The 57,313-nt window shown below is 60.2% G+C and carries 51 protein-coding genes and 6 pseudogenes (1 of these 57 cut by a window edge); 36 read left to right on the forward strand and 21 right to left on the reverse strand.

Annotation, left to right across the window (positions count from 1 at the left end):
- The 3 genes and pseudogenes from JG739_RS31540 to JG739_RS31550 all read left to right on the forward strand — a co-directional run.
- Nucleotides 1–573: DUF5372 family protein (locus tag JG739_RS31540; RefSeq protein WP_244750009.1), on the forward strand; the 573-nt coding region annotated here is incomplete at its 5' end.
- Nucleotides 564–656, forward strand: a pseudogene (locus JG739_RS31545) (ATP-binding protein); the annotation flags it as partial. The gene JG739_RS31540 and the pseudogene JG739_RS31545, both read left to right, overlap by 10 nt.
- A gap of 192 nt (nt 657–848) precedes the next feature.
- Complete coding sequence (locus tag JG739_RS31550; protein ID WP_202367738.1) at nt 849–1,760, forward strand: host specificity protein; 912 nt, start codon at nt 849–851, stop codon at nt 1,758–1,760.
- Between the two features lie 66 nt (nt 1,761–1,826).
- Here the strand turns inward: JG739_RS31550 and JG739_RS31555 are convergent, their stop codons facing one another.
- The 4 genes from JG739_RS31555 to JG739_RS31570 form a co-directional block, all read right to left on the reverse strand.
- Entirely contained in the window at nt 1,827–2,528 is a 702-nt protein-coding gene (locus JG739_RS31555) for an IS6 family transposase (protein WP_006329070.1), read from the reverse strand.
- A gap of 283 nt (nt 2,529–2,811) precedes the next feature.
- Nucleotides 2,812–5,124, reverse strand: coding sequence for a DEAD/DEAH box helicase (locus tag JG739_RS31560; protein WP_244750010.1), 2,313 nt, complete (start codon nt 5,122–5,124; stop codon nt 2,812–2,814).
- Nucleotides 5,051–6,373: an ATP-binding protein gene (locus JG739_RS31565; protein WP_202367739.1), complete on the reverse strand. Its 1,323-nt coding sequence runs from the start codon at nt 6,371–6,373 to the stop codon at nt 5,051–5,053. Before JG739_RS31565 ends, JG739_RS31560 begins: the two co-directional genes overlap by 74 nt.
- On the reverse strand, nt 6,370–8,220 hold the full coding sequence (locus JG739_RS31570) for a tellurite resistance TerB family protein (RefSeq protein WP_202367740.1): 1,851 nt from the start codon (nt 8,218–8,220) through the stop codon (nt 6,370–6,372). The genes JG739_RS31565 and JG739_RS31570 overlap by 4 nt, the downstream gene beginning before the upstream one ends.
- A gap of 205 nt (nt 8,221–8,425) precedes the next feature.
- Here JG739_RS31570 and JG739_RS31575 point away from each other — a divergent pair.
- A pseudogene (locus tag JG739_RS31575) lies at nt 8,426–8,752 on the forward strand (site-specific integrase); the annotation flags it as partial.
- A gap of 33 nt (nt 8,753–8,785) precedes the next feature.
- Here JG739_RS31575 and JG739_RS31580 read toward each other — a convergent pair.
- A complete protein-coding gene (locus tag JG739_RS31580; protein ID WP_199202860.1) occupies nt 8,786–9,397 on the reverse strand; it encodes a recombinase family protein in 612 nt (203 codons plus the stop codon).
- Between the two features lie 121 nt (nt 9,398–9,518).
- Between JG739_RS31580 and JG739_RS31585 the strand changes: the two genes are divergently transcribed.
- The 9 genes and pseudogenes from JG739_RS31585 (at nt 9,519) to JG739_RS31625 (ending at nt 20,451) form a co-directional block, all read left to right on the forward strand.
- Nucleotides 9,519–12,443 carry a Tn3 family transposase gene (locus JG739_RS31585; protein ID WP_199202861.1) on the forward strand — a complete coding sequence of 975 codons (2,925 nt, stop codon included), beginning with the start codon at nt 9,519–9,521 and terminating at the stop codon, nt 12,441–12,443.
- A 162-nt stretch (nt 12,444–12,605) separates the two neighbouring features.
- Nucleotides 12,606–13,571, forward strand: a complete 966-nt coding sequence (locus JG739_RS31590) for a transglutaminase family protein (RefSeq protein ID WP_199202862.1) — start codon at nt 12,606–12,608, stop codon at nt 13,569–13,571.
- 63 nt (nt 13,572–13,634) lie between these two features.
- A complete protein-coding gene (locus tag JG739_RS31595) occupies nt 13,635–13,868 on the forward strand; it encodes an RHS repeat-associated core domain-containing protein (RefSeq protein WP_202362815.1) in 234 nt (77 codons plus the stop codon).
- Nucleotides 13,869–14,525: 657 nt separating this feature from the next.
- Nucleotides 14,526–14,873 (forward strand): hypothetical protein, encoded by a 348-nt coding sequence (locus JG739_RS31600; protein WP_202362814.1) that lies wholly within the window; start codon nt 14,526–14,528, stop codon nt 14,871–14,873.
- A gap of 156 nt (nt 14,874–15,029) precedes the next feature.
- Nucleotides 15,030–15,590 (forward strand): annotated as a pseudogene (locus tag JG739_RS31605) (tyrosine-type recombinase/integrase); the annotation flags it as partial.
- A 12-nt stretch (nt 15,591–15,602) separates the two neighbouring features.
- Nucleotides 15,603–16,802 carry an IS91 family transposase gene (locus JG739_RS31610; protein ID WP_202367741.1) on the forward strand — a complete coding sequence of 400 codons (1,200 nt, stop codon included), beginning with the start codon at nt 15,603–15,605 and terminating at the stop codon, nt 16,800–16,802.
- A gap of 499 nt (nt 16,803–17,301) precedes the next feature.
- Nucleotides 17,302–18,525 (forward strand): tyrosine-type recombinase/integrase, encoded by a 1,224-nt coding sequence (locus JG739_RS31615; protein WP_202367742.1) that lies wholly within the window; start codon nt 17,302–17,304, stop codon nt 18,523–18,525.
- Complete coding sequence (locus JG739_RS31620) at nt 18,522–19,466, forward strand: tyrosine-type recombinase/integrase (protein ID WP_202367743.1); 945 nt, start codon at nt 18,522–18,524, stop codon at nt 19,464–19,466. Before JG739_RS31615 ends, JG739_RS31620 begins: the two co-directional genes overlap by 4 nt.
- Entirely contained in the window at nt 19,456–20,451 is a 996-nt protein-coding gene (locus tag JG739_RS31625; RefSeq protein ID WP_202367744.1) for a tyrosine-type recombinase/integrase, read from the forward strand. Before JG739_RS31620 ends, JG739_RS31625 begins: the two co-directional genes overlap by 11 nt.
- A gap of 46 nt (nt 20,452–20,497) precedes the next feature.
- Here JG739_RS31625 and JG739_RS31630 read toward each other — a convergent pair.
- From JG739_RS31630 to JG739_RS31645, 4 genes and pseudogenes are all read right to left on the reverse strand, one after another.
- Nucleotides 20,498–20,926: pseudogene (locus tag JG739_RS31630) on the reverse strand (IS66 family transposase); the annotation flags it as partial.
- Between the two features lie 565 nt (nt 20,927–21,491).
- Entirely contained in the window at nt 21,492–22,346 is an 855-nt protein-coding gene (locus JG739_RS36565; RefSeq protein WP_446720582.1) for a peptidoglycan-binding domain-containing protein, read from the reverse strand.
- Between the two features lie 372 nt (nt 22,347–22,718).
- On the reverse strand, nt 22,719–23,426 hold the full coding sequence (scpB, locus tag JG739_RS31640; protein WP_202367746.1) for an SMC-Scp complex subunit ScpB: 708 nt from the start codon (nt 23,424–23,426) through the stop codon (nt 22,719–22,721).
- A gap of 5 nt (nt 23,427–23,431) precedes the next feature.
- Complete coding sequence (locus JG739_RS31645; protein WP_202367910.1) at nt 23,432–24,379, reverse strand: DUF1403 family protein; 948 nt, start codon at nt 24,377–24,379, stop codon at nt 23,432–23,434.
- A gap of 194 nt (nt 24,380–24,573) precedes the next feature.
- On the opposite strand from JG739_RS31645, the gene JG739_RS31650 reads away from it, so the two are divergent.
- Nucleotides 24,574–25,827 carry a site-specific integrase gene (locus tag JG739_RS31650; protein WP_202367747.1) on the forward strand — a complete coding sequence of 418 codons (1,254 nt, stop codon included), beginning with the start codon at nt 24,574–24,576 and terminating at the stop codon, nt 25,825–25,827.
- Between the two features lie 29 nt (nt 25,828–25,856).
- Here the strand turns inward: JG739_RS31650 and JG739_RS31655 are convergent, their stop codons facing one another.
- Nucleotides 25,857–26,204, reverse strand: a complete 348-nt coding sequence (locus JG739_RS31655) for a helix-turn-helix domain-containing protein (RefSeq protein WP_202367748.1) — start codon at nt 26,202–26,204, stop codon at nt 25,857–25,859.
- Nucleotides 26,201–26,539 carry a type II toxin-antitoxin system RelE/ParE family toxin gene (locus JG739_RS31660; protein ID WP_202367749.1) on the reverse strand — a complete coding sequence of 113 codons (339 nt, stop codon included), beginning with the start codon at nt 26,537–26,539 and terminating at the stop codon, nt 26,201–26,203. The genes JG739_RS31655 and JG739_RS31660 overlap by 4 nt, the downstream gene beginning before the upstream one ends.
- Before the next feature lie 166 nt (nt 26,540–26,705).
- On the opposite strand from JG739_RS31660, the gene JG739_RS31665 reads away from it, so the two are divergent.
- Nucleotides 26,706–27,638, forward strand: a complete 933-nt coding sequence (locus tag JG739_RS31665) for a recombinase family protein (protein ID WP_202367750.1) — start codon at nt 26,706–26,708, stop codon at nt 27,636–27,638.
- A 39-nt stretch (nt 27,639–27,677) separates the two neighbouring features.
- Here JG739_RS31665 and JG739_RS31670 read toward each other — a convergent pair whose 3' ends face one another.
- The 4 genes from JG739_RS31670 to repA form a co-directional block, all read right to left on the reverse strand.
- Nucleotides 27,678–27,863, reverse strand: coding sequence for a hypothetical protein (locus JG739_RS31670; protein WP_202367751.1), 186 nt, complete (start codon nt 27,861–27,863; stop codon nt 27,678–27,680).
- Between the two features lie 91 nt (nt 27,864–27,954).
- On the reverse strand, nt 27,955–29,304 hold the full coding sequence (gene repC, locus JG739_RS31675) for a plasmid replication protein RepC (RefSeq protein WP_202367752.1): 1,350 nt from the start codon (nt 29,302–29,304) through the stop codon (nt 27,955–27,957).
- Between the two features lie 212 nt (nt 29,305–29,516).
- The gene (gene repB, locus JG739_RS31680) at nt 29,517–30,524 is read right to left on the reverse strand and encodes a plasmid partitioning protein RepB (protein WP_202367753.1); all 1,008 of its coding nucleotides are present in this window, start codon (nt 30,522–30,524) and stop codon (nt 29,517–29,519) included.
- Between the two features lie 226 nt (nt 30,525–30,750).
- Nucleotides 30,751–31,968 carry a plasmid partitioning protein RepA gene (gene repA / locus JG739_RS31685; protein WP_202367754.1) on the reverse strand — a complete coding sequence of 406 codons (1,218 nt, stop codon included), beginning with the start codon at nt 31,966–31,968 and terminating at the stop codon, nt 30,751–30,753.
- 360 nt (nt 31,969–32,328) lie between these two features.
- Between repA and traI the strand changes: the two genes are divergently transcribed.
- The 20 genes and pseudogenes from traI to JG739_RS31785 all read left to right on the forward strand — a co-directional run bounded on the left by traI (nt 32,329) and on the right by JG739_RS31785 (nt 52,080).
- Nucleotides 32,329–32,964 carry an acyl-homoserine-lactone synthase gene (traI, locus tag JG739_RS31690; RefSeq protein WP_202367911.1) on the forward strand — a complete coding sequence of 212 codons (636 nt, stop codon included), beginning with the start codon at nt 32,329–32,331 and terminating at the stop codon, nt 32,962–32,964.
- Nucleotides 32,961–33,932 (forward strand): P-type conjugative transfer ATPase TrbB, encoded by a 972-nt coding sequence (gene trbB / locus JG739_RS31695; RefSeq protein WP_202367755.1) that lies wholly within the window; start codon nt 32,961–32,963, stop codon nt 33,930–33,932. The genes traI and trbB overlap by 4 nt, the downstream gene beginning before the upstream one ends.
- Nucleotides 33,922–34,299 (forward strand): TrbC/VirB2 family protein, encoded by a 378-nt coding sequence (locus JG739_RS31700; protein ID WP_202367756.1) that lies wholly within the window; start codon nt 33,922–33,924, stop codon nt 34,297–34,299. Before trbB ends, JG739_RS31700 begins: the two co-directional genes overlap by 11 nt.
- Entirely contained in the window at nt 34,292–34,591 is a 300-nt protein-coding gene (locus tag JG739_RS31705; RefSeq protein ID WP_202367757.1) for a conjugal transfer protein TrbD, read from the forward strand. The genes JG739_RS31700 and JG739_RS31705 overlap by 8 nt, the downstream gene beginning before the upstream one ends.
- Nucleotides 34,592–34,598: 7 nt before the next feature.
- Entirely contained in the window at nt 34,599–37,067 is a 2,469-nt protein-coding gene (locus JG739_RS31710; protein WP_202367758.1) for a conjugal transfer protein TrbE, read from the forward strand.
- Nucleotides 37,039–37,848 carry a P-type conjugative transfer protein TrbJ gene (trbJ, locus tag JG739_RS31715; RefSeq protein ID WP_202367759.1) on the forward strand — a complete coding sequence of 270 codons (810 nt, stop codon included), beginning with the start codon at nt 37,039–37,041 and terminating at the stop codon, nt 37,846–37,848. Before JG739_RS31710 ends, trbJ begins: the two co-directional genes overlap by 29 nt.
- Nucleotides 37,845–38,063, forward strand: a complete 219-nt coding sequence (trbK, locus tag JG739_RS31720; RefSeq protein WP_202367760.1) for an entry exclusion protein TrbK — start codon at nt 37,845–37,847, stop codon at nt 38,061–38,063. The genes trbJ and trbK overlap by 4 nt, the downstream gene beginning before the upstream one ends.
- Nucleotides 38,057–39,256, forward strand: a complete 1,200-nt coding sequence (trbL, locus tag JG739_RS31725; RefSeq protein ID WP_202367761.1) for a P-type conjugative transfer protein TrbL — start codon at nt 38,057–38,059, stop codon at nt 39,254–39,256. The genes trbK and trbL overlap by 7 nt, the downstream gene beginning before the upstream one ends.
- 14 nt (nt 39,257–39,270) lie before the next feature.
- On the forward strand, nt 39,271–39,933 hold the full coding sequence (locus tag JG739_RS31730) for a conjugal transfer protein TrbF (protein ID WP_202367762.1): 663 nt from the start codon (nt 39,271–39,273) through the stop codon (nt 39,931–39,933).
- 16 nt (nt 39,934–39,949) lie between these two features.
- Nucleotides 39,950–40,801, forward strand: a complete 852-nt coding sequence (gene trbG / locus JG739_RS31735) for a P-type conjugative transfer protein TrbG (RefSeq protein WP_202367763.1) — start codon at nt 39,950–39,952, stop codon at nt 40,799–40,801.
- A complete protein-coding gene (gene trbH / locus JG739_RS31740) occupies nt 40,801–41,256 on the forward strand; it encodes a conjugal transfer protein TrbH (RefSeq protein ID WP_202367764.1) in 456 nt (151 codons plus the stop codon). Before trbG ends, trbH begins: the two co-directional genes overlap by 1 nt.
- 10 nt (nt 41,257–41,266) lie before the next feature.
- Complete coding sequence (gene trbI, locus JG739_RS31745; RefSeq protein ID WP_202367765.1) at nt 41,267–42,580, forward strand: IncP-type conjugal transfer protein TrbI; 1,314 nt, start codon at nt 41,267–41,269, stop codon at nt 42,578–42,580.
- A gap of 1,567 nt (nt 42,581–44,147) precedes the next feature.
- Nucleotides 44,148–44,966 (forward strand): annotated as a pseudogene (locus JG739_RS31750) (metallophosphoesterase family protein); the annotation flags it as partial.
- Between the two features lie 138 nt (nt 44,967–45,104).
- Nucleotides 45,105–46,844 carry a pyridoxal phosphate-dependent aminotransferase gene (locus JG739_RS31755; RefSeq protein ID WP_202367767.1) on the forward strand — a complete coding sequence of 580 codons (1,740 nt, stop codon included), beginning with the start codon at nt 45,105–45,107 and terminating at the stop codon, nt 46,842–46,844.
- A 141-nt stretch (nt 46,845–46,985) separates the two neighbouring features.
- The gene (gene tnpA, locus JG739_RS31760; RefSeq protein ID WP_244750011.1) at nt 46,986–47,429 is read left to right on the forward strand and encodes an IS66-like element accessory protein TnpA; all 444 of its coding nucleotides are present in this window, start codon (nt 46,986–46,988) and stop codon (nt 47,427–47,429) included.
- Nucleotides 47,426–47,773 (forward strand): IS66 family insertion sequence element accessory protein TnpB, encoded by a 348-nt coding sequence (tnpB, locus tag JG739_RS31765; RefSeq protein ID WP_202367768.1) that lies wholly within the window; start codon nt 47,426–47,428, stop codon nt 47,771–47,773. The genes tnpA and tnpB (JG739_RS31765) overlap by 4 nt, the downstream gene beginning before the upstream one ends.
- 97 nt (nt 47,774–47,870) lie before the next feature.
- A pseudogene (gene tnpC, locus JG739_RS31770) lies at nt 47,871–48,806 on the forward strand (IS66 family transposase); the annotation flags it as partial.
- 124 nt (nt 48,807–48,930) lie between these two features.
- Nucleotides 48,931–50,154 (forward strand): tyrosine-type recombinase/integrase, encoded by a 1,224-nt coding sequence (locus JG739_RS31775; RefSeq protein WP_202367742.1) that lies wholly within the window; start codon nt 48,931–48,933, stop codon nt 50,152–50,154.
- The gene (locus JG739_RS31780; RefSeq protein WP_202367743.1) at nt 50,151–51,095 is read left to right on the forward strand and encodes a tyrosine-type recombinase/integrase; all 945 of its coding nucleotides are present in this window, start codon (nt 50,151–50,153) and stop codon (nt 51,093–51,095) included. The genes JG739_RS31775 and JG739_RS31780 overlap by 4 nt, the downstream gene beginning before the upstream one ends.
- Nucleotides 51,085–52,080: a tyrosine-type recombinase/integrase gene (locus tag JG739_RS31785; protein ID WP_202367744.1), complete on the forward strand. Its 996-nt coding sequence runs from the start codon at nt 51,085–51,087 to the stop codon at nt 52,078–52,080. The genes JG739_RS31780 and JG739_RS31785 overlap by 11 nt, the downstream gene beginning before the upstream one ends.
- Before the next feature lie 46 nt (nt 52,081–52,126).
- Here the strand turns inward: JG739_RS31785 and tnpC (JG739_RS31790) are convergent, their stop codons facing one another.
- From tnpC (JG739_RS31790) to JG739_RS31800, 3 genes are all read right to left on the reverse strand, one after another.
- The gene (gene tnpC, locus JG739_RS31790) at nt 52,127–53,767 is read right to left on the reverse strand and encodes an IS66 family transposase (protein WP_183445373.1); all 1,641 of its coding nucleotides are present in this window, start codon (nt 53,765–53,767) and stop codon (nt 52,127–52,129) included.
- A gap of 76 nt (nt 53,768–53,843) precedes the next feature.
- The gene (tnpB, locus tag JG739_RS31795) at nt 53,844–54,188 is read right to left on the reverse strand and encodes an IS66 family insertion sequence element accessory protein TnpB (RefSeq protein ID WP_183445374.1); all 345 of its coding nucleotides are present in this window, start codon (nt 54,186–54,188) and stop codon (nt 53,844–53,846) included.
- A complete protein-coding gene (locus JG739_RS31800; protein WP_183445375.1) occupies nt 54,185–54,571 on the reverse strand; it encodes a transposase in 387 nt (128 codons plus the stop codon). The genes tnpB (JG739_RS31795) and JG739_RS31800 overlap by 4 nt, the downstream gene beginning before the upstream one ends.
- Nucleotides 54,572–54,736: 165 nt before the next feature.
- Between JG739_RS31800 and traR the strand changes: the two genes are divergently transcribed.
- Nucleotides 54,737–55,441, forward strand: a complete 705-nt coding sequence (traR, locus tag JG739_RS31805) for an autoinducer-binding transcriptional regulator TraR (RefSeq protein WP_202367769.1) — start codon at nt 54,737–54,739, stop codon at nt 55,439–55,441.
- Between the two features lie 8 nt (nt 55,442–55,449).
- On the opposite strand, the gene JG739_RS31810 is transcribed toward traR, so the two are convergent.
- The 3 genes from JG739_RS31810 to JG739_RS31820 form a co-directional block, all read right to left on the reverse strand.
- Complete coding sequence (locus JG739_RS31810; protein ID WP_202367770.1) at nt 55,450–55,758, reverse strand: transcriptional repressor TraM; 309 nt, start codon at nt 55,756–55,758, stop codon at nt 55,450–55,452.
- Between the two features lie 378 nt (nt 55,759–56,136).
- Complete coding sequence (locus JG739_RS31815; RefSeq protein ID WP_202367771.1) at nt 56,137–56,766, reverse strand: TraH family protein; 630 nt, start codon at nt 56,764–56,766, stop codon at nt 56,137–56,139.
- 17 nt (nt 56,767–56,783) lie between these two features.
- Nucleotides 56,784–57,313 carry the 3' end of a conjugal transfer protein TraB gene (locus JG739_RS31820; protein ID WP_202367772.1) on the reverse strand. The gene runs 706 nt beyond the window's last position, so the window shows 530 of its 1,236 coding nt (coding positions 707–1,236); the start codon falls outside the window, past its right edge — the gene reads right to left on this strand; it ends in the stop codon at nt 56,784–56,786.

Consider the following 57,313-nt stretch of genomic DNA (forward strand, 5'->3'; position numbering starts at 1 on the left):
ACACAACAAGCAAGTATACTAGCGCCCATCGGTGGCACCGCCGTCATGCACAATTCATATTCAGCCATTCTGGCCGGACATGGTGATGGTCCCCAGGGACTGGCGGTCAGCTTTTGGAGCATAGGACGACGGTATGATCGCTTCGCCCGTCCGAGCGCGGCATTGCGGCCGATCACACGACCATCCATTGCTGGACCGTTCCCCCTGGCGGCGGACGGGACCTTGCCCAGCATTGCCGCCGCAATGACGGACATGGAGCAGCCTGACGCATTCCAGCGCGTCGCCGGGCGGGCGGGGTTCCGGACGGTCGACCTATTGGATTTGCTCGCGCTGCTGGATCGGGTCTCTGCGCCGATTACCGCAAACGTACGACTATCCGGCGGGGCAACCCGCACCTTGACGCTGGAGCGGCCTGTTCCGATCCCCCAGATCCGCAAGTTCAAGCCTGAGCTCGTCGCCGAGGTCGACCGTCATTGCGATCGCGAGATCGCCGATATCTTCAATGAAGGTGGCCTGCAAACCTGGGAAGGCAAGCCGTTCAATCCCAAGAAGATCGCCTTCATCCGGGCATAGCAACCGCCATCCTTCATCGCTCGCTTCATCATTTTACAGTGATCACCATCCGCGGTGACAGCTACCGGCTTCGCTCGAGATAAAGGGAACCGCAAGATAATATGGTGGGTCAAATCTCCAGTTTGCCAAGGAGCCAAATCATCACTTCGCTTGATAAACGTAAACGGCGGTACAACATCCCTAAGATATAACCATATAGAATATGCATGACGGGAGGCGTGCCCCTCGCCGATATACCGTGGAAGCTTCCTTGCCTTCCCACCCGGAGAGACCGAATGGACAACACAGGACTGCCGTTGCGCCACGGCGCTGCCGAAGAGGGTCATCTTGCCCCGGAACTACGATGGATCGAGAACTTGACCGGGGCACCAACATTTACAGGCATGCCGTCCCAATCGGCGCTGGACCCCCATGCTAGTTCATTTTCGGGGCGAACGCGGCCGTACTCGCTTGCTTCCCAACCTCCTATCGAGGAGATTGATGAGTCTTCATTCCGCAGCAAAGTGAAAGGCTTTTTTAGCAGTGAAATCAATTACATCGCCGAAAATCCACAAGAGTATTCGCCTTTTGTGTCCATAAAAGCTGCGCGCACGGCAACACTAGCCGGTTGCTACGGTAACACGCGCGATGATACCGTCAGGGCGCGCTATTTTAGTTATGAGTTGGGCGAAACGTGCGCTGGGCTGTTAAGAACATGCGCTGGGCTGTTAAGAACAGAAGGCGGATTTAGCATCAAAAAGGAACCGTGGCGGCATCAATTTCCCGGGCGAGAACACATTACATCCATTGTAGACCTTCGTGTTACGCATCCTCTGGTCGAGAACGCGGGCGATATTCTGCTCGAACATCAACTTCGACTCGACGGCGAACGGCCGCTGATCATGTCACGTCCCGCTTTGCCAGAGATGGAGGACCGTCTGGAGCAGATGGGTTTTGTTGACGTGGGTGAAAATCGGTGGGTCCTTGACCCGACGCAGCATCCTGACCTGTGGATGAAGAATAACGACGGTGAATGGCAGCGAGCAAACAAACCGGGGCTATATCTCTCCAAGTCTGTGAGCGACGATAGCGATAGTGAAGGAAGTGGTGATGAGTATTCGAGCGAAGCATATATCGAGGATGAATCGTCTGATGATGACCCGACTTGGTACTTGGAACGCTATCTGAATAGGCTGGCAATCAAATGAGGCACCTGGCTGGGTTCTGTTGCAAATTTTTGTTGAACTGAAGCAAGAAGAGATGGCGGGCGGTGCTTATGCGGCGGCGAGGATATCGAACTGCTCGGCCAATGACGGATTTGGGTTGAAGGCGAACCTCGCCTGTCGTTTGCGCATCATGTGAAGCATTTCGATGCCGTCGAGGATGATGCTTGCGGCTGCGGGAGATTTGAAGCCGAGCATCGGCCGAACACGGCGCTTGATCCGCCGATGGTCCTGCTCGATCCGGTTGTTCAAGTATTGGCTTTGGCGGATTCGGATCGGCTTCGGTCGGCGCCTGCAGCGATCCTGCAATCGATGTGTCGTATCGCAGGAAACGATCGCCTCCTGGTTGGTCTGGCTACCATCGATGACGACACGATCGGGACGCCCATGGCGCTCCAGCGCTTTCCTGAAGAAACGCTTGGCCGCCGGCAAATCCCGATGTTCGCTGAAATAGAATTCGACCGTGTCGCCGACGCTGTCGATAGCGCGGTAGAGATACATCCACTGCCCTCGGACCTTGATGTAGGTTTCATCAACATGCCATTTGCCGGTCGCTGCGCGCTTGCGCCGGTTGAAGCGCTCCAGCAGCAAGGGCGAGAAGTGAACAACCCAGCGATGGATCGTCGAATGATCGACGCTAATGCCACGCTCGGCCATCATCTCCTTCAAATCGCGCAGGCTCAGTCCATATGCCAGATACCAGCGAACGCACACCAGGATGACCGATCGGTCGAAATGCCGGCCTCTGAACATCACAAACCTCCTAAAAAAATGTCGGAGGTCACTTGCCAGACAACCCGTAACGAAAAAGTTTGCAACAGAACCCTTCCGCCTCACCCCCCGATAAGCGAGCGAGCGGTACACCTAGGAGGAGGTCTCACTACGATGAGCCGCCGGGGGCATTCGGCGTTCGATTTCTTGAATAGCTTGCTATGTGCCGCGGGCTTCCCTCATCCGCGCCGACGTGCCCGTTATAACAGCCTCCGACATATGCGAAAGGCTGCCGGAGCCGAGTGCAAGCAAACGATCCCGGCGGTTATGCGACTTCATGCGTCGTATGATTTCCCAGTGCTTTGGCTGCGGTCAAGGGCAGGTCTTTGGCGCTGATTCTTTCCACCATTGTGACCAATGTCATCAGGTGATCGCTCAGGAACGTGTCGAACTTAGCCAATGCCGGTTGCGCCAGTCGTGCAGCCAGGTCTTCTCCGTCTGGCGGCGGCGAACCGGCTATATCCTGCAGAGTTTCCATGGCTTTCCCGGCCTCGCATTCCTGAAGTTCAATGGCATGCCCGAAATGCGATGCTTTGAACTCGCGGGCCAGCAACGCCAGGCTAAGGGTCTGCAGCTTCATGGTTCCGACCCAGGGGAAAATCAGGACCCCCTCCCCATGCGCAATGATGGAACGGCGATCCAATTGCAGGTCCAGGAACGAACTGCGCGCCTCATCCAGCAGGCGGTTGGCGGCAGGATCGAGATAGGGGTAGGTCTCATCGGATGCGAGAATCGCGGGCATTGTTGCCACCACGTGATCGTGGATGGCCGCTCCTTTGCCGTTGAAATGCGGTGGCTTTCCCGCCCGTGTCGGCTTGACCATGATAACCCGAGCGCGATCGTCTATTTCGATGACTTGCCAGCGGCGCCCGGCAAAAATGATCGTTTCGCCACGTGCAAGCGGAGAGCTCAGCGGATAGGTGCCGAGCGTCCGTGCATCGTTGATGATCCGGTATTCTCGTTCGGTAGCGAAAACAGCATAGAATTCGTACGATTCCGTGATCTTTTCTCCGGTCTCTCCGATCATGAGCAAGCCTTCCGGCGACTGCTCAAGCAGCTGGTGTTCAGGCGTGGCCATGCACCGAAGCAATTCGGCAAACAGCGTCCTGTCCACGGCTCGGAAGGGGCCGCGCTCGCACAACAGTTTCCAGGCGACTATCGGGCTTACGCCGCCGGTCTGCACGATCAGTGCCATCACTTGATGGACGAGCGTTGAAAGATGCAGCCCAGCTGGCAATGGCGGCTCACACCATCCTGCCCGCAAGCACTCGACCATCGCAATCGACTGAACCAGATCCAGGCGAAGCCGGTCGATTGGGTGTCGTCCCTTGCCAATCGGAGGCTCGATGACGAACATGCGCAGCGTTGCGGGCTTTCCGGCCCTGCGGCCGGATCGGCCAAGGCGCTGGCGAAGTGACGCGACCGAAAAGCCCGGCCCGATATGCGCAATGGTCTCCACCTCGCCAATGTCGATTCCGAGTTCCAGGGTGGTGGTCGCGACCGCCGTGGTCGGGCGCGGATCGTCTCGAAGCCGCGCTTCGACCTCCTCGCGCATCGCCCTTGCGAGATTGCCATGATGCGGGAAGAACTCATTTGGAAAGCTCGCTTCGTCGCACATCGAACGCAGCATGTCGGCATAGACCTCGACATTGGCGCGAGAACCGGCAAACAGCAGATTGCTCTGGCCGCGCAGCAGGCGAAACAAGTCGGCCGCAAGCGCTGCCGGGACCGTCGACTGTTCGAAAGGCTCAGCCGCCTTTTTGGGTGGATCGCTGTCGTCAGTGGTGGTCGTGAGATCGCCTGGAGCGGTGCTGTCCAGCAGATAACCCCGGATCTGCAAACGGACCCCGTTCCCCTCGTCCTTGCCTTCCACGATCGTGACGCTGGCACCCATGCCGGGTCGCAGCGCCTCGGCAGCGAGGCTCATGTCGCCAAGTGTTGCCGACAGCCCAATTCGATCGATGCGGTCGCGCGCGGTCGCCACCTCGATCCTGTTCAGGATCGATTGCAACTGCATACCGCGCTCGGTGCCGATGAAGGCATGTAACTCGTCGATGACCACCGCATCGAGGCGCGAAAACATCTGCGCAACCTCCCCGCCCCTGCGGACGAGCAACGCCTCCAGCGATTCCGGAGTGATCAACACGACACCCGAAGGTCGTTTCCGTGCACGGGTTTTGGCATCCGCCGACACATCGCCATGCCATTTGTGCAGGAGGACGCCGCTTCCTTCGCACAGGCTTTCTAGCCGCCGGTGCTGATCGTTGATCAGCGCCTTCAGCGGGCTGACATAGAGGATGGCGAACCCATCGGCGCTTCCTGCGTGCTCGCCATACCGGGTCAACAACGGCAGGAAGGCGGCTTCAGTCTTGCCGGCGGCAGTGCGCGCGGAGATCACGACATCGCCGCCCGCGAGGATGGCCGGGATGGCTTTTTCCTGGACATCCCGTAGCGACGGCCATTTCCGCTGCCATATCCAGCGCCTGACCGGCTCGGAAAGCGTGTCAAATGCGGAGGGTTGCAAGCTCGTCGTCCGCTCCGCCTTCGGCGTCATCGATGGGCCGGTCGCCTGCACCACCCCGATCTTCCGCGACGTCCACTGCGCCGAGCATGTCTTTCCAATCTGTGCCGGGGTTTTGCTGAAGGATCGCGAGCAGATCGACGAAGGCCTTCACCGTGTTGCGCGGGGTCCGAAAATAAGTCTCACCGATCCGGTTGGCGCAATGGTCCATAAAGGCGTGGAGTGCCTCGTCCGGAACCAGCCATTTTTCCTGATCGCCGGCCGCGAAGACGTCGCGCAGCCGCTCCAGGAGATGGTAGAGTTCTTCTGGCGTCAGGTTCGGCAGATTGACCACCGGACCGGAATAGTCGGCAAGGCCATTGCCGGCAAAACTGTTCCCGGCAAGGCGGGACTGCAAGGCTTCGTAGGAGTAAAGGCCGCGCCGCGTGTCGAGCAGGAATTCCGGTGTGCCGCCCAAAATGAAACCGATACCCTGCGTCGTGCCCTGCAGGACATCGTTGAAGATGCGCAGGATCTGCTCGTAATTCTGTTTGCGGGCCTGTGCGCTCTGCAGCTTGTAGAGATTGACGAGTTCGTCGAGGCAGACCAACAGGCCGCCAAAACCAGCGAGCCTTGTGAAACGGGCGAGCAGTCTCAGGCCATCGTAGAAGGACGCGTCGTCGATGATGGCACGGACACCCAGATCGCCTCGCGCCTCTGTCTTTGTCGTGTATTCGCCGCGCAACCAACGCAGCGCGGCGTCCTGCAAATTGCTGTTTCCTTCCTCGTAGCCCCGCGCATAGGCAACGATGACGGTTGCGAAATCATAGCCACCGACCATCTCGCGAAGATCGCCAAGGCCTTCCTTGATGGCGATTTCAATAGTCGTCCCGCTTGAGGAAGCGCGTTCGGATGCTTTTTGTATGTAGCTCTCCAGAATGTTTCTGAGCGCGCCTCCGTCTGGAGCGGTACGGGTCGCAAGACTGGTGGCGAGCTCGGCATAGAGCGTACGCGCCTGCCCGCCGGTGGCGTGGATGCGGCGATCTGGAGAAAGGTCGGCCTGGCAGACGGCAAGCTTGCGCTGAAGTGCGATCTGCCTGATGAGAAACAGGAAGAAGGTCTTGCCGGCACCATAGGCGCCGATGACGAGACGGATACTCGACCCGCCGTTGCCGATTCGCTCGATGTCCTGGATCAGCGCTTCGATCTCGCGCTGGCGACCCACCTGAATATGCTGGAGACCGATGCGCGGCACGACACCGGCACGCAAGGCGCTGATAATGGTGTCTCGATCTCTTGGTTTGATAGGTGGGGTTTTTGTCGTCATGCTGACATTCCTTCGACAGAGACGGTGAGCGACGGAGACTGGGGAGTAGCCTCGGAAAACAGGCTGGCGTTGACGATGACAGGGTTGTCGCCGTCGAGGACCAGTTCGTCGAAGCGGTCGAGGGACCAATCGTTTAGTGCTTGCTTCGCCGCGCCCGGCATCAGATCGGCACCGCGCACCAAACGCTCAAAATCCGAAGCCGTCCAGGTTTCCTGCTCGATCAGTTGCGACAGTAGCCACGCATAGCGTCGCTCCAGCCCGTCGAAGCGCGCATCCCCTTTGGACGTCTCGATTTCCTCGGTCGCGGGCTGAAGCTCGATCGGCGGCTCTGCTTCGTCCACGAAAATATCGGCAAGGACACTGGACGTGGTCCGGGTTTCACGTCGGATCGCTTCGAGACGCGAGATGTCGACGCGCGGCGCAGGCGCTCTAGGAGACGCCGGCGACACCGGAATACCCGGCGGGCGGATCCCTGCGGGGATAATCAGGGGAAGATCGTCATTTCCGTCGCGCGGCCTGTTCTGCGGCGCAACACTCCCCTGCAGTCGCAAATAAAGGGAGTTTTGGTCCAGATCCATCAGCCTGAACAACTTCTCGAGCTGCGACACTTCTCGTGTGTGAAGGGTTCCATCTGCCGCGGCGATTGCCACCAATTCATCGGCAAGGTCTTCGCGGCGGTCCTTGGGCACGTCTCCTATGCGTTTGGTCCAAGCCACCACGCGGCTGGCATCGGCTGCGCAGACCTTGAGTTCGGCTTTGAGGCGTACACGTTCGTCCCTCGAAAGACAGGGCGTCTCGTCAATCTTGCCGGAGAGCCTGCGTTCCTCCAGAGGATGGAGGAGACCGTCGGCGAAAGCGATCACCATGCCGAGCATGATTGACAATTGCATGGGGCGGTAGCGGTCGCCGGGCTCGAGATCAGCTTCGGCTTCACGTTCCAGAGCAAAGACCATCGCCGGCTCGTTTGGTTTTGCCGACTTCAGGGAAAAGGAAGGATCGGCGGTATGGCCATAGCCAAGGGCGGCCAGAATTCCGGAAAGTTCTTTCTGTTTCGCTCGCGCGGCAATTTTGTCGGGATCCATCCCAGCCAATTCAGCCAGTTTCTGAATGGATATTAGGGCGTCATTACTCGCCAGTTCCTGGAGCCGCCTCAACGGGCTGCCAGCGAGTGTTTCACAATTCTTCACGCGCAAACCCAAGGGCAGCTGAGCCACAGCCGCAAGGCTAGGCTTCAGTCCCTCCGAACGGCCGAGCATGCGGCTGTAGTTGTCGAGCCGATCCGTGCAGTCGTCGAAGATGCGGCGAGCACCGCCTATCGGTTCGCTGCGGTTTGTGATGTCCGGCAGGTCACCGCCAAAGGGGCGGATTGCAAGATCGAACGTCCCGCTGCAGGCACGGTAGTTGACCTTCAGTTTTCGCACTCCGGCGGGCGCAACGCGCACGCCATTTGGATATTGCTTCTCCACCGCTTCGGCGAACAGCTCTCGCAAGAGAGTCTGTGCCCGTCGCGCCGGCGTTCGCACCCTCGTTTCGGGGTCGGCAAGGACGTAGGCCAACAAAAGGTCCGGCTCGATCGCGTCTCCGCTGCGCACCCGCATCCCAAGGGCGACCTTCAGCATTATCGGGATCTCGTAGCTATTTTCCTCGACCTCCAGATCAAACTTTTCCGGCAACTGAGCCGATTTTAGCTGGTAAGCGGAAAGCAACTCACCAGCATAACGCTTGAACGAACCATTCCCTCCATACACCTGCAATAGCCGGCCAACCTCGGCAATGACACCATCGGCGTCGGGTGGGCTTTCCTCCAACATGAGGCGGCGTTCGAGACCATAGAAATAGAGGAACACGTATCCGCCGATATGTTCTCCAGAACATATCGGCGGTTGGACTAACCCGCTCCGCGATTGCGGAGCGGCAAGGAGGGTGTGTGCCGCCGGCGTAGTGTTGATCGCGTCGCGTCTGTCGCGCTGGTCATGTGTCCACAACAAGCTCCGACTGCGTCAGCATGGAGTGGCTGCTTGCAGCCCATTCCATCGGACAAAGGAGCTTGTCATGACTCACCTTCGCCAGCGCATGAGCGAGGACATGCAGGTGCGCAACTTCGCGCTCAACACCCAGCTGTCGTATCTGCAACAGGTCTCGCTGTTTGCCCGCCACTTCGGCAAGTCGCCGGACTTGCTCGGGCGAGAGGATATTCGGACCTATCAGGTCTATCTGGCCAATGAGAAGAAGCTGTCGCCCGGCTCGATTCACACCGCCATTGCGGCGCTGCGCTTTCTCTACAATGTGACGCTCGAGCGGGACTGGGCGCCTGAAGAGGTCCTCCCGCTTCCCAAGAAGCCGCAGAGGCTGCCGATCGTCCTCAGTCCCGAAGAAGTTGGGGTCGGTTCCGGCTGAGTGTGAAATGACACCCTAAGCGGCAAGGACACGCTTGCCATAGTCGCGAAGGTGGCCGGTAGGATCGACGTATCGATACAATGTCACCGGTTTGATCCCGAGTTCCTGGCAAAGTTCGGAGACGGCGGTGTCGCGATTTGCCATCGCGGCTTGCGCTAGCCGAACTTGGGCCTTGGTAAGGGCGAATTTTCTCCCGCCCTTTCGGCCTCTGGCGCGTGCGGCCTGCAGGCCGGCGATCGTTCGTTCGCGAATAAGTTCGCTTTCAAACTCGGCCAGGGCGGCGAAGATGCCGAAAGAAAGCCGCCCGGCTGGCGTTGTCGTGTCGATTTGCGCCCCTTGACCGGTCAAGACCTTCAGGCCGACACCGCGATCGGTGAGCTCGGTTACGGTTTTGACCAGATGATGCAGGCTGCGGCCCAGCCGATCGAGCTTCCAGATGACAAGCACGTCACCACTACGGAGTGCTTTGAGACAGGCCTCCAAACCGGGACGGTCATCTCTCGTGCCTGATGCACGGTCAGAATAGATGTGCTGTTCTGTAATGCCGGCACTGAGGAGCGCATCGCGCTGGAGGTCGAGCGACTGGCTTCCATCGGCTTTGGAGACGCGGGCGTATCCGATCAGCATGTTTCACAAACGAGTGTTTGAGGCATTGACGCGCAACCAGGTGCGATAACCATTGTGAATATACCTTATTCCATTTCACAAACAAGAATTCTCAATCCTTTCCTCGGGATAAAAAAGAAACATGGCTCATCGTTCCGTTCTGACTGATCGCCAACGCGCTACCCTCTTCGACCTGCCGACCGACGAAGTCTCACTTTTGCGGCACTACACTTTGGCCGACGACGATCTGGTCCATATTCGGGAACGGCGGCGTCCCGAGAACAGACTGGGATTTGCGCTTCAGCTTTGCGCGCTGAGATATCCCGGGCGGACGCTTTATCAGGGCGAGGTCATTCCTGACCAGGTTCTTGCGTTCATCGCCGCGCAGATCGGCGTGGCCGGCGACGCGCTGCTCAACTATGCCGTTCGCCGGCAAACGCGCCAGCAGCATATGGAGGCCTTGCGCGCTATCTACGGCTACAAGAATTTCGCAGGCCGCGGCGCACGGGAACTGAAAGAGTCGCTTGACGCGCAGGCCGAAGATTCCCGCTCCAATGAAGATCTCGCACGGCGATTTGTCGATGGATGCCGCCAAACTCAAACCATCTTGCCGGCGATTTCGATGATTGAGCGACTCTGCGCCGACGCCCTTGTGGCAGCCGAACGCCGGATCGAGATGCGGATTACCGATCGCCTCGATCAGCCGATCCGCGATCGGCTCGATATGCTGCTGACAGAAATGACGGAGGGCAATGTCAGCCGCTTCGTCTGGCTGCGCAGAACCGAACCGGGTGACAACTCTGCCTTGGCGAACCGTCTGCTCGACCGCCTTGAATTTCTGGCAGGGCTAGGATTGAAGCCACAGGTTCTCGATGATGTTCCGCCACATCGGATCGCCCGTCTGCGACGGCAGGGCGAGAGATATTTCGCCGATGGCTTGCGCGATATCGGAACGGAGCGGCGCCTGGCTATTCTTGCCGTTTGCGTAGTGGAGTGGGCCGCGGCGATTGGCGATGCTGTTGTGGAGACGCATGACCGGATCGTCGGCAAGACCTGGCGAGAGGCCAAACGGCTTTGCGATGGACGCGTTGCTGATGCCAAAACGGCCGTAACCGACACCTTGCGCGCCTTCTCCGGTCTCGGCACGGCAATGCTCGAAGCACGAAACGACGGCATTTCGCTTGAAACGGCGATTGCCACATCGCCAGGCTGGCCGGAGCTGGAGAAACTGGTCGCTACGGCATCTCAATTGACCGACACCCTTGCCGCCGATCCACTGGCTCATGTCATCCAGGGCTTTCATCGCTTCCGCCGCTATGCGCCGCGCATGCTGCGCTGCCTGGAAATACAGGCGGCAAGCGTGGCCGAACCGCTCATGCGAGCAATCGCCCTGATCCGGGAAAAGCGCGAAACACCGTCGCAACCGACAACTTTTCTGCGTCCCACATCAAAATGGAACCGCCATCTCAAGGCGCAGGATGACGGCGACCATCGCTTGTGGGAAGTAGCGGTCCTCTTCCATTTACGCGACGCGTTCCGGTCCGGCGACGTATGGCTCGCCCATTCCCGCCGCTATGCCGATCTCAAACAAGCGCTGGTGCCGATGTCGGCTGCTCTGGCCACAACAAGGCTGGCGGTCCCGTTCGAACCCGGCTCATGGCTTGCCGATCGCAAGGCCAGAATGGCGGATGGACTGAAGCGGCTGGCCAGAGCCGCCCGGAGCGGCACCATTCCGCTCGGCAGCATCGAAGACGGTACCTTGCATCTTGAACGGCTGACTGCGGCAACACCGCAGGACGCCGACGAACTGATCCTCGATCTTTACCGGCGCATGCCGGAAGTGCGGATCACCGACATTCTTCTGGATGTCGATGCGGCAACCGGATTTACGGAAGCCTTCACCCATCTACGAACCGGTGCTCCCTGCCAGGACAAGATCGGCCTTCTGAACGTACTGCTGGCCGAAGGGCTCAATCTGGGCTTAAGAAAGATGGCGGAAGCGTCCAATACCCACGACTACTGGCAATTGTCTCGCCTTTCGCGCTGGCATGTCGAAAGCGACGCCATCGACCAGGCGCTCGCCATGGTGGTCGCGGCTCAAGGCCGTCTGCCGATGGCCCAATTCTGGGGAATGGGAGCGACCGCTTCCAGTGACGGCCAGTTCTTCCCGACCGCGCGACAGGGCGAGGCGATGAATCTCATCAACGCCAAATATGGCAACGAACCAGGTGTAAAGGCATATACACACCTGTCCGATCAGTTCGCCCCTTTCGCGACCCAGCTCATTCCGGCGACCGTCAGCGAGGCGCCTTATATTCTTGACGGTCTCCTCATGAATGAAGCCGGCCAGCGTGTCCGTGAACAATACGCCGATACCGGCGGCTTCACCGACCATGTCTTCGCCACCGCCTCGATCCTGGGTTACCGGTTCATTCCGCATATCCGGGATTTGCCGTCGAAGCGTCTTTACGTGTTCAATCCTGCCGGCACACCTAGCGAGTTGCGCGGCCTCGTCGGCGGCAAGATCAGAGAGGACCTCATCGTCTCGAACTGGTCCGACATTTTGCGTAGTGCTGCGACCATGGTCGCCGGCATCATGGCGCCCAGTCAGCTGCTGCGCAAATTCGCTTCCTATCCGCGCCAACACGATCTTGCGCTCGCCCTTCGCGAGGTCGGCCGCATTGAGCGCACGCTGTTCATCATTGAATGGATCCTCGATGTCGACATGCAGCGTCGTGCGCGCATCGGTCTCAATAAAGGCGAGGCACATCACGCGCTCAAGAACGCCCTGCGGATAGGCCGGCAAGGCGAGATTCGTGACCGGACCACGGAAGGCCAGCACTATCGCATAGCGGGTCTCAATCTGCTTGCCGCCATCATCATCTACTGGAACACGGTTCATCTCGGGCGAGCCGTCCTGCAGCGCAGAAATACGGGGCTCGACGTGCCGCCGGAACTGCTTGCCCATATCTCGCCGCTCGGCTGGGCGCATATCCTGCTCACCGGCGAGTACCGATGGCCCAAGCCCACCAAGCGAGTTGAGGCCATCCTTCGCGCTGCTCCATGACAAAAACGGCCCGGCGCGAAAATCAATGTGGCGGAGTATCTTCGCCCACCGCGCGACCGAGAGTCGCGCCCTCTATCGTTTTTTGTGCGCAACTGGAGATTGCCCACTATCTTTGGGCCCGGGCGCGATTATGATGGCAGTCGATGCGGTTACGAGGGGCCTATGCATCGCACCGTCGCAAAGCTCGGCTTGACGCTGTTTCTCGTCGTAGCGACGTGGCCGGCTATTGCCGGCGAGGCGCAATCGCCAGTCACCTTCGTGCGCTCGATCCTCAATGCCCCCGCCAGCGAGATGAGCTTCGCCCGCACCAAAATCGCGGTCGACAGGTTCGCCGATCCGTCGATTAATGAAGCGGCCACGATTGCTGAACTCGACGGCATGGTGGCGATTGTCGGCAAGATGCTGTCCACCTTGCCGCCGGCCGAGGCGGCAACCGACATGGAAAAGATGAAGGCTCTGAGGGCGTTCATCTATGAGCCGGGACACTGGAACGATCAGAAACCGTTCCAGTACGATCTGGCCGATCCTTTCGGCCAGCAGTTCGGCGCGCAGATGCTGACGCGCTACCTTGCCACGAAAAAGGGCAATTGCGTTTCTATGCCGATGCTGTTCCTCGCCCTTGGCGAAAAGCTCGGCCTCGATCTCGCCCTCTCGACAGCGCCGCTCCATGTGTTCGTAAAGTTCACCGACCGAGCGACAGGCAAGACATGGAATCTTGAAACGACAAGCGGGGCCGGCTTCGCCCGCGACGAACACTATCGCAAGATTGCGCCAATGACAGACCAGGCGGTTGCCAATGGCGTCTATCTCAAGACACTGAATCGCCACGAAACACTTGCGCTGATCGCGACCGGCGCTCTCGATGCTCTGCTGGCGGCAGGCCGCTATGACGAAGCCATCGCCGTTGCCGATGTGCTGATCGAAGCCAATCCGGCCGATGCCTACTCGCTGACCAAGAAAGGCACGGCCTACTATCGGCTGCTCGAACGCGACTTCATTCGCAAATATCCGGCCGAGAAAGACATTCCGCCGGCAGAAATGCCGCGCGCCATTGAGCTTTCACGTGCCAATCAGGACGCCTTCGCCAAGGCAGAAGCGCTTGGCTGGCGCGAGCCGAAACTGAACTGAATACCGAATACCATTTGAAGAGGCAGGGGACTGAAAATGGGAGTTGGAAGGATCGTTCAACGCTTGCTGGCGGTCATGCTGGCGATCTCGATGACGGTCGCCGGCACGGCCGGCGGTTACGCCGCTTCGGCATTCAGACCACACTTGTTGCCACTTTCCAGCGGGGCTCAGGCTACTCCGGTGCGTTTCATATCTCCCGACACGATGGACCCGACAATGCCGGGGGTCGGAACAAACAGATACGCCTACGCCGAAAATGATCCTGTCAATAAAAGCGATCCAAATGGTCATATTTGAGGGTGGGTCGCCGGTGCGATAGTAGGCTACTTCGCTTCTACCACCGAAGCCAATACCCCCACCACGCCTGACGATATAGCGCAGACAAGTGAGACGGAAGCGTTGGCAAATATGGCGCTTGGCGCTGCGTCTGCTCCTACCGGCGGCGTCGCTTTGGGTATCGGCCAAGGCATGGCTAGAGCAAGCACCTTAAGGGGCCTAAGCTACGCTCAACGGACATTTAGCGAAACATTCAGCTCGTTCGGCAGAGCACAATATTCAAAATTGGCTGGAACGAAAATAAGTACGATTGATGACCTCGCCTCTGCGATAAAAAGTGGACAAGTAAAACCAAGCCAACTCTCGGTTGAAACCGGGAGAGTTAATGGAAAAGGGTATATTATGAACACCCGCACGGCGACTGCTTTGGAGCGCGCCAATGTACCGCGGTCACAATGGAATATTGTAGATAAGACGAAGGACAAGTACGCAATGGATCGATTGAGAGCTCAGCTTGAAAGAAACAACATACCTCCTGGGCAGACCATTTCTGCGCCAAAGAGCGAGAGTTCAGGTGCATCTGCCGGAAGTGCGAGTGCGTCTAACGGGAATTCGGGTGGCGGACTTCTAGGCGCAATAGGTCGTGCAACCGGTCTCTGGTAAGAGTAGGCAAGTCTCATGAAAGAATTCCTGCAATTGCCTTATGACTCAAGTGGGTATGGGGACTTTGGCGTCTCCTATGTCGGTACCGATGCGAGGGTGCATTTTAGGTATCGGGCCGGCGGAAAGGATCGCATTCCCGAATTGTATTTTGAGTTTTGCATACATATGTCGGTAAATGGCATTCTAAATAGCCAGAAGCAGCTTCCGTACGATGTTGTTCTGGCAGAAAATTATAAAAATGAGGAATATGAAGGATTCTCTAGATTTTTATTTATGCTAAGCGGGAGCGATTTTCAGTTCGAAATTATCGCCAAGAATTGTACTTTTGCAGAATCCACGGAGAAAAGCACGCTTGTCGAATGAAGACACGGCAATCTCGAATCGTCGCCGTCTTCATGACAAGAACATTGCCACAGTGTTGATGAGAACGTAGGTCTGCCTCCTCCAGAATGGACCCTATTATGGCAAGCTCGTCCTTGCCGCTTAGGGTGTCATTTCGCACTCAGCCGGAACCGACCCCAAGTTCAGCGGTTCCTCGGTTGCGTCCTCGACGTCAAACACCACGCCATCCTGACCACGTGCTATGCCGCCGGCTTGCGTATCTCGGAAGCGGTTCAGCTGAAGCCCACGGGCATCGACAGCCAGAGAATGGTCATTCGCGTCGAGCAGGGCAAAGGCCAGAAGGACCGCTACGTGATGCTGTCGCCCAAGCTCCTGGGGATTCTGCGCGATTACTGGAAGATGCGGCGACCGAAGGAATGGCTCTTCCCCGGCGATCGTGCCGACCAGCCGATCACCAGGAGTGCGGTGGGACAAGCCTGCGCGAAAGCGCACGACCTCTCCGGATTGTCTAAACCGGTCACGCCGCACAGTTTGAGACACGCCTTCGCCGTCCATCTGCTGGAGGCCGGTGCCGACGTGCGCACCATTCAACTGCTGCTCGGTCACAGGAGCCTTGCGACCACCGCCCATTACCTGCGGATCGCCACCAACAAGGTGTGCGCCACGTCGAGCCCCTTCGAGCTCTTGCCGCGCCCGGCGCCCACCGTGCCGCCGCCTGCCAAGCCGCAATACTTCTGAACGGTCGCGGCAATGGCCCGCTCGGGGCCGGAAGTGGCGGATATCTTCCGCTACTACGGCGAAGCCTATCGCGCACAGCATGATGCGTCGCTGTCCACCGCCCAGCGCCGCGTCATGACGGCGATCGAACTGTGCCGGACCGCCGCGCTCGGCGGGCACGTCGAAGCATGTGATCAATGCGGCCACCGGCGCATCGCCTTCAACAGCTGCCGCGACCGGCATTGTCCCCGCTGCCAATCTCTGGCCCGCGCGCAATGGCTGGAGGATCGTCGCGCCGAGCTTCTCGACACCCAGTACTTTCACGTCGTCTTCACGCTGCCGGAGCCCATTGCCGCCATTGCCTATCAGAACAAGGCACTCGCCTACGGCCTGCTCTTCCGTGCCACCGCCGAGACGTTGCGGACGATCGCCGCCGACCCCCGACATCTCGGCGCCGAGATCGGTTTCTTCGCCGTGCTGCACACCTGGGGGCAAAATTTGCTGCACCACCCCCACCTGCACTGCGTAGTGCCGGGTGGCGGGTTCTCGCCGGACCGCACGCGATGGATCGCCTGCAAGCCCGGCTTCTTCCTGCCGGTCCGCGTGCTCTCACGCCTGTTCCGACGATTGTTTCTGCAGCACCTGGAGAAAGCCTTCGACGCCGGCCAGTTGAAGTTCTTCTCTGACTTGCAGGCCTTGAGCGAGCGCAATGCCTTCCGGCGCTATTTGGCGCCGCTACGAAAGGCCGAGTGGGTCATCTATGCCAAGCCGCCATTCGCCGGACCCGAACAGGTCCTCGACTACGTCGGCCGCTATACGCACCGCGTCGCCATTTCCAACAACCGCCTCGTCGCCATCGAGGACAGCAAAGTCGCCTTTCGCTGGAAGGACTATCGGCACGGCAGTCGGCAGAAGGTCATGACCGTCGCGGCCGACGAGTTCATTCGCCGCTTCCTGCTACACGTCCTGCCCGAGGGCTTCCATCGCATCCGCTACTACGGCTTCCTCGGCAATCGCTATCGCGAGCAAAAGCTCGCCCAGTGCCGCGACCTGCTCGGCATGCCGGTTCCCGAGCCGGCGGACAGCCGATCCGAAAAGGACTATCGCGACCGCTATGAGGACCTCACCGGGCATTCCCTCAGGCAATGTCCCGCCTGTCGTCAAGGCCAGATGATCATCATCGAAACATTCGACGGCGTCACCGGACGCCCGCAATACCAGGATACGTCATGAAACAGGGGCGTCGCCTTCGTTGTCGTCGCATCGCGCCGGCCGGCTCGGAAGCCAAACTAAGCCGGTCCCGCGAAGGTGCGCGCCGTCACCCCCGGCAGCCTCTGCCGACAGGGCGCGGCGCCGACCTCACATGCCGGAACCGATATCCGTGCCGCTTTTGGCGTATGCCACGCGTTCAATTGCCGCGGCCGCGACCGGATCCGCACCGTCATGCGATACCTGTTCATGGGTGCGGCCCTAATTGAAAACCCATAGCGGCCACCCGTGCCGGCGGCTTAGTCCAACACGTTTTTAGCTCACCGTCGCGATCCACCGCAGCGCGCTCTCGCCACCCGCCTTTCTGCGCGACGCCAAGCTAAAAACGCTCTGCATTATGTTGCGGCCAGCCATATGTGGTCTTGCTGACCTATTCCCTTTGTCATCTGAGTATTTGGGGCCGATTGACGCAACATAAATGGCGAGTTTGGCTGCCGGACCTTTTCTCGTTTGGAGGTTCGCCATGGATCACTTTTCCTTTTCCAACCAAGCCGCTGATGCCCTATTTCTGGAAGTGCCGTTCGCTGACGAGCGGAACCGCTATTTGCACCACTGCGCCGCACACGGAGCTAGGCCTGAAGTTCTTAGGGTCAAACGCAACGAACTCCTGTGGATCGCGCTACATCTCGGTCCAGAAGCCGCGGCCGGAGTCGGCATGGCGGAGTTGTTACCGATCGCGCAGGCTCGGCAGGATCTTCGCGGTGCGGCTACCGCTGCACGGCGGGTCATCGATATCGGGCGCCCCTGGCTGAAGTTCCTCGGCTGGTGGCGTGAACCCACTGTCATATTGTCATACCAGGGGCAACTCGACCGGTACGTCGCCTGGATGCGTGACGAACGCGGTTTGACACCGTCGACGGTGGAGCAATGGGGGAGCATGACCGGCAGATTCTTACTGTGGTGCGAACAGGCGAACCGTCAGCTCAAGGATTTGAGGGCAGAAGACATCGACAACTATATAGCGACCCAAGGAGCCGGGCGCTGGGGTCGTGTCTCGATTGCACATGTCGCCTCCGCCTTGCGCGCATTTCTGCGATACGCGGCAAAAGAGGCGTGGTGCTCAGACCGCTTGGCGAGGTCAATATCGCGGCCTCGGCTTTATCAGCAAGAGTCTCTGCCATATGCCCCGGATTGGTCTGACGTCCAGAAGATGTTGGCCGCCGTCGACACGGACCGGCCCCGCGACATCCGGGACCGCGCGATCTTACTGCTGCTGGCTGTATATGGTATGCGGCGCGGCGAAGTCGCCGCACTGCAGCTCCACCAAATCGACTGGGCGGGGCGAACTCTTCGGCTTTTCCGCTTAAAGCGACGACAAGCCCAGATCTATCCGCTGGTGCCCTCTGCTGCTGAAGCATTGGCGCGCTACGTTGATACGGTGCGGCCGCCGTCGTCGTGCCAAGAAGTCTTTCTCCGTATGCAGGCGCCTCAACGGGCCTTGAAGGCGGCTAGCATTTATAGCGTCGCCAATCGGCGATTTGTCGCGCTTGGCATTCAAGCGGCGCATCGGGGCGCGCATGCGCTGCGGCATGCCTGTGCAGTTCGCTTGCTTGCTGAGGGGCTGACCATCAAAGAGATCGGCGACCATCTTGGACACCGCAGCACCGCGGCAACAAGTGTCTACGCAAAAGTGAACATGACAGCTCTTCGCGAAGTTGGCGCCTTCGATTTGGGAGACGTCCTATGAAGCTGATCGACGTCATCGATGTCTACCTCGCCCGGCAAAGGTCACTGGGCATGCGCTTCGAGTCTGCCGGCCGCTTGCTCCATCACTTCGGGCGAGCAGTCGGCGATCGACAGATCGGCGAAGTAACCCCAGAATCGGTCATTGATTTCCTCAATGGAGACAAGGGGCCGACCGCGACGTGGGCACTCAAACACAGGGTGCTGAGTGGCCTCTTTAGATTCGCAATAAGCCGCGGATATGCCGATCGCTCGCCTCTGCCGACAGTTCTGCCGAACCTGCCGCCGCAGCAGACGCCGTACGTATATTCGACCGAGGAACTGCGCCGACTACTGGAGGCAACGTCGACTTTGCGAACGGGCTACAGCCAGCATGTACCGGCGATGTACCGTACGATGATCCTGCTCCTCTACGGAACAGGCATGCGGATCGGCGAGGCCCTGCGCTTGACCTTGAAGGATGTCGACCTCGTCGAAGACGTCATCACCATCCATTGCACCAAATTCTTCAAGACTCGGCTGGTTCCAATTGGACCGAAGCTGTCTGGAGAACTGGCCGCGCATCTCGAGCGTCGTGGCTTGCTGCCAATGCCGCAGGGAAAGGCGGCGCCGCTATTCGCGTCGCGCGGCATTCGAGGGTGGACTTATCAGAGTGTCGTCACCATGTTCCAACATGTCCGCCGAGCCGCCGGAATCGAACGCCCGATCGGCGAACTGCGCCCTCCACGTATCCATGATCTTCGCCACACAGCGGCCGTGCACCGTGTCGTCGCATGGTATCATTCCGGCGAGGACGTCCAACGATTGCTCCCGCAACTCGCGACCTTCCTTGGTCACATCGACATCCGATCGACCCAACGTTATCTGCAAATGACGCCTGAACTCCTGGAGGCGGCCAGCCAACGCTTCGCCCAGTATGCGATGGAGGGCAGCCATGAAGAATGAGATGCTCCTGGGACCATGGGTGCGGCGGTTCCTCCTTGAACATCTGGTGGCTGAACGCAATCTGTCCCGAAACACTCAGGCCAGCTACCGCGACACCTTGATGCTCTTGCTTCCGTTTGCCAGCAATCACGCGGCGCGTCCCATTGATCGAATGTCGGTCGAGGATCTGACACCGTCAATCATCCGTCAGTTCCTTGATCACCTGGAACGCGATCGAAAGTGCAGCGGGGTCACTCGAAACCAGAGGCTGGCAACCATACGCTCATTAGCAAGGTTCATTGGCATGCACTCACCGGTCCACATCGCGTGGTCCGGCGAAGTACGAGCGATGCCGTTCAAGAAGACCGCCAAGGCCATGATAGGATATCTCGAGAAGCCAGAGATGGACGCCCTCTTGGCACAGCCGGACCGTCGTACGCCTCTTGGCAATCGCGATTACGCTTTGCTTCTGTTCTTGTACAATAGCGGTGCCCGTGCCGATGAAGCGGCGCAGTTGATCGTCGACAATTTGCAGCTGGGCCGGCAATCGTCGGTGCGACTGCACGGCAAGGGAAACAAGTTCCGATCATGTCCGTTATGGCCAGCCACTGCAACGACCCTATCGAAGCTCGTCGAGGGACGTGGCAAGCGGGATCCGGTCTTCCTGAATCGGATCAACTCGCCATTGACGCGGTTCGGGATCCACAGACTCGTGACCCACTATGCCGAGCTGGCGAGCAAAATAGTGCCGTCGATCGAGACGAAGCGCGTTAGTCCTCACACGATCCGACATACAACTGCAGTCCACCTGCTGCGCGCTGGCGTCGACATCAACACAATCCGTGCCTGGCTTGGCCATGTGTCTCTGGACACGACGCATGTTTACGCCGAAGTCGATATGGAAATGAAGGCCAAGGCGCTGGCTCGGGTCGACATCTCTGACCAACAAACCACGGTCTCCCAGCGCGCGCTACCGTCCCTAATGGCCTTCCTGAAGGCTCTCTAGCGCGGTCGTGAAGTGGAATTTTATGTTGCGGTGCAAGCGTAAGCGGTCAGCCGATAACGTCAGGCCTAAAGTTCCAAGGCATGAGCATTTCGATTTCGGATGCCGGCCAGCCTTGAGCGATGCGGGTCAAGGTCTGCGAGAGCCAGTCGAGCGGATCGACGCTGTTCATTTTGCAGGTTTGCAGCAAGGTGGCTACCGTCGCCCAGGTTCGTCCACCGCCGTGGCTGCCGGCGAATAGACTATTCTTTCGCGTGATCGTCTGGGGCCTGATTGCACGCTCGACGATATTGGAGTCGATTTCGATGCGACCGTCCATCAGAAAGCGTTCCAGCGCCTCCCGCCGGGTGAGCGCGTAGCGGATCGCCTCGGCGGTCTTGGATTTTCCGGAGACCTTGCCCAGTTCCGCTTCCCATAGATCGAAGAGGCTCGCGACAATGGCCACGGACTTTTCCTGACGTAGCGCGGGGCGGGGCTCGCTCGCACTGCGGGTAGCCGGTCGAACCACCGCGGCTGGTCCGACCCGGCGGTGTTGGGAACAATAATAGGGCCGCGCTGCCGAATGAGATCCGAAACCTGAGCATTATGCGATGCGAGCGATCCTTCGGTTGTCGGCGCTGCGGAGGCGGCCTTGGTGTCCTCAATGCTTTGCCAACCCGCTTTTGCGGCTGAAGGATTGGGCACTGGTGTGGGCGGTCTAATGGCTCCGCGTTGTCTGATGAAGTCGTGGACAGCTCTATTATGTACCGCGACAGAAGTCGCAATATCTGATGTTAAGGCTTGTTTCTGTTCGACCGGTTGTCTTCCAACCACAGTATTGGCTGGAACGATCAGATCGTTCCGAACCAAGAGGTGCCTGTTGCTTCTGTCCGATTGGTCGAAACCGGTATCAAGATGGCTGCCCTTGCTTTCGGAATCCGACGGCTGCGTCTGATCCGTTGCGGCCGCAGGACCGCGTAGTCGAATGGATTCCGCTATCTGAGCATTATGTGATGCGAGCGATCCCTCGCTTGTTGTCGTTACCGGGGTGACCTTGGTAGCCTCTAAGCTTTCCCAACTCGTTTTTGCGGGAGTTGCCGGATGCCTGGCTGAAGGATTGGTCCCTGATTTGGGCCGTGGGATTGCTCCTCTCTGACGGATGAAATCGTGGACAGCGGCGTTGTGTGCCGCGATTGAAGCCGCAACGTTCGGCGACAGGATCGGCGTTTGTTCGACTGGCTGCCTTCTATCAGCAATGCTGGCTGGCACCACGCGATCGTTCGGAATACGCAGGCGGTGCCTGCTACTTCTGATCGACCGGTCGAGACCGTGATCAGGTTCGCTGCTCTTGCTTCCGGACCGTGCTGGAACCGGGTCCGCGCCCGGCTTCGCCGTCTCCGCAAGAAGAAGAACGCGGTTGCGACCGCTAGCAGGCCCAAATAGATCAAACGCGGTGTGGGGATGGTTGGCGCCTCGCCGACCTTGTTGGGCTCGGGCTCCAAACGATCGGATTTGGCTGACGCCTGGTGGACATCGCCATCTGCTTGCCGGGCTTCACCGTGACTTGTTTGTGGAGTTATCTTTGTTGGAACACCAGGCTTCTCTAAGAGCGACGGGAGCGAGTGCGTGGCTATGGGCGTCAACGGGCCACGCCTCACCTGCGGAAAAAGTGCGGCTGACGTCGCTTCGTCCAAAGTACCGGTCTGAGGAAGATTGTTCGCTTTCTGGAAAGCCTTGAGCGCACTGATGGACCGACGTCCCCAAATTCCGTCCGCGGTCCCGAGATCGTAGCCATGGTCGGCAAGCGCTTGTTGAATCTGCCGAGCGGAATGTTGTGATTCCTGTGAAGTTGCGGGGTCTGTGACGCCCAGTGCTGTCGCCAAGGCGACCACCACAGTCCAAGAAAATGGCAACCTCATCCCTTTTGCCCCGCCGTCCCAGTTTAAGCATAGCTGGGATGAGTTCTTTTGAGAACTCGCGCTATTACATTTCCTCCGAATGAGGGCAGACGCTCAACAGCAGAAACTGCCGATCTCCTTTGATCGCACTTTTCCCGCTCGAACTCGTCCTTGTTCAGCCCGAACAGGATCTACACAATAGCCGATCTGCGATGACAATGATGGACCCTAAGGCCGGGCCAAACGAGGCCGGCCTGAATTTCGACCCACGTCCGAAGTATGCCGCAAATTTCGGACAATGCGCCACCTGTCGGTCTGCCCACTGCTTATCGCCGATCGATCTCTTGATCAGGTACAAGCAGACGCAGCGGTCGTTCCGTCGTCAGCGTCCAGCTATTCGTCCGCCTCGACTTCGATGCCCTCTTGGAGACCGGCAAAGTCCGGCATGATGTCACCAGCCAGAAGCTTCTCCTTTGACAGCAGCCCCGCATCTTCGAGTGCCTCGAAATCCGGCAGATCGCGCAGCGTGTCGAGGCCGAACTCGAGCAGGAACGCTTTTGTCGTCACGTAGGTGTAGGGCGCGCCGGGCGTCGGGCTGCGCGGGCCCGAAGCGATCAGGCCGGCACCACGCAGATGACCAATAAAATCCCGGCTGATCTCCTTGCCGAAGAAGGAAGAAAGCTCGCCACGCGTGATCGGCTGGAAGTAGGCAATGCACATCAGCACCAGCACTTCGGACTGCGTCAAGTCGACCGCCTTATCGCCTCCACCAACCCCGGCACGGATGGCGTCGGCATAGGCCGGCCGGGTCAAGTGCTTCCAGCCGCCGGCGACCGCAACCAGATCATAGGGCCGGCCGCGCAGTTCTTCGCGGATGTCGTCGATCAGCAGGTCGATGCTGCAGCTTTTGCCGACGATCCGCGCGAGCGTCTCGCGACCAACAGGCTCGCTCGCCGCGAAGATAGTGGCCTCGACGCGCTGCATCCATTCCCGCCAACGCACCTGTGGCGGCAGGTGATCCAGCTCCCGGTCAAACAGCTGGTCAGCTGATCGACGGTCATCTGGCCGATCCTTTCCGGGTCTGCGCACCGCTTCCACCATGGTCGTCACAGCCCGTAGATGCGAAAGGTTGGGCGGCCGGATAGCTCGCGCACCGCGCCGAATTCGACCAGCCGGTCGAACAGGCGGCGCAGGCCCCGGTCGCTCATCCCAGCGATCTTCTCCGAAGCGACGACCGCATCGTCGGACAAGAGTCTTTCGACCACCATGTTCGCGGCCTTGGCCCGGAGTTTTGGAGCCACGACAATCAGGCGCTCCGCGCGGCGCTCGAGCTCAGCGGAAAGATCGATCGCACGCAGCGCAGCGCGCGCCTGCGCGGCGAGCAAACCTTTCGCACGCTCAGAATTTGTCACAATACTTGTCGACACAGAACCCGCTGCTGACCGACGCGAGCCGGCGCTTGTGCCCAAGGCTGCCTCGGCGCCCAGCAGCGGTACCGCGTGGTCCCAGCCCAGGCGCTGCGCCAGCAGGGCGTCGGCGAGCCAGGCTCCAACGGTGCGTGCGAAGCCACGGCGTTCGGCGGCCGTGAACGCACCGGTCAGCATGCCGACCATTCCGATGCCTGCGGAAAGCTGTCGAAGATCATCCGCCAGAACGCTGACCGCCTCATCATCCGGCGCGTAGCCAAGCTCCTCCAGCATTGCGGCAAGATTTTTCTCCGTCAGTAGATCCTCCGTTGGCCGAGATGCCAACCGACGCCAGGCGAGGAGAAAACGGCCGGCGGGGCCGACATTGTCGCCGGGCCGGGTGAGCAACACGGCGTCGCGCAGCGCGCTTTCATCCTCGACGCGGCCAGCCTGCTTTGCCGTTGCCACGGCAGCCGAAAGCGCCAGGCGCCGGCGCCAGGCGCCGGCCCATCGTTCCTGTCGGCGGACCACCGCATCGAGGGCGCAGATGGCAGCGCCCGCGGCGAGCGAGACGTCCTCGAACTCGTTTCCCGCATGACTGTGCGCATCCGAGATGGCCCGGCGCAGCCAGGCCGGCACCGCTGCCATTGGCACGGTCGGAGGGGTTCCGGCAGGCGTGGCGTGGTGACGTGCAGAAGGTCTGGAACGCAGAATCATCGAGAGCACGATGAATCATGGCGGCGCTTTTAGCAACAAAAATGGACGAAAAGCGCTGTGCTTGTCGTGCATCAACAACAAATGATAATGTTGCATTATCATTCGTTTTTCTCTTTATAGGAGAAATGACCGTTTTCATCGCGCAGAAGCCCCAAAATCACGTCGAGAAGACCTCCGGAACGTCCCACAGCACGGCGGCCGGCGACGATCTTTCGACAGCGCGGCTGTCGGCCGAGCCCGCGGCCCCTATCGGCGACGAACAGTTCACCGATGACCTGCCCGATATCGTCGACCTCGTCTTGGAGATGGGCCGGGCGACCGAGGAGCAGCCGGCTGGTGACCCCTCCCCTGCCTTGCAGCCGGCATCCGAATCGGGACCGACATTCGGTCTACCGGCACATCTGGAAAACCTTGCAGATCGCGCGCGCGATTACGTCGAGGCGGCAAGTTCGGCCAACACGCGGCGTGCCTATGCCGCCGACTGGAAGCATTTTAGCGCCTGGTGCCGGCGGCAGAATCTTGAGGCCTTTCCACCTGACCCACAGACCGTTGGCCTCTACATCACCGCTTGCGCCTCGGGAAAGGTCACAGGGGACAAAAAACCGAACGCCGTTTCAACCATCGAGCGGCGGCTTTCGGCGCTGACCTGGAACTTTTCTCAGCGCGGTCAGCCGCTCGACAGAAAGGACCGCCACATCGCAACGGTCATGGCCGGCATTCGCAACAGCCACGCAAAACCGCCGGTGCAGAAGGAGGCCGTCCTCCCCGAAGATATGATCGCCATGCTGGAGACGCTCGACCGCGGCACGCTGCGGGGCCTGCGCGACCGGGCGATGCTGCTGCTCGGTTTCGCCGGCGGGCTCAGACGCTCGGAAATCGTCGGCCTCGATGTTTCGCGCGACCAGACCGAAGATTCTTCAGGCTGGATCGAGATTTTTGACAAGGGCATGCTGGTCACCCTGCGCGGAAAAACCGGCTGGCGCGAGGTCGAAATCGGCCGCGGCTCGTCGGATGCTACCTGCCCGGTGGTCACGCTGCAGACTTGGCTCAAGCTTGCGCGCATCGGCCATGGCCCCCTGTTTCGTCGCGTTACCGGGAAAGGCAAGGCCGTCGGTTCGGAGCGGCTGAACGACCAGGAGGTGGCGCGGCTGGTCAAGCGCGCAGCACTTGCCGCCGGCGTCCGTGGCGATCTATCGGAAGGCGAACGGGAACAAAAATTCGCGGGCCACTCGCTGCGCGCCGGTCTCGCCTCCTCGGCCGAGGTCGATGAACGCTACGTGCAAAAACAGCTCGGTCACGCCTCCGCCGAGATGACCCGCAGATATCAGCGGCGCCGCGATCGGTTTCGGGTCAATCTCACCAAGGCGAGCGGGCTGTAAGGAAAGAAGCCCCCCTCCCCTGCCCCGCTTCAATCAGATGCAGTGGTGATATGGCTTTCTTCGGTGGATTTGTCGGTCGACAGAGCCCGTAGAACCGCTTCAGGCTCTTTTTCCATGATCCGGAGCAAGGTTCGAGCCGCGCCACTGGGCTGTCGCTTCCCTTGCTCCCATTTTTTATAGCCGGAAGGACTTGTGCCAAGCACAGTCGCCATTTCGTCCTGGGTGAGATCAAGCTTCTTGCGGATGGCTTTGGCGTCGACCGCGCCAACATCGACGCTGTGCACCTTGATACCGGGAACGTCCTTACCCTGCGCGTGCGCCAGAGCTTCCGACATGGACTGGATCAGATCAGCGCCGAATTTTGCCATCTCGCTCATGTCCTGCTCCTGTTCGCTGCCTTGATCGCCTTGGCGAAGGCTGCAACCGCTTTTGCCTCGTCCGGCTTGAGATCGACCTTTTCATTCTTGCCGTATGCCAACAGCGCGTAGATCGGCGCGTCATCGCTGTACCAGTAGTAGACGACCCGCGCGCCGCCGCGCTTGCCTTTCCCCTTGGCAGCGAAGCGCATCTTTCGCACGCCGCCGGTTCCGGGGATCTCATCGCCGATCTGCGGGTTGGTAGCCAAAAAGTCGATCAGTTCCTTTCGTTCATCCTCGCTGAACAAATCAGCCGCCTGCTTGATGAACAATGGTGTCTCGGCGACGGTCTGCATGCGGTTCCTATAACCCAATGGGTTATATAGACGACAAGTAGCTGAAAGTCAATGGCTGGCCGGGGACATGGCTGGCCGGGGACCCAAATGATCCGCTCATCCGATCGTTTGTTGATATCTTCGGTGTTTGTACAACACCCCTTCCCAATGCTGAGAGACGCCGCAAATGGCCCGTGAAGCGCAAGATCGACACTCCGGTCGACCACAGGGCCGGCAAATCGGCTACGCGCGCGTGTCGACGGACGAACAAGCGACGGAAGCGCAGGAAATTGAGCTACGATCGGCCGGCTGCGACGTCGTCGTTCAGGAACATGGATCCGGTGCGTCGAGAGCCCGCCCTGCCCTATTGCGGTTGATCAGCGATATCGGCGCCGGCGATGTCCTGGTCGTCGTGCGTCTCGATCGCCTTGCCCGCTCGGTCAGCCATCTTCTTCAGGTCATCGAGGATCTGACCGACCAAGGCGCGCACTTCCGATCTCTGCGAGATCCGATCGACACGTCGACGCCACAGGGCATGTTTTCGCTGCAGGTACTCGGCGCCGTTGCCCAGCTCGAGCGTGCGCTGATCTCGGAACGGACCAAGGCGGGCATCATCGCTGCACGATCGAAGGGGCGGCTGCCGGGCAATCCTGGTATCCGGGAACGCAGGCCCGAAGCCTTGGCGAAGATGACCGCGGTGCAAAAGGCAGCCTATGGCCGACGGCTACAATCAACGATGAACCAGTGGCTTCCGACGGTCCGTCGGATGCGACCAGACCACAACTGGGATGATATCGCTCGGGTCCTGAAGCAGCGCGGCCTCGACTGGACGCCTGAACGACTACGGCGGGCAGTGAAGTGGCTCGTCACCGAGCACCTGGCCGAACCCACGCTGCTGAAGCGGGCGTCTCCGCAGCCTCCCGAAGATCGCCTGATGACCCTTGTGGCAGGGATTTCGCAATCCAACCCAGACCTGTCGCTACGCGACATCGCCGGCCAGCTCGAGCGCCTGCATGAGCGTACCCCACGAGGGAGCGCAAAATGGTCCGCGTCCTCAGTCAAGAACCTGCTCGATCGAGCCCGGCGGCTTGGTCTCGTCCCCGAACCGCCCGCGAGCTGACCGAGATACAGGGACGTCGTCCCCGCCGCAGAACAGTCCTCAGTTTACGGTCCGTGGCTGACGCTCAACAACCCCGAGCCGCTTGTACGCCGCCCAGGCATCAGCTGGAATCGCGCTGTCAGCCCGCGCCAGCCAAGCCGCACGATCGGAGTCGGCAAGTGAGTTCCACCACACCATTCCGGCGGCTTCATCGGGCGTCGGTTCCCGGTCGTGTTCATTTTTCATGCCGTCGATGCTCTCATAAGACGCTCTTCCCGACAAGCGCTTCAGCGACCGCCAAAGCCCCAAGGGCGGATCAAAACCGGCGCGCGCCTCATCATGATCTGCGCCCCGGCTTGTCGAGGCTGCGGCGCAACGCATCGCTGATTTCCAGCCGGGATTCGGTGCGCACAATCTTGCCCGCCGTCTGCAGATCGACAGCAGCGGCGTCAGCTCCGGAACCGGTTCCAGTCGTCTTCGACGCGTCAAGCTTTGCCCGCAACAAGGCCATCACCATCGGCCAGACCGAGAACTTTCCGGCCTTTGCCCGGTCCGTCAGGCTGCGCAAATAGCCGCCGGCGCTGTTGATCTGGTCCTGTCGCTGGTAGATCGCGGCAATGGTAATCGCCGCCTGCTGCTCACCCATTGCCGTTCGCGCTTCCTCCCAGGCGCTCGGGCTGATGCCCATCGCCGGCCGGGCAACCTCGGCCGCGGCCAGAAATTCACGCCAGTTGCGGATTCCGCCGCCGCCATTCACCAGCCAAAGCATGTTCGGGCAGGCATCCAGCACAATTCCTAACGGCAGCTCGCGCTTCGGCAGGCTCCGTACGTTGTCGGTGTCCGCAACGTTGCCGCCCGCTTCATCTTTATTTCCTAAGCCGCTTTCAGATTCAAATTTAGAGTCTGGTTTTGAACTCTGTATGTGGCGTCCGTTTCGGGACTCATTGGCGTCCATTTTTTGTGTTTTTACAAATGATTCCAATGCTTCACGCACTTCAGCCCAAAGGCCTTCAAGCTCCTCGGCAATCGCCTCGAAGGTCTGTCTGGGTGCGGTGCGTGGTATCTGGCCGACAATCGCCTGGTAGGCCTGCTGGACCCTGCCCCAGTTCGCCGGCACGCCCTCCTCAATTCCAGCGTCGATCATCTTGACGATGTCACGCCGGCATATGGTTAGCCGCTCCTTAACGAGCCGAAAGGCCTTCTTCTCAGATCTGACCGCTTCCGCCAGCTCCTTGAACTCCTCTGCGCGCGCGACGATCGGCGAAATGTCGAAGCCGTAGGCTTGCTCGATCTCGCCCTTCTGCCCTTTCCGGGCGAAGCGCTTGCCGTTTGGGCTGTCGCGACGGATGATCAAGCCGCACTCCACCAGGACGGCCAGATGCCGTCGCAACGTCGTCGGCGGCATTCCGTTGGCGCGGCGGGTAAGCTGCTCGTTTGATGGCCAGACGATCAGCTCGCTGTCGCCATAAAGCGCCGTGTCCGGATGGAACGACAACAGCGCGTCGAGAATGGCCAAAGCGCGATCAGTGGCGCCCAGAGCTATCCTGGCGTCCTTGATATCTTGGAAGACCTGCCACTTGTGGACGACAGCGTCAGGTGAGACCGCCTTGGCGGTCATTTGGGTTGCAATATGGCCAAGCGTCATCGGCCGCCGCCCAAAGGGCGTCGTCGAGATATGCGTCTGCATTTCCTTTTACCTTTCGATGGGCAAAAGAAGTTTGCTCGCCAAAAACGACGCTTTCCCTATCGGGACTCTTGACTGCGATTCCTGGAAATGCGATTCTCTAAGCTGCGAGACTATAGAGAAGGTCGTCCGGAACGCCGTTTCGGGGGGCCTTTTTCTTTTGCGGTTAGAGGTGGTTCATCTCAATCGAGCTAGGCTCGGCCTTGATGGACGTCTCACTGTTGGTCGGCTTCGCCTCCTTCGCTTGTTTCAAGGAATTGGGTGTAAAGACGATCCAACTGGTCAGCGACATATTCCCCAAAAGCAGGCACCAGCTTCTCGTCGAAAATCAAAGCTGTTCGCCCGGCTTCTTGCCGGATCCGGGCCGCCTTTTTGCCCTTTGGCATGCTCCACACCTTTACCTTCTTCCTAGCGGGTGACTTCGAAACCGCCTTGAATACGAGGGCGAAGCGGGTATCGCTATCTGAGTTCCTGAACTGTTCCGACTCAAGCACCACGTTGATCGCGTCCATTGCCTTGGGTCTCCCGAGACCCTCAGCAAGGGAGACCCAGCGCGATCGACCGGCTTTGGACGCCGGGCCGATCTGCGTGGCAAGATTTATAGGTATGCTTCTGGCGACGGCGATGTAGCGGCTTAGGTCAGACTTGTCGGTGGAGAGCGCCGCAATGATTGTGGCACGATCAAAGCCCGCGTCTTCGAGCCGAAGCGCAAAGAGCGCTTTTTCAATGAAAGAGAGGTCGGCACGGTCGAGATTCTCCCGGCCCTGAGCCACGACCAATTCACGGTCCGTGAGATTTCGAACAATTGCAGAAACATCTCGCCCCAGATTTGCGGCAACGCGCAGTCGCCGCCTTCCATATACGATCTGATATCGACCGGCAGTCTCAGGATGGGGTCGAACAAGGATTGGAACTTGCTGCCCCTCTTCCGAAATGCTCGCCTCGAGCTGCTCGAACTTCGGATCGATGGCAGCAGGCAATCGATCCGCGATCGGTGACCCGTCGATCGCGGAAGGATCCAGGGACACGACGGCCTCGCCCGAAGCCAGCTGGTCCTGTAGCCGAGCTGCGGCTTTTGCTCCCTCGGCCATCTCTTGTAGCGACGAACCCATTGCGGAGATCGCGCCGGTGCGCACACGAACGGCTGACTTGTCCGTGGCAGACTTCTCGTTTGCAGTTGGCTTCTTGAGGAACAATGAGTCGATTGCGTCTTTGCGGCTCATGGCATCAGTGCCTTCAGATTATTGCCCAGGCATCGCTTTCCCAACGGAAAAAGCAGTTCGTTGGGAGCTCCCAACACGGCGCGGCTACTGCGCACGGGCCCCCGATGCGTGGGCCGAAAAAGACTTGAAATAAAGTAATGCAGCCCATTGGGGCCCGTCCGGAAACGATAAACGGCATTTCTGTTGGGAGCTCCCAACATCATCAGCGGAAGGACGCTGGCGGCCATCATGCCCGCCCCCACGCGGTCTTGATCAAAGCCTCGATCTCGGAGTTCACTGCATCGAGAGATTCCATGGCCCGGTCGTACGTCGATCGTGTCAGATTCTCTCGGCCGATTTCATAGAGCGTCTGCTTCGTCAGGCCGGCATCGGATACCGCCGCTGATTTCACCATCGGATTGGTAAGAACATGATCATCAAACATATTGCGCAGCAGCGCAGCGACCTTCGTCTGCGGCGCATCCTGGGGTTCAAACCGGGTCAAAAGATAGCGGATGAAATCATACTGGAGATTTCCCCCGGCCTCCTTCACGACGCCAAGAAGATCACGGGTCATGAGCAGGAACTGACTCATGGAAGCAACATCAAGCATCTGGGGATGCACTGTGATGACCATTGATGTCGCAGCACACAAGCCGCTGAGCGTCAGAAACCCAAGCTGGGGAGGGCAGTCAATAACAACGACGTCATAATCATCGGCGACCTCGTCGAAAGCCTGAGCGACGCGGGTGAAGAAAAGCCCGTCGCGAGCGCCGCGATCAGTCAAAGCTTTTGGGGTGGTGTGCTCAAACTCCATAAGCTCCAGATTTCCAGGAACGAGATGAAGGCCATCAAAGTATGTCGGCCGGATAACTTCCTTGAGCGGCCGCTTCGAGCCGTCATACCGGATGGCTGCGTATAATGTTTCGTTCGAACCCACATCCGTTTCTGGAAGAACGCCGAGTAGTGCCGAGAGGCTGGCCTGTGGATCAAGGTCCACGGCAAGCACTCTGTAACCCTGCAGCGCGAGATACTGTGAAAGATGAGCTGACGTGGTCGTCTTACCGGAGCCACCTTTGAAATTGGTCACAGCGATGACCTGCAAGTGTTCCGAACCGCGCCGATGAGGTACAAACTCGATGCTTTCGCGTCCACGAGTAGAGCCCGCCAGCATATGCCGGATCTCATTTATCTGACCGAGTGTGTAAAAGCGCCTCCCGTTGCTGGCGAGCTCGGGTTGTGGCCCTTCGCCCGCCAAGGTCATCTTCCGAAGGGTCGAATCAGATATTTTCATGAGGCGTGCTGCTTCACCCGATGTGAATTTGCGCAAACTCTTGTGTGATGTCGGAGGAAATAGGGCCTCGCTCATAGCCTGGAGCTGAGAGCTTAGCTGTTCAGCGTGCTCACCAATGGTAACATCTACCGAAGGGCGATCATTTCGGGATATGGCAACAGCCTTGCTCACGGTGGAATCTCTTGTCACGGTTAAACGACAGGTAATGCCATTTTTCCGTGACGATTACTGAATGCGTGTTCGGTTGCAAGGCGTTTTTGGTTAATCAAAAGTTAACGCGATTTTGCCTGCTTCAGGCCAAGCGGGGATTCGTCGATAAATATCTGCTAGTTAGCCTGATTCCTGCTGTGTGCCGGAGTGAGCGGGAAATGCAGATTTGCACCTCTTCATCAACACTTTAGTCCCTGCCTGCCCTCGCATTTCCGAAGCTAGACCGTCGATTCGGCAGAATCACCGGATGCAGATCTGCACGTAGGCATACGCCCAACGAGATGATTTCTGTTGGCATGACCTGTTCATGCGGAGATCATGATGCGGATACTGACCGTCTCGCCCCACCATTACAGAGGCCACCCAAGTTTTCTGAACCAGATGTACCGTCTTCGCGCAGCAGCGTTCGGCGGTCGTCTCGAATGGGACGTCTCTGTCACCTATGGCGAGGAACGCGATCAGTACGACGATTTGAAACCGACTTGCGTTCTGGCGATTACCGAGAGTGGGCTGCTGGCCGGTTGTGTCCGCCTTCTTCCGGCTTGTGGGCCGACGATGCTCGAGCACACCTTTCCCCAACTGCTCGAAAAAGGTTCACTCGCCTCGCATCCAGGAATGGTCGAGAGTTCGCGCTTCTGCGTCGACACCTCCCTTGCCTCGCAGAGGGATGGGGGCCAACTACACCTCGCGACGCTCACCTTGTTCGCCGGCATCATCGAATGGTCGATGGCGAACGGTTACAGCGAGATTGTCACAGCGACCGATCTTCGCTTTGAGCGCATCCTGAAACGGGCCGGCTGGCCGATGCAACGGCTCGGCGATGCTGTCCCGATCGGCAACACCATCGCCATTGCTGGAAGCCTGCCGGCCGATCGCGCCAGCTTCGAGCAGGTCTGCCCTCCGGGCTACCGTTCGATCCGTCAGATCGACAGCGCACCCGTTCGGAGCGCCGCGTGACCCAACTGCGCTCCCATTCGCGTCTCGTCCGCAAACTTCAGGACGCGCTCGGCGACCAACTCTGCGTCGCGCTCGACGACGCGACGGTGGTCGAGATCATGCTCAATCCCGATGGCAAGCTCTTCATCGAACGCCTGGGTCATGGGGTCGCTTCGGCTGGCGCGATGAGCCCGGCTGCGGCAGAGGTGATCATCGGCAGCGTCGCCCACGCGCTGCAATCGGAGGCCGACGACGAGCAGCCGATCATCTCCGGCGAACTGCCGATCGGCGGGCACCGCTTCGAGGGCTTGCTGCCGCCGGTCGTTTCCGGACCGGCCTTCACGATCCGGCGGCGCGTGTCGCGGCTGATCCCGCTTTGCGACTACGTAAAGTCGAAGGTTATGACCGAGGCGCAGGCCTCTGTCCTGCGCAGCGCGATCGCCTCTCGCATGAACATCGTGATCTCCGGCGGCACGGGCTCGGGCAAGACGACGCTTGCCAACACGGTCATCGCCGAAATCGTCGCAAATGCGCCGGACGATCGGATCGTTATCCTGGAAGACACCGCCGAGATCCAATGCGCCGCCGAGAACGCGGTATCGCTTCACACAAGCGACACCGTCGACATGGCACGGTTGCTGAAGAGCACCATGCGATTGCGGCCTGACCGAATCATTGTCGGCGAGGTCCGCGACGGTGCGGCGCTCACGCTGCTCAAGGCGTGGAACACCGGGCACCCGGGCGGCGTCACCACCATTCACTCGAACACGGCAATGTCGGCCCTGCGCCGGCTCGAGCAGCTGACCGCGGAAGCGAGCCAGCAACCCATGCAGGAAGTGATCGGAGAGGCCGTCGATCTTGTCGTTTCCATAGAACGGACGGGGCGGGGGAGACGGGTCCGCGAGGTCATCCACGTCGAGGGCTTCAGCAACTCCCGCTACCGGACCGAACACTACGCCCAGATCGACGAGGACAGCCATGTTGCGTAAGACGCAAATCACCCTGATCTTTGCGGCATTGGCCGCCTTCTCCTGCGTCAGCCTGGCGGCTCCGGCCCTTGCCTCTTCGGGTGGCGGCCTGCCTTGGGAATCTCCCCTGCAGCAGATCCAGCAGTCCATTACCGGGCCGGTCGCTGGCTTCATTGCTCTCGCCGCCGTCGCGATCGCCGGCGGCATGCTGATCTTCGGCGGCGAGCTCAACGATTTCGCGCGGCGGCTCGTGTATGTCGTGCTCGTAGCCGGCATCCTGCTCGGCGCCACGCAGATCGTCGCCCTGTTCGGCGCTACGGGCGCCTCGATTGGAGAGGCGCGGTCACAGGCCTCGACTGCAGCGGCAGGGGAGGGGGCGGATGGCTGAGTCAGGCGCCAATCTCGCGCGTTCACGCGTGCACAGGGCGCTTTCGCGCCCCAACCAGCTCATGGGAGCAGACCGGGAGCTGGTTCTGCTTACCGGCCTCGCTTCAGTGATTCTGATCTTCGTCGTGTTGACCTGGTATGCCGCGCTCTTCGGAGCGGCGATCTGGCTGGTCGCCGTCGCGGCCCTTCGCATGATGGCGAAGTCCGATCCCATGATGCGGCAGGTCTATATCCGTCACATTTCGTATAGGGCCTATTATCGGGCGACATCGACGCCATGGCGCAGGTTTTGAGGCGCTTATGGTCGCTTTGAAGACTTTCCGCCAATCTGGACCATCCTTCGCTGATCTCGTCCCCTATGCAGGTCTCGTCGACAACGGCGTCATTCTGCTGAAGGACGGTTCGCTGATGGCCGGCTGGTACTTTGCCGGCCCCGACAGTGAGAGTTCGACGGACGCCGAGCGCAACGAGGTCTCGCGGCAGATCAACACCATTCTCGCTCGCCTCGGATCGGGCTGGATGATCCAGGTCGAAGCCGTGCGGGTGCCGACTTCCGATTACCCAGACGAAGCCGACTGCCATTTCCCCGACCCGGTCACACGGGCCATCGACTTCGAGAGACGGCTCCACTTCCAGCGAGAACACGGGCATTTCGAGAGCCGGCATGCGCTCATCCTGACGTGGCGGCCGCCCGAACCGCGTCGCTCCGGCCTCGCACGCTATGTCTATTCCGATCCGGCAAGCCGATCGGCGTCCTATGCGGTGACGACGCTCGACACGTTCCGCGCCTCGATCCGCGAGATGGAGCAATATCTCGGCAATGTCGTCTCCATTCAGCGGATGGCGACACGCGAGGTCGACGAGCGAGCCGGATTTCGGGTGGCCCGCTATGACGAGCTGCTCCAGTTCGTCCGCTTCTGCATCACAGGCGAAAACCATCCTCTTCGTCTGCCGGACATCCCGATGTATCTCGACTGGCTGGTCACGGCCGAGCTGCAGCATGGCCTGACCCCGCTGGTGGAGAACCGCTTCCTCGGGGTCGTCGCCATCGACGGCCTGCCGGCGGAGAGCTGGCCGGGCATCCTCAATGCGCTCGATCTGATGCCGTTGACCTATCGCTGGTCATCGCGCTTCGTCTTTCTTGACGAGCAGGAGGCACGGCAGAAGCTGGAGCGGACCCGCAAGAAATGGCAGCAGAAGGTGCGGCCGTTCTTCGACCAGCTCTTTCAGACCCAGAGCCGCTCGGTCGACCAGGACGCCATGATGATGGTAGCCGAGACCGAGGACGCCATCGCCGAGGCCTCCTCCCAGCTCGTCGCCTACGGCTACTATACGCCTGTGATCGTCCTGTTCGATGGAGCACAGGCCCGGCTTCAGGAGAAGTGCGAGGCGATCCGCCGTCTCGTCCAGGCGGAGGGGTTTGGGGCGCGCATTGAAACGCTGAACGCGACCGACGCCTTCCTTGGAAGCCTGCCGGGCGTCTCCTACGCCAATATCCGGGAGCCGTTGATCAACACGCGCAATCTTGCCGACCTCATCCCGTTGAACTCGGTCTGGTCGGGCAGCCCGGTGGCGCCTTGCCCTTTCTATCCGCCGGGATCGCCGCCGCTGGTGCAGGTCGCGAGCGGGAGCACACCGTTCCGCCTGAACCTGCATGTAGACGACGTCGGCCACACGCTGATCTTCGGGCCCACAGGCTCGGGCAAGTCAACGCTGCTGGCGCTGATCGCCGCACAGTTCCGGCGCTATGCCGGCGCCCAGGTCTTCGCCTTCGACAAGGGTCGCTCCATGCTGCCGCTGACGCTCGGCCTCGACGGCGATCACTACGAGATCGGCGGGGATGCTACCGGGGGAGGGGAGGGGGCTTCGCCGGCGCTCGCCTTCTGCCCGCTCGCAGAGCTCTCCAGCGACGGCGACCGCGCATGGGCGGCCGAGTGGATCGAAACGCTTGTCGCGCTGCAGGGCGTCAGCGTCACGCCGGACTATCGCAACGCCATCTCCCGGCAGATCGGTTTGATGGCGCAGTCGCGCGGCCGCTCGCTCTCGGACTTCGTCTCCGGCGTCCAGATGCGCGAAATCAAGGATGCACTGCACCACTACACGGTCGACGGCCCCATGGGTCAGTTGCTCGACGCGGAGGAGGACGGCCTATCGCTCAGGGCGTTCCAGTGCTTCGAGGTGGAGGGGCTGATGAACATGGGCGAACGCAACCTCGTACCGGTCCTGACCTATCTCTTTCGTCGTATCGAGAAACGCCTGACAGGAGCGCCCAGCCTCATCCTGCTCGACGAAGCCTGGCTGATGCTCGGGCACCCGACCTTCCGCGACAAGATCAGGGAATGGCTGAAGGTGTTGCGCAAGGCCAATTGTGCCGTCGTCCTAGCAACGCAGTCGATCTCCGACGCCGAACGCTCCGGCATCATCGACGTGTTGAAGGAAAGCTGCCCGACGAAGATCTGCCTTCCGAACGGCGCTGCGCGCGAGATGGGAACGCGCGAGTTCTACGAGCGGATCGGCTTCAACGAACGGCAGATCGAGATCGTCGCGACCGCTCTGCCGAAACGCGAATACTACGTCGTCTCGCCGGAAGGCCGCAGGCTGTTCGACATGGCGCTCGGTCCTGTCGCCCTCTCCTTCGTCGGAGCGTCCGGCAAGGAGGACCTCAAGCAGATCCGTGCCCTTCATTCCAAGCATGGGGCCGCGTGGCCTCTCCAATGGCTCCAACAGAGGGGGATTGCCGATGTCGAATCATTCTTTCCCAAAGCGTAGCGCCCGTGCTGCGGTTGCCACGGCGCTGATACTGGGCACTGCCGTCACGCCGCCGGTCGCGCATGCCGGCGGCGTGACGGGGCAAGCGACTGAATGGACCCAGCTCGCAAACAATGCCGAGCTTGTCAGCCTCGTCGGCAAGTCGGCCGAGCAGGTCAACAACCAGATCAAGCAGATCACCCAGCTTGCCGAGCAGATCCAGAACCAGCTCAATATCTACAACAACCTGCTCCAGAACACCGCGCAGCTTCCGGGCCACATCTGGGGACAGGTCGAGAACGACCTGAAGAGCCTGCAGAACATCGCCGCGCAAGGGCAGGGCGTCGCCTTCTCCATGGGCAATATCGACGACGTATTGAAACAGCGCTTCCAGAGCTTCGCCGACATGAAGAGCAACCTGCCGGATGGCACAAGCTTTTCGTCGAACTACCAGAGCTGGTCGGACACCAACCGCGACACGATCGCCGGAACGTTGAAGGCGGCGAACCTCACGGCGGAGCAGTTCTCGAGCGAGGAATCCACCATGTCCTCGCTGCGCTCAATGTCGGAATCGGCAGACGGCCAGATGAAGGCGCTGCAGGTCGGTCATCAGATCGCTACCCAGCAGGTCGCGCAGATGCAGAAGCTGCGCGGGCTCGTCTCACAACAGATGACCATGATGGGCACGTGGTTCCACTCCGAACAGGCGAGACAGGACCTCGCCCAGGCCCGCCGCGAGCAGTTCTTCAACGCGCCCGACCGCGATATCCGCAGCGGCCAGACGATGGAGCCCCGCTGGTGAGCCCGCGCATCCTAATCGCCCTCGCAGTGGCTGGCATCGTCGCCTTCGGCGCCGGCATGTTGATTTGGGTGGTCGCGCAACCGGACGCCACGACTGAAACGCCGGCGACGGCGGCGAGCTCTGGTGCTGCGCGTCAAGAGCACCGGGAGCGCTTTTTCGGCAGCGATCCGGATCGCGACGTGCGCGGCGGGCAGGAGATGAAGCCCCGATGGTGATCGTCCGCCCCTCCCGCGGGCTCGAAACGGCTTTCATCGTGATCGCGATCGTGCTGCTCGCAAGCGCACCGGCGCTTGCACAGCAAGGTTCGGTCCTGACAACACTGGAGAACCAGGTCGTCACCGCCGCCAAGGGCTGGGAGACGACGGTGATGAACGCGGCACGCTCGCTGTTCTGGATTCTCGCCGGTATCGAAATCGGGATCGCCGCGGTCTGGCTGGCGATCAATGCGGCCAGTCTCGATGCATGGTTCGCCGAGCTGGTGCGCCGGGTTATGTTCATCGGCCTTTTCGCCTTCATCCTCGACCGGGGACCGGCCTTCGCCAAGGCCGTGGTCGACAGCCTGTTCCAGATCGGCGCCGGCGGCGGCTCGGCTTCGCCCGCCAACATTTTTGATGCCGGCATTCGCGTCGCATCCAAGATGTCCGAGCAGGCGCAGTTCGGCCTGTTCGAAGACAACGCACTCGCCATCGCAGCGGTCTTCGCCATGGTCGTGGTCGTCGTCTCCTTCTCTCTGGTGGCCGCGATCTTCGTGGCCGTCATGGTGGAGATGTATGTCGGGCTTCTCGCGGGGATGATCATGCTTGGACTGGGAGGCTCCTCCTACACCAAGGACTTCGCTGTCCGTTATCTGGTCTATGCCTTTTCCGTCGGCATGAAGTTGATGGCGCTCGTTATGATCGCCAAGATCGGCTCGGACATCCTGCTCGGCCTGGCCGAGGCGCCGACCGCGACCTCCGATCAGTTCATCACCACGCTCGCCATCGCAGGCATATCGGTCGTCGTGTTCGTCATCGCCATGTACGTCCCTCCGATCATGCAGGGCGTGGTCCAGGGCGCGTCGATCGCCGGCGGCATGGAAGCGATCCGGCACGGGGCCCAGGCCGCGACCTTTGCCGCCGGCGGTGCCTTCCTCGGGGCGAGCGCTGCGTCCAGGGGCGCGCAGACCGCGAGTGATGCAAGAGCTGGCGGGTCGTCGATGGCGAGTGCCGCACTTCGTGGGATGGCCTCTAGCGTGGGCAGCGCCGGATGGGCCGCCGGCTCGGCGGCCAAGGAAAAGGCGATCGCGTCGCCCGGCGCCTATGCAGGCTCTCTGCTGGGGCTTGCCAACGCCAAGCTCGACCAGAGCCCCCAATCGGGCAGGCGTACATCCTCCCGGCCTGTGCCACCGCCGATCGATGACAGTAAGTGAGGAGACCGTACGGCATGGCCTCAGGCAATCCGCCCGAAAACCCCTATCTTGCCGCCCGACAGGAGTGGAACGAACGCTATGGCTCCTATGTTAAGGCCGCCGCCGCCTGGCGCCTTGTCGGCATCGCCGGCATGACCATGGCGGTGATCGGCTTTTCCTATGCGCTCTTCCAGAGCACGCAGGTCAAGCTGGTGCCGTACATCGTCGAGGTCGACAAGCTCGGCACGGCCTCGAGCGCCGGCTTTCCGGAGCAGATCGAGTATGCCGATTCCCGCGTCGTCAGGGCAACGCTCGGCAGCTTCGTCTCGAACTTCCGCAGCGTGACGCCGGATGCTGTTGTTCAGAAGCAGTATATCGATCGCACCTATTCGCATCTGAGAACCTCCGATCCGGCCACCGAAAAGGTCAACGCCTGGTTCCGCTCCTCCTCGCCATTCGAGAAAGCGAAGACCGCGACGGTCGCCATCGAGGTGAACAACATCGTCGCGCTGTCCAACCAGAGCTACCAGATCGACTGGACCGAGTTCGAACGCGACCGCAAGGGCAAGGAGACCGCCGTTCGGCGGTTCCGCGGCGTCGCCACGGTCACGCTTACACCTCCACAGGACGAGGCCATCATCCGCTTCAACCCGATCGGTCTGTATCTGCGCGATTTCGACTGGACTGCGCAACTTTGAAAGGCATGGCCCGCATATGAACTTCAGAACCAAAATAGCCCGGGCCACGCTGAACGCCCTCGTGATCGTATCCACGACAATGGCGTCGCCCTTCCTCCTCTCTTCGGAAACCCTCGCCGATGGAGTGACTGCCAATGAGGCGAAGGGCATCGGGATTTCCGGCCAGTGGCGTGGGTCGCGCGGACTTGTCACGAAAGGCGCGGACGGAAAGGTCGTCTTTCTCTACGGCGAGATCCAGCCCTCGGTCGTATGCTCGCCGCTGCAGGTGTGCGATATCGAGCTTGAGGCCGGTGAGGTTGTGCGCGATGTTCTCGTCGGCGACACGGTACGCTGGAAGGTCGAACCCGCGACCTCCGGGGCCGCCGGCGGCCAAGCGATCCACCTGATCGTCAAGCCCTCCGAACCCGGTCTGGTGACCTCGATGGTGGTGACGACCTCTCGACGCACCTATCACATCCAGCTCAAGTCGCATCAGACGCAGTACATGGCGCGCGTCGGTTTCGAATATCCCGAGGACGTGTCAACGAAGCTCGCCGACGTCAACGCCCGCATGGAAGCGAGCACGATCCCCGGCGCCGGGGTTCCGGCCGAGCAGTTGCAGTTCGGCTATGCGATTTCGGGCAGCGCCAGATGGCGGCCCAGCCGCGTCTATAGCGATGGCATCAAGACCTACATCCAGTTTCCACGCTCGATCTCCGGCCAGGACGCGCCGGTCCTGTTCGTCATCTCCGGCGGCCAGAACCGCATCGTCAATTATCGCATGAAGAACGACATGATGATCGTCGACTATCATGTCGACAAGGCGGTGCTCGTCTCCGGCGTCGGCTGGAAACAGGAGAAGATCACGATCCGGCGGGGAGGGCGGTGATGCCTATCTCCCGCTCGTTTCGCTCCTTCGCCGTTGCGGTCACGCTCGCGGTTTTCCTTTCCGGTTGCCAGAGCCTTGGCCCGGGCGGCCTCGTCGCCAGTAACGCGCCAGCCGACATCTCCGGACCGGCCGCAACTTCGATCGCCGGCGATATGGTAAGCCGCCTTGCCGAGCACGTCGGGCCGGGCAGCGGAACTATCGCGTTGAAGCAGGATGGTTCGCCCTTCGGGCAAGCTCTGGAGTCGGCCCTCAAGGGATGGGGATACGCGGTCGTTACCGACCAGGCAACCGACAGCGGCACGACGATCGTCCCGCTCGCCTATGTTGTCGAGCCGTTCGAGGGCCAGGTCCTCGCGCGGCTGTCGACGCGCGGTGCCGAGCTCGGTCGTGCCTATGAGATAACTACGACGGGCGCATCACCGGCGAGCCCGCTCTCCGTGATGCGTCGCGGGTAGGAGGGGAGCTGTGGTCCAATCTCTCAAACTCGGCGGTGCCCCGAACGAAGAGTCCGAGGCCGGCATCCGGCGAATCAATCGACTGCCGATCATCATCGTGACCGTACTCGTCATCGCCTTCCTCGGCGTGATCTTCTACGGTCTCACGTCGCGCGGCCTGCTCGTCCGCCAGAATTCCGGCCCGGCCGACGGTTCCGGCAATCCGGCCTCGACCTTTGCGGATCAGCTCAAGCGAGGTGTAGGCGACGCCATCATCGGAGAACCGCAGCAGACGACGACGCTGCAGCCGACACCTGTCGAGACGCAAGGTGAGAAGCGCTCCGTCAATCCGTTCACGCCACAGCCCGGCCACAAGGAAGAAATGCGGCCTGCCCAGGAGCTGGAATCCGAACACGTCTGGCGAGCGCGCCTGCAGCGAGAACAGGAAGAACAATATCTCCGGGAGCGGCATCGCCAGAGGATGGCCCGGCTTCAGGCGAATGACGCCGCCTATGACTCCCCGATCGCGGTCGACCGCGGCAAGTTCGACGGGCGGGGAGGGGACCCGACCGCTGCGGCCACGACGACGAATGGCGTTTCGACCGCGACGACGCCTGGCGCATCCGACCTGTACGCGGCAGCGCTGCGCACTGGTCTCGGCGGCGTCAACGTCGACCCGAACGCCCAGCGCGCCAAGGAGGACTTCTTCAATGCCGACCTCAAGGAACTCGGCTACCTTCCGAACCGTGTAGTCCCGCAGCAGTCGCCTTATGAGCTCAAGCGTGGCTCGGTCATTCCCGCGACGCTGATCACGGGCATCAATTCCGACCTTCCCGGTCGCATCACCGCCCAGGTGAGCCAGAACGTCTATGACTCCGCGACAGGACATCGCCTCCTCATCCCGCAGGGAACGAAGCTGTTCGGGCGCTACGACAGCAAGGTGTCGTTCGGTCAGAGCCGCGTGCTCGTCGTCTGGACGGACATCATCTTCCCGAACGGCTCGACGCTCCAGATCGGCGGTATGGCGGGCTCTGATGCCCAAGGCTACAGCGGCTTCCGCGACAAGGTCGACCGGAAGTGGCTTCAGACCTTCGGCTCAGCCATTCTCATCGCGATGATCGGGACGGGCATGGACATGGCGCTCCCGCAGAGCTCCTCACTCGAAACGCAAGACACGGCCTCGGATGCCGCCAGACGAAACTTCGCCGAGACCTTCGGGCGTGTCGCCGATCGGACGATCCAGCGCAACATGGACGTACAGCCGACGCTCGAGATCCGCGCTGGCTACAAGTTCAATGTGCTGGTCGATCAGGACGTCGTTTTCCCGGGCATCTACAAAGGTTGACGACGGGACGTGAAGGCGGAGCGGCCTCGGTCGAGGTTTGCCTGCCAATTCGACCCTTGACCCGGCCTGAGTGCCATAGGGTTTGGAGAGGCCGGAGACTTCGAACAGCGATGACCATCTTTCCAGAACGATGGCCAGTCATGAAGCCCCGCAACCACCAAGGCGAAACATAGACCTAGGTATCGGCCGGATCGACCAGCTTGGCCAATCGTTGCGACGTTGAGACCGGCAGCCTTCGCATGGGTTGCGATGATAGGCACCTGCAAGTCTTCTGCCAGCGGCGCAACGAAGATAGGCGGCGATGAAGCCGACCGCCGTGCCGATGAAGACGCTGATTGCGGTGACGCCGAAGGCAACAAGCTGGCGCGGATGGAGTAGAAAAGACGCGAGGCACCCCACCGATGAGGCCTTGAAGGGGCGCCTGTTTCGGCCCAGAAGCCGACCGGCTTCCGCCTTCCAAGTACCAGTAACAGACCTCCGCCACGTCTCGCCTTCGCGAGCCGCGCTACGCTCTGCCGAGGGATCGCCGCCGTCGATAACGGAGGCGAGCTTTCCTTTTTGCGAGGTCCCGCGCCACCTCGACCGTCAGGATCCCATATTGACCGATGACGAAGCGCCGCGTTCTGCGCTCTCTGTTGCGGTACTGGATCAGGAATGTCTTGATGCCTGACCGCTTCAACGCGGACACCAAATCCTCCGGCCTCGGTGTCCCAAAAACCCGTCGCGGTGCGGGTCATGCTGCAGTGCGTCAATGATTCTCTTGGTCAATTTCGGCATAGTCACCCTCCTTATGCGCAGAATTCGCGCACGGGCCGATCTGCTTCCCCACGCAGGTGCAGCGTGAGCGGGGGCAGGGGGAAGCAGATGAAAGGAAATTAGGGGGGTTTCTAGCGTACCTCGGGCAGCGGACCTGGTCAGCGCAAGCCCGGACCCATCGTAGTTTCTCGGATTATGGCGTAGAAAGAGCTGCTTTGGCGAAAATGGCCAGATCGAGTTGCAGAAGTTGAACTCCTCGGCACCGCCAGCCTGCATTGTAACGTGCCTGGCGGTACGTTCTAGGGTAGCGTTGAAATCTGATGGGAGGTGGCCGGGTCGAACAGGTCTTCGCGCTGCTTCTGATTTCGATATCGCGTGAACATGTCGAATTCCCCTCATTGTTGCGCCCGGTTCCGCCGGGCTCGGTTCAGCACCCGAACCAGCTCCGCTGACGCTCTGAAACAGCGACCCATCACTCGCGCGATGACCGCGGAGACAGCTCACGGGACCGGAATGGACCCGACTGCGTGGCGGCGGTCTATCCGCATGTTATTTTGGGCACGAGGACTGCGGTGCGCCGAGGCGCGGGACACCTCAGGCGTTGACGTCCACCACAACGCGCATCGCGTCTCCACCGAACTCCTTTGCCAGCCGTTTCGGCCGAGAGAGGGGAGGAAATGGAATTGCGCGCGTTCGCGCATCTGTCATTAGCCTGTGGAAACCTGAAATCGCGAGAGATTGGCAGCCTAGGCATGAACCCAAGCGCAGCCCAGTATCTGTTTCGGGATCGCGCGAAGTCAAAAGGTAGGGCATGGCTTTTCGATTTGTTCATACGGCGGACATTCATCTGGATTCGCCTCTTCGGTCCCTGGCGCTGCGCAAACCGGAACTAGGCGAACTGATTGGCCACGCGACGCGGCGTTCCTTTGTCAATATCGTCGATCTCTGCCTATCCGAGCAGGTCAACGCGCTTCTTCTCGCAGGTGATCTCTATGACGGGGATCAGACCTCCATGAAAACTGCGCGGTTCCTTTCCGAGCAAATCCGGCGACTGGACCAAGCCGGAGTCCGGGTGTTCATCATCCGGGGCAACCACGATGCGTTGTCGAAGATCACCAGAGAACTGACGTACCCGGAAACCGTAAAAGTCTACGGTGGGCGCCCAGAGGCTATCTCGCTCGAATTGGGGGATCGAGCGACCCCTGTGGTTATTCACGGGCTTAGCTTTGCGCAAGCCCAGTGTCCTGAAAGTCTGGTTGGAAAGTACAAGCCACGGGTCGAAGGCGCTGTGAACATCGGTCTCCTGCACACCAGCCTCTCAGGAACATTGGGGCACGATCCCTACGCACCCTGCAACGTCTCGGATCTGGAGGCGACGGAGTTCGACTATTGGGCGCTCGGTCACATTTACAAGCGGTCAATCAGTACCGGACGCTGCACGATCGTGATGCCTGGCATGCCCCAGGGGCGCGACATCAACGAATCCGGTCCGAAATCGGTGAGTCTTATTACGATCGCTGATGACAGAACCGTCCACATTGAGGAGAAGTTCACCAGCATCGCACAGTTCGAGCGCGTCGCGGTCGACCTCGACGGCGTCGCAGATTGGCGTCAGATGGTGACCACGGTTGCAATCGAAGCATCGCCCGAAGCCAAGCCCCCTACAGGTTCCGGATAACACCCATGTGAACGCCATCATGTGGATACGTCGATCGCTATCTGTTGGTTTCATTCACGCTTTGCTTCTTGCAAAAAGAGGAGCCTGGAAATGGCAAATGTAACTCGCGCTCTTTTTATCCTCGATTTCAGAGCGCCCAAAATACATCTGTGGAGTGGTAGTTACGATGCACCATTAGTCCCGATCAACGGTCAGCCGCTTTTGGATCGCCTCATCAACGCATGTTTCGAAAACAGCACTGAAGATGTCATTCTGGTTGAAAACGCTAGAAGTGACGCACTCGATAGGTTTCGCCTACGGTTCGGCACAACTATTCTTTCGTGGGGGGATTTGCCTGACAGCGGCCTCATTGAGAGAGTACGGGATTATGAGGGCGATACTCTCCTGGTATGGGGAACACCGCTTTTCGACAGTGACGTCCTTCACGGAATCGATACGGACAGCGGATTGCGTGGCTCTGCTTGGCGGCCCGACGCACCGACTGGTATTTATCGATTGAGTGCTAATGTTCTACGGAATCTTTTGCTCGAAAGCCACGTGACGGCATCTGACGTTCCACATCAGACCTTTAGCAAGTTAGCCTTGGGTCTGTCCCGGCTGGAGATCGCGTTCCCTGGGGATGAGCTGAATGCTGGCTCCGAACTGCTCAATGTTTGCGACGGCGTCGATGTCTCCATAGCGGAATTTCGGTGTGACAAGGAGAACCTGCCGCGGCGTCTTGAGACCAGCGTCGGAGGATATTGGCGTAAGCCAATCGCTGAGCACATGCTTCTTTGCAACACCCGATTCCCTCCGAAGACTTTTTACGACCGGCTAGCGACGAGGCTCGAAGGCGTATTAACATGCTATCCATCTCAGCAGATTGACATCGCTTCAATTGTTGGCGCGATGACCTCGCAGCAACCGGACTTCATTGCAGTCGGAAACGGGGTCACTGATCTCATACAAGCGCTCTATTCGACGCTGAACCCCGTAATTGCGATTCCCACCCCGACATTCGCCGGCTTTCAAACACCGCTCAATAACGAACGAAAGAAGAACTTCGTGCTCAGTCCGCCCTATTTCGATCTCGATGTTCGAGCTTTCTTTGAATTCGCAATAGCGACAGGCGCAGATACAGCAATCGTTGTAAATCCTAACAATCCGACCGGCCGACTAGTTGATTATGCTGACATGGCATGGTTGGCCGAGGCTCTAGGTTCTCGCGGGCGACGACTGATCGTGGATGAATCGTTTATTGATTTTCCCGCTGACGGCCGTTCAAACAGCGTTGAGAATCTGGTGCCGTCCTTTCACAATCTGATCGTAGTGAAGAGCCTTGGAAAGGTCTTCGGTCTCGGTGGAATCCGGCTCGGCTATCTCATGGCTGGCGATACCGAGCTCATTGCTGCCGTGCGCCGGAAACTGCCGTTGTGGAACATCAACGGTATCGCGGAATACACGCTGTTCCTGCTGCCCGAATTCGCAGAGGAACTGGAGGCCAGTCTAAGGGCATTGCGAGAGGATCGAGAGCACTTCATCCAGGGACTACGGACGGTACCGGGCCTCGACGTCGTGCCTTCGGAAACGAATTTCATCTTATGCCGGCTGCCTGAAAATTCGTTATCCGCTGCCGAACTCAAGCGTCATCTCATTCTCTTCGAATCCGTCCTTGTAAGAGAATGCGGCTACCAAGCCATGAACGATGCAGATCGATATCTTCGGCTAACGGTTCGAAGTCGGGAGGAGAACGAAGAGCTGACAAAAATTCTGCAGCGCACCTTAAGCCACTTAACTACCACCTCTAAGGGCAAATGCTCTGATGTAACATTTGCGCCTCGAACTGATTAGTCTTGTCAAATGCTGCGAGAGGGAAGCATGTCGCTTAGCCACAATCGTCGTAAAAAGCTCTTCGAAATGATTCAGACGAATGGCGAAGGTTAGCACCCGGTGAGGACCGCCTTGTTTGTGAGGACGTGAAGCGCTGTTGTCGTGGTTGATTTTCATGACCACGATGCAAGCAGCGAGGATAGCCACGTGTCCATTCATCGGATGGAGATTGTGAGTGGGACAGGTCGGCGTCGGAGTTGGTCGACGGCGCTGAAGGAGCAGCTTGTCTCAGAAACGCTGGAGCCCGGGGTCACGGTGACCGAGGTGGCGCGCCGCCATGATCTCGATCGGTCGCTGATTTATCGCTGGCGTCGCGCCTTTGGGGTGAGACGCGCTCGTGCGGCCGGGGCCTTTCTGCCGGTTGAAGTCGTCGACGACGCCGCGGCAGCGACAGAATCTTCGCCGCCAAGGATGACCAGTGCTCCTGCGCCGGGCGCGGGGCGGATCGAGATTGAGTTCTCTGATGGCTATCTCGTGCGGGTCGACAATCAGGTCGATGACAACGCTCTTGCCCGTGTTCTGAGGGTTCTGGCGCGCCAAGGATGATTCCGGTCCCGACTGGCGTTCGGGTGTGGCTGGCCACTGGTCACACCGACATGAGGAAGGGCTTTCCGTCACTGGCTCTGCAGGTCCAGGAGGTGCTCAAGCGCGATCCCTTGAGCGGTCATGTGTTCTGCTTCCGCGGCCGCAGGGGTGATCTTTTGAAGGTCATCTGGCACGACGGCCAGGGGGCGTGCCTGTTCACCAAACGACTGGAGCGGGGACGCTTTTTGTGGCCATCGCCGGCCGACGGCGCGGTGACGATCTCGACTGCCCAACTCGCTTATCTGCTCTCCGGGATCGACTGGCGAAATCCGCAGGAAACCTGGCGCCCGACGTCGATGGGATAGCGGTTTTGTCTTTGCGATCGGGGGAGGATGTGATTCGCTCGGGCCTGTGAAATCCGCCCCTGATTCGCTTCCGTCCGACCTTGCTAGCGCCCATGCGATGATCCTCGCCGAGCGGGCCGCGCGCATGGAGGCGGAGGCCGTTGCGGCGCGTGCTCAAGCGGTGAGCTCCTCGACAGAAGCGTTGATCGCATACCTCAAGCTGGAGATCGAGAAGCTGCGGCGCGAACTCTACGGCAGCCGCTCGGAGCGCAAGGAGCGGCTCCTGGCACAGATGGAGCTGCAGCTGGAGGATTTGGAGACCTCAGCCACCGAGGACGAGCTGGCCGCCGAGAAAGCGGCGGCGCAGACGCAGTCGGTCAAATCGTTCGAGCGCAAGCGGCCGTCGCGCAAGCCGTTCCCAGAGCACCTGCCGCGCGAGCGCGTCGTCATCGCCGCGCCCGAAAGCTGTCCCTGCTGCGGATCGGTGAAACTGTCGAAGCTGGGCGAGGACGTGACGGAGACGCTGGAAGTGATCCCGCGCCAGTGGAAGGTGATCCAGACGGTGCGCGAAAAGTTCTCGTGCCGGGAATGTGAGAAGATCACGCAGCCGCCGGCCCCCTTCCACGTAACCCCGCGGGGCTTCGCCGGCCCGAACCTTTTGGCGATGATCCTGTTCGAGAAGTTCGGTCAGCATCAGCCGCTGAACCGGCAGAGCGAACGATACGCCCGCGAGGGCATCGATCTGAGCGTGTCGACGCTGGCCGACCAGGTCGGCGCCTGCGCGTTGGTGCTGCAGCCGCTGCATGCGCTGATCGAGACCCATGTGCTTGCCGCCGAGCGGCTGCATGGCGACGACACCACCGTGCCCATCCTGGCCAAGGGCAATACGGCCACCGGCCACATCTGGACTTATGTCCGTGACGACCGGCCGTTTGGCGGAACCTCGCCGCCGGCCGCGCTCTACTACGCTTCGCGTGATCGACGACAGGATCACCCCGAGCGCCATCTGCAAGACTTCACCGGCATCCTGCAGGCCGACGCCTATAGCGGTTATGTTGCGGCCAGCCATATGTGGTCTTGCTGACCTATTCCCTTTGTCATCTGAGTATTTGGGGCCGATTGACGCAACATAAATGGCGAGTTTGGCTGCCGGACCTTTTCTCGTTTGGAGGTTCGCCATGGATCACTTTTCCTTTTCCAACCAAGCCGCTGATGCCCTATTTCTGGAAGTGCCGTTCGCTGACGAGCGGAACCGCTATTTGCACCACTGCGCCGCACACGGAGCTAGGCCTGAAGTTCTTAGGGTCAAACGCAACGAACTCCTGTGGATCGCGCTACATCTCGGTCCAGAAGCCGCGGCCGGAGTCGGCATGGCGGAGTTGTTACCGATCGCGCAGGCTCGGCAGGATCTTCGCGGTGCGGCTACCGCTGCACGGCGGGTCATCGATATCGGGCGCCCCTGGCTGAAGTTCCTCGGCTGGTGGCGTGAACCCACTGTCATATTGTCATACCAGGGGCAACTCGACCGGTACGTCGCCTGGATGCGTGACGAACGCGGTTTGACACCGTCGACGGTGGAGCAATGGGGGAGCATGACCGGCAGATTCTTACTGTGGTGCGAACAGGCGAACCGTCAGCTCAAGGATTTGAGGGCAGAAGACATCGACAACTATATAGCGACCCAAGGAGCCGGGCGCTGGGGTCGTGTCTCGATTGCACATGTCGCCTCCGCCTTGCGCGCATTTCTGCGATACGCGGCAAAAGAGGCGTGGTGCTCAGACCGCTTGGCGAGGTCAATATCGCGGCCTCGGCTTTATCAGCAAGAGTCTCTGCCATATGCCCCGGATTGGTCTGACGTCCAGAAGATGTTGGCCGCCGTCGACACGGACCGGCCCCGCGACATCCGGGACCGCGCGATCTTACTGCTGCTGGCTGTATATGGTATGCGGCGCGGCGAAGTCGCCGCACTGCAGCTCCACCAAATCGACTGGGCGGGGCGAACTCTTCGGCTTTTCCGCTTAAAGCGACGACAAGCCCAGATCTATCCGCTGGTGCCCTCTGCTGCTGAAGCATTGGCGCGCTACGTTGATACGGTGCGGCCGCCGTCGTCGTGCCAAGAAGTCTTTCTCCGTATGCAGGCGCCTCAACGGGCCTTGAAGGCGGCTAGCATTTATAGCGTCGCCAATCGGCGATTTGTCGCGCTTGGCATTCAAGCGGCGCATCGGGGCGCGCATGCGCTGCGGCATGCCTGTGCAGTTCGCTTGCTTGCTGAGGGGCTGACCATCAAAGAGATCGGCGACCATCTTGGACACCGCAGCACCGCGGCAACAAGTGTCTACGCAAAAGTGAACATGACAGCTCTTCGCGAAGTTGGCGCCTTCGATTTGGGAGACGTCCTATGAAGCTGATCGACGTCATCGATGTCTACCTCGCCCGGCAAAGGTCACTGGGCATGCGCTTCGAGTCTGCCGGCCGCTTGCTCCATCACTTCGGGCGAGCAGTCGGCGATCGACAGATCGGCGAAGTAACCCCAGAATCGGTCATTGATTTCCTCAATGGAGACAAGGGGCCGACCGCGACGTGGGCACTCAAACACAGGGTGCTGAGTGGCCTCTTTAGATTCGCAATAAGCCGCGGATATGCCGATCGCTCGCCTCTGCCGACAGTTCTGCCGAACCTGCCGCCGCAGCAGACGCCGTACGTATATTCGACCGAGGAACTGCGCCGACTACTGGAGGCAACGTCGACTTTGCGAACGGGCTACAGCCAGCATGTACCGGCGATGTACCGTACGATGATCCTGCTCCTCTACGGAACAGGCATGCGGATCGGCGAGGCCCTGCGCTTGACCTTGAAGGATGTCGACCTCGTCGAAGACGTCATCACCATCCATTGCACCAAATTCTTCAAGACTCGGCTGGTTCCAATTGGACCGAAGCTGTCTGGAGAACTGGCCGCGCATCTCGAGCGTCGTGGCTTGCTGCCAATGCCGCAGGGAAAGGCGGCGCCGCTATTCGCGTCGCGCGGCATTCGAGGGTGGACTTATCAGAGTGTCGTCACCATGTTCCAACATGTCCGCCGAGCCGCCGGAATCGAACGCCCGATCGGCGAACTGCGCCCTCCACGTATCCATGATCTTCGCCACACAGCGGCCGTGCACCGTGTCGTCGCATGGTATCATTCCGGCGAGGACGTCCAACGATTGCTCCCGCAACTCGCGACCTTCCTTGGTCACATCGACATCCGATCGACCCAACGTTATCTGCAAATGACGCCTGAACTCCTGGAGGCGGCCAGCCAACGCTTCGCCCAGTATGCGATGGAGGGCAGCCATGAAGAATGAGATGCTCCTGGGACCATGGGTGCGGCGGTTCCTCCTTGAACATCTGGTGGCTGAACGCAATCTGTCCCGAAACACTCAGGCCAGCTACCGCGACACCTTGATGCTCTTGCTTCCGTTTGCCAGCAATCACGCGGCGCGTCCCATTGATCGAATGTCGGTCGAGGATCTGACACCGTCAATCATCCGTCAGTTCCTTGATCACCTGGAACGCGATCGAAAGTGCAGCGGGGTCACTCGAAACCAGAGGCTGGCAACCATACGCTCATTAGCAAGGTTCATTGGCATGCACTCACCGGTCCACATCGCGTGGTCCGGCGAAGTACGAGCGATGCCGTTCAAGAAGACCGCCAAGGCCATGATAGGATATCTCGAGAAGCCAGAGATGGACGCCCTCTTGGCACAGCCGGACCGTCGTACGCCTCTTGGCAATCGCGATTACGCTTTGCTTCTGTTCTTGTACAATAGCGGTGCCCGTGCCGATGAAGCGGCGCAGTTGATCGTCGACAATTTGCAGCTGGGCCGGCAATCGTCGGTGCGACTGCACGGCAAGGGAAACAAGTTCCGATCATGTCCGTTATGGCCAGCCACTGCAACGACCCTATCGAAGCTCGTCGAGGGACGTGGCAAGCGGGATCCGGTCTTCCTGAATCGGATCAACTCGCCATTGACGCGGTTCGGGATCCACAGACTCGTGACCCACTATGCCGAGCTGGCGAGCAAAATAGTGCCGTCGATCGAGACGAAGCGCGTTAGTCCTCACACGATCCGACATACAACTGCAGTCCACCTGCTGCGCGCTGGCGTCGACATCAACACAATCCGTGCCTGGCTTGGCCATGTGTCTCTGGACACGACGCATGTTTACGCCGAAGTCGATATGGAAATGAAGGCCAAGGCGCTGGCTCGGGTCGACATCTCTGACCAACAAACCACGGTCTCCCAGCGCGCGCTACCGTCCCTAATGGCCTTCCTGAAGGCTCTCTAGCGCGGTCGTGAAGTGGAATTTTATGTTGCGGTGCAAGCGTAAGCGGTCAGCCGATAACGTCAGGCCTAAAGTTCCAAGGCATGAGCATTTCGATTTCGGATGCCGGCCAGCCTTGAGCGATGCGGGTCAAGGTCTGCGAGAGCCAGTCGAGCGGATCGACGCTGTTCATTTTGCAGGTTTGCAGCAAGGTGGCTACCGTCGCCCAGGTTCGTCCACCGCCGTGGCTGCCGGCGAATAGACTATTCTTTCGCGTGATCGTCTGGGGCCTGATTGCACGCTCGACGATATTGGAGTCGATTTCGATGCGACCGTCCATCAGAAAGCGTTCCAGCGCCTCCCGCCGGGTGAGCGCGTAGCGGATCGCCTCGGCGGTCTTGGATTTTCCGGAGACCTTGCCCAGTTCCGCTTCCCATAGATCGAAGAGGCTCGCGACAATGGCCACGGACTTTTCCTGACGTAGCGCGGCGCGGCTTCCGGCATCCTTGCCGCGGACCTCGTCCTCGACCTTCCACAATTCGGTCATGGCGATGATCGAATCCGTCGCGGCCTGCGAGACCCCGCTGATGTGCAGGTCGTAGAATTTGCGCCGCAGGTGAGCCCAGCACCCGGCGAGCCGGATTGTTTCATTGCTGCCGGCTTTGGCCCGTGCCTTGACCAGGTTGGTATAGGCCGAGTAGCCATCCACTTGCAGGATACCGCTGAATCCGGCGAGGTGGCGCGCCACGCAATCCGCACCTCTGCTGTCTTCAAAACGATAGGCAACCATTGGCGGACTGGTTCCGCCATAGGGTCGGTCATCCCGTGCGTAGGCCCACAACCAGGCTTTCGTGGTTTTCCCGGAACCAGGGGCAAGGGTGGGCAAGGTCGTCTCGTCGGCGAAGACCCTTTCGCCCTCCTTGATGCGCTCCAGTATGTAATCAGCAAGCATCTGCAGCTCGAAGCCCAGATGCCCCATCCACTGCGCCATCAACGACCGGCTGATCTCGACGCCGTCGCGCAGATAGATCGCCTCCTGCCGATAAAGCGGGAGGCCGTCGGCGTATTTGGAGACGGCGATATAGGCGAGCAGCCGCTCCGTCGGCAGCCCGCTTTCGATGATGTGCGCCGGCGCCAGAGCCTGGACCACGCCGTCACGGCCCCGGAAGGCGTATTTGGGACGGCGCGTGACGATGACCTGGAACTTCGGCGGCACGACGTCCAGCCGCTCGGATCGATCCTCGCCGATCAGAACCTTTTCAAGCCCCTCGCAGTCGGCCGGGATTTCCGGCTCGACGACCTCCTCGATGCGTTCGAGGTGGGCAGCAAAGCCCTTGCGCGGACGCGGGGCGCGCTTCGGCTTGTTCCCGACCGCGCGGTCGAGTTCGCTCCGGATTTCCGAAAGGCCGGTCTCGACCTCTTCGAAGGCAAAGGAGGCCTGCTCGTCGTCGATGGCCAGGCGTAGCCGCTCGGAACGCGTGCCATGTTGCGTGCGCTGTAAAACTTTCAGGATTGACGTGAGATTGGCGATCCGCTCGCTGGCGCTTTTCTCGACAGCTTTCAGCCGGGCGACCTCCGCCTCAGATGCTGCGATCCGAGCGTCGGCGACTGCGATCCGGGCCTCGCTTGCAGCCTGCTCGCGAGCCATGGAAAGGATCATCGCCTTCAGCGCATCAACGTCGTCGGGAAGGGCAAGACCCGGTAGAACCATGGCAAGCAACAGAGCACAAAAACAGCCGCTTTCCCAACCGTTCCAGCCGCATGATTCATCTTGCCGCAGGCCGGTTTCAGCCCGTCGATAACGGCCGCCTGACCCTGGCCGGACGAATCTTTTTCCAGTCCAGTCCGGCCAGAAGCGCCATCAACTGGGCGTGGTCGAGACGCATGCGCGCGGCCGATATCCCCGGCCAGCAGAAGCTGTGATCTTCCAGAGTCTTCGAATAAAGACAAACCCCGCTGCCGTCCCACCACACGATGCGAACCCGGTCCGCACGCTTCGAACGGAATACGTGAAGTGCCCCCGAGAATGGGTCCAGGCCGCCATCCCTGACCAGCGCCATCAAAGATGCCGCGCCCTTGCGGAAGTCGACCGGCTGGCACGACACGTAAACCACCACACCGGAAGCGATCATGCCTTACGAACCGCGCGGATGATCCTCGCCAGGCGATCGGGATCGACATCGCCGCCGGCGCGCACCACTGCGTCGCCAATGACGATTTCCACCGTGTCGCTGCCCACCGCTTCAAAGCGCGTGAACTTCGCCGGCTTGCTCGCTCCCTCCGTCAGTGGCGCAACCATGCCCGACGAAAGCGCCTTGCGGCGCCACGCATAGAGCTGCGAGGGGTCCAGCCCCTCGGAACGCGCAACCGCCGAGACATTGCCCCCTGGCGAGAACGCTTCGGCGACAAGCCGTGCCTTCTCTTCGTCCGACCGATGGCGCGGCTTGCGTCGGGACGGCACAGGCTCCGCCGTCAAAATCTCGAATGTTCGATGATGGCTCATACTGTCGCTCATAGGATTCTCCGCATGATTCATGCTGAAAATGAGCGATCAACCGCCTGCACGCTACGTGGGGACGCCTACGCGCTTACCACATAGGAGCTGAAGACCCGTTTTTGCCGCCTTTGCCGGCCATCGGGGCACTACCGAAATCGCCGACGCGTATACGGAGGAAAACGAATGCAGCACTGGCTGGATAAGCTGACCGATCTCACCGCCGTCGAAGGTGATCAAAGCAACCTCAAGGATGCTCTGGCGGGCCTTGCTGAACAGATCGGCTTTGGCGGCTATGCCTATCTCAACATTCAGCCCGGCCATATGCTTGCGATTTCGAGCTATCATCCAGAATGGCAGTCCGTGTACTTCGAACGAAACTATTCTGCGCTCGATCCGGTTGTAGGACGCGCGAAATCCATGAAGCGGACCTTCACGTGGAGCGGCGAGCAGGAGAGGCCGCGGCTTTCAAAAGCCGAACGCTCGTTCTATGCGCACGCGGCCGATTTCGGGATCCGCTCCGGCATCACCATCCCCGTCAAGACGGCGAACGGTTCGATGTCGATGTTCACCCTGGCCTCGGAGAAGCTGGCGATCCAGCTCGACCGGGAGATCGACGCCGTTGCCGCCGCGACGGCGGTCGCACAGCTCCACGCACGTATCGCCTTCCTGCAGGCGACGCCCAGTGTCGAAGAGGCTGCCTATCTTGACCCCAAGGAAGCGACGTATCTTCGCTGGATCGCCGTCGGCAAAACGATGGAGGAAGTGGCGGATCTGGAGGGCGTCAAATATAACAGCGTGCGCGTCAAGCTTGCTGAGACCAAGAAGCGCTTCAACGTACACACGACGACCCATCTCGCCGCTCTCACCATCCGTAGAAAGCTCATCTGATCTAAAGCTCAGTTCACCGACGCCTTCGGAATATAGCCGAGGACGTTGATCAGCGTGTTCACGACGCTCATCTGCGCGTGCATCTCGATGCTGGCTTCGATATAACAGAGATGCTGAGCGCCACCGGCCGCTTTTCCAAACTTGTAGTCGTCAGGCAACGCTTGGAACAGTTCGTCGGCCTTTTCCACCAGACGCCTGTGGGTTCGAATGGCCTCGATTGTGAGAGCCTTCAGGTCGGCCAAAGGGAGTCCACGCGTGAGCCCGACCACGGGTCGAAGCTCGAATTTTTCTTGCGATGTCGCAATGTCCGATTCCATTCCAGTCCCAGTCTTAGGTTCGTCTGCGGTGCGCCCCGCTGACAACGAACCCTTTGAACTCTAGCCGGGGATTAGAATCCGAGATGAATCGGCCCTTTAGACCCCATGCTCCCTCCGCCCAGGTGCGCGTCACCTGCGGCCGCCAGAATGCGACGGCAGTACGATATTCACTGCCACGACAACAGGAGGGAAATGATGACAACTACCTACTATATCGGACTGGATGCTCCACAAAGACACAATTTCCGCCGCGGTAGCTGACGCCGGCCGGGTGGAGGCGCGTTTCTTCGGGCAGATTGCTAACACGCCGGAGGCCGTCACAAAGCTGGCAGCGAACTGAGCAAGGACAATCCATTGATCGTTTATTTGTGATGGCTCCTATTTTTCACGAGCGCCGATGCCCGACAGGTCGATCCGAATGCCCGCCTTGTTCGGGTCGGTAGAGGCAGCCTTACGCGCAGGATCGGAATCGCCAGCCTCCGTCTTGCCATCAACCCGTTCGGCGGTCTCGCCTTCCCTCGCGGGCGTCGGCTCGACCAGCTTCACTTCTGCAGGGTCCGGCGCCCGAAACACCGCCGTGCCTTCAAAGTAGCCCGTCTGCCAGGCGATGATCGCGTCGTCGAAAACCTGCGGCAGGACCTCTTTGTCGGTTGGGTTGCCGTACCATTTGGTGACGATCCGATAGACCTTGGCGAACAGCGCCGTGCCCATGCGGAGATTGGCGCAGGCATCGACGAGGTCGGGCTTCAGCTCGCCCGCCTCCACGACGCCAAGGCCGGCCGGATATTGCGTGATTCCGACGCGCACGATATTGCGGCCGACATGTTGGCGGATCAGATCCATCGCCTCGTCCGGCGTGGTTGGCTTCGGAACCAGCACGACCCGGTTGCCCGACCGAACGGTGACGGCCAGCGGGTCTTGCGAACCCGCCCGCTCGATGAACGTCTCGACGATCGCGGGCTTCAAAGCCCGATCGGCGCATTGTTGGATGAGGGCGGCATCGACCATGCCGGTTTCTCCTGTGCTCATGTGTTGAAGGCCGTCACCAATGGACGGTTGAAGAGCTTCGCCCAGGCGATTGCGCTGGCCTGCTGGATGGCGACGATCGAGGTGCCGGCGGTCCACCAGCCATTGCCAGTCGCTATGACGATGTCCGGGAAATGCAGCATCGATTGAAGCGCCGGCCAGAGAATGAGCTGCTCGTAGCAAATCAGCGGAGCGATCATGGCGCCATCGAGCTCAACGACAGGATTGGCGAAAAGGTGCGCTCGCGCGCCTCCGCTCTGCCCCGTCCAGGCCCGCCACGGTTGCCACATGGAAACCGGGACCGGCATGCGTTCGCGATAGAGGACGCGCGCCTCGTCGGCGGAGATCGCCACCATGACGTTGTCGTAGCCGGCCGCCTCGATCACGGCCGCGCCGGCGATCACGGTGATGTCGGACCCGCGTAAACCCTCCTGCCAGAGACGCGCGACGGTCGGCGTCCAGAAGCCCAGGGCGCTCTCGGGAAGGACGATGAATCGGCTTCCCTCGGCTGCCCGAGCGCGAACCGTTG

Source organism: Mesorhizobium sp. L-2-11 (assembly GCF_016756595.1).
GTDB lineage: Bacteria > Pseudomonadota > Alphaproteobacteria > Rhizobiales > Rhizobiaceae > Mesorhizobium.

Excerpts from the sequence above, each read along its gene's own strand:
- JG739_RS31550 (WP_202367738.1), top strand. The coding sequence starts at position 849 with ATGGACAACACAGGACTGCCGTTGCGCCACGGCGCTGCCGAAGAGGGT.
- JG739_RS31555 (WP_006329070.1), bottom strand. The coding sequence starts at position 2,528 with ATGTTCAGAGGCCGGCATTTCGACCGATCGGTCATCCTGGTGTGCGTT.
- JG739_RS31565 (WP_202367739.1), bottom strand. The coding sequence starts at position 6,373 with ATGACGACAAAAACCCCACCTATCAAACCAAGAGATCGAGACACCATT.
- JG739_RS31580 (WP_199202860.1), bottom strand. The coding sequence starts at position 9,397 with ATGCTGATCGGATACGCCCGCGTCTCCAAAGCCGATGGAAGCCAGTCG.
- JG739_RS31585 (WP_199202861.1), top strand. The coding sequence starts at position 9,519 with ATGGCTCATCGTTCCGTTCTGACTGATCGCCAACGCGCTACCCTCTTC.
- JG739_RS31590 (WP_199202862.1), top strand. The coding sequence starts at position 12,606 with ATGCATCGCACCGTCGCAAAGCTCGGCTTGACGCTGTTTCTCGTCGTA.
- JG739_RS31600 (WP_202362814.1), top strand. The coding sequence starts at position 14,526 with ATGAAAGAATTCCTGCAATTGCCTTATGACTCAAGTGGGTATGGGGAC.
- JG739_RS31610 (WP_202367741.1), top strand. The coding sequence starts at position 15,603 with ATGGCCCGCTCGGGGCCGGAAGTGGCGGATATCTTCCGCTACTACGGC.
- JG739_RS31615 (WP_202367742.1), top strand. The coding sequence starts at position 17,302 with ATGGATCACTTTTCCTTTTCCAACCAAGCCGCTGATGCCCTATTTCTG.
- JG739_RS31620 (WP_202367743.1), top strand. The coding sequence starts at position 18,522 with ATGAAGCTGATCGACGTCATCGATGTCTACCTCGCCCGGCAAAGGTCA.
- JG739_RS31625 (WP_202367744.1), top strand. The coding sequence starts at position 19,456 with ATGAAGAATGAGATGCTCCTGGGACCATGGGTGCGGCGGTTCCTCCTT.
- JG739_RS36565 (WP_446720582.1), bottom strand. The coding sequence starts at position 22,346 with ATGAGGTTGCCATTTTCTTGGACTGTGGTGGTCGCCTTGGCGACAGCA.
- scpB (WP_202367746.1), bottom strand. The coding sequence starts at position 23,426 with ATGGTGGAAGCGGTGCGCAGACCCGGAAAGGATCGGCCAGATGACCGT.
- JG739_RS31645 (WP_202367910.1), bottom strand. The coding sequence starts at position 24,379 with ATGGCAGCGGTGCCGGCCTGGCTGCGCCGGGCCATCTCGGATGCGCAC.
- JG739_RS31650 (WP_202367747.1), top strand. The coding sequence starts at position 24,574 with ATGACCGTTTTCATCGCGCAGAAGCCCCAAAATCACGTCGAGAAGACC.
- JG739_RS31655 (WP_202367748.1), bottom strand. The coding sequence starts at position 26,204 with ATGAGCGAGATGGCAAAATTCGGCGCTGATCTGATCCAGTCCATGTCG.
- JG739_RS31660 (WP_202367749.1), bottom strand. The coding sequence starts at position 26,539 with ATGCAGACCGTCGCCGAGACACCATTGTTCATCAAGCAGGCGGCTGAT.
- JG739_RS31665 (WP_202367750.1), top strand. The coding sequence starts at position 26,706 with ATGGCCCGTGAAGCGCAAGATCGACACTCCGGTCGACCACAGGGCCGG.
- JG739_RS31670 (WP_202367751.1), bottom strand. The coding sequence starts at position 27,863 with ATGAAAAATGAACACGACCGGGAACCGACGCCCGATGAAGCCGCCGGA.
- repC (WP_202367752.1), bottom strand. The coding sequence starts at position 29,304 with ATGCAGACGCATATCTCGACGACGCCCTTTGGGCGGCGGCCGATGACG.
- repB (WP_202367753.1), bottom strand. The coding sequence starts at position 30,524 with ATGAGCCGCAAAGACGCAATCGACTCATTGTTCCTCAAGAAGCCAACT.
- traI (WP_202367911.1), top strand. The coding sequence starts at position 32,329 with ATGCGGATACTGACCGTCTCGCCCCACCATTACAGAGGCCACCCAAGT.
- JG739_RS31700 (WP_202367756.1), top strand. The coding sequence starts at position 33,922 with ATGTTGCGTAAGACGCAAATCACCCTGATCTTTGCGGCATTGGCCGCC.
- JG739_RS31705 (WP_202367757.1), top strand. The coding sequence starts at position 34,292 with ATGGCTGAGTCAGGCGCCAATCTCGCGCGTTCACGCGTGCACAGGGCG.
- JG739_RS31710 (WP_202367758.1), top strand. The coding sequence starts at position 34,599 with ATGGTCGCTTTGAAGACTTTCCGCCAATCTGGACCATCCTTCGCTGAT.
- trbJ (WP_202367759.1), top strand. The coding sequence starts at position 37,039 with ATGTCGAATCATTCTTTCCCAAAGCGTAGCGCCCGTGCTGCGGTTGCC.
- trbL (WP_202367761.1), top strand. The coding sequence starts at position 38,057 with ATGGTGATCGTCCGCCCCTCCCGCGGGCTCGAAACGGCTTTCATCGTG.
- JG739_RS31730 (WP_202367762.1), top strand. The coding sequence starts at position 39,271 with ATGGCCTCAGGCAATCCGCCCGAAAACCCCTATCTTGCCGCCCGACAG.
- trbG (WP_202367763.1), top strand. The coding sequence starts at position 39,950 with ATGAACTTCAGAACCAAAATAGCCCGGGCCACGCTGAACGCCCTCGTG.
- trbH (WP_202367764.1), top strand. The coding sequence starts at position 40,801 with ATGCCTATCTCCCGCTCGTTTCGCTCCTTCGCCGTTGCGGTCACGCTC.
- JG739_RS31755 (WP_202367767.1), top strand. The coding sequence starts at position 45,105 with ATGGCAAATGTAACTCGCGCTCTTTTTATCCTCGATTTCAGAGCGCCC.
- tnpB (WP_202367768.1), top strand. The coding sequence starts at position 47,426 with ATGATTCCGGTCCCGACTGGCGTTCGGGTGTGGCTGGCCACTGGTCAC.
- JG739_RS31775 (WP_202367742.1), top strand. The coding sequence starts at position 48,931 with ATGGATCACTTTTCCTTTTCCAACCAAGCCGCTGATGCCCTATTTCTG.
- JG739_RS31780 (WP_202367743.1), top strand. The coding sequence starts at position 50,151 with ATGAAGCTGATCGACGTCATCGATGTCTACCTCGCCCGGCAAAGGTCA.
- JG739_RS31785 (WP_202367744.1), top strand. The coding sequence starts at position 51,085 with ATGAAGAATGAGATGCTCCTGGGACCATGGGTGCGGCGGTTCCTCCTT.
- tnpC (WP_183445373.1), bottom strand. The coding sequence starts at position 53,767 with ATGGTTCTACCGGGTCTTGCCCTTCCCGACGACGTTGATGCGCTGAAG.
- tnpB (WP_183445374.1), bottom strand. The coding sequence starts at position 54,188 with ATGATCGCTTCCGGTGTGGTGGTTTACGTGTCGTGCCAGCCGGTCGAC.
- JG739_RS31800 (WP_183445375.1), bottom strand. The coding sequence starts at position 54,571 with ATGAGCGACAGTATGAGCCATCATCGAACATTCGAGATTTTGACGGCG.
- traR (WP_202367769.1), top strand. The coding sequence starts at position 54,737 with ATGCAGCACTGGCTGGATAAGCTGACCGATCTCACCGCCGTCGAAGGT.
- JG739_RS31810 (WP_202367770.1), bottom strand. The coding sequence starts at position 55,758 with ATGGAATCGGACATTGCGACATCGCAAGAAAAATTCGAGCTTCGACCC.
- JG739_RS31815 (WP_202367771.1), bottom strand. The coding sequence starts at position 56,766 with ATGGTCGATGCCGCCCTCATCCAACAATGCGCCGATCGGGCTTTGAAG.